The organism is Martinezella rhizogenes, assembly GCF_000799715.1.
GTDB classification, from domain to species: Bacteria; Pseudomonadota; Alphaproteobacteria; order Rhizobiales; family Rhizobiaceae; genus Rhizobium; species Rhizobium rhizogenes_C.
Genome location: NZ_JUHG01000005.1, coordinates 1 through 56,740 on the forward strand (window position 1 = coordinate 1; position 56,740 = coordinate 56,740).

Here is a 56,740-nt window from a genome sequence, read left to right on the forward strand (position 1 = left end):
TAGACGCCGGCCGGACAGTAGCGGGTCGACGGACCGGCAAAGATATCGTGTTCCGAATTCCTCTGCAGGGCCATGTCCTTGACCTTGAGATGAACCGGCTGGTCCTCCTCATGATTGGTGTTCGACAGGAACACCGAAGAGAGACGGTCGAAGGTGAGCACGCCGTCCGGTTTCGGATAGGCGATCGGCTTATGCTTGGCCGCCGGCTCCAGCGACTCGGCATCGGTCTTGCCGTGCTTCAGCGTGCCGAAGAAGGAGAGACCGAGGAGCTGGTTCGTCCACATGTCGAGGCCGCCAAGGGCCACGCCGATCGCCGTGCCGAACTTCGACCACAGCGGCTTGACGTTGCGCACGCGCTTCAGGTCCTTGCCGATATCGCCAGAACGCCATTCGTTCTCGATCTCGATCACTTCGTCATTGGCGCGGCCGGCCGCGATCGCATCGGCGATCTTCTCGGCAGCGAGCATGCCCGAGAGCACGGCATTGTGGCTGCCCTTGATGCGCGGCACATTGACGAAGCCGGCCGAACAGCCGATCAGCGCACCGCCGGGGAAGGAGAGTTTCGGCACCGACTGGTAGCCACCCTCGGTGATGGCGCGAGCGCCGTAGGAGATGCGCTTGCCACCCTCGAAGGTGCCGCGAATGGCTGGATGCGTCTTGAAGCGCTGGAATTCCTCGAAGGGATAGAGATAGGGGTTCTTGTAGTTGAGGTGCACGACGAAGCCGACGGCAACCAGATTGTCCTCGAGATGATAGAGGAAGGACCCGCCGCCGGTCTTCATGCCGAGCGGCCAGCCGAAGGAGTGCTGCACGAGGCCCTGTTTGTGGTTCTCGGGCTTGACCTGCCAGAGCTCCTTGATGCCGATGCCGAACTTCTGTGGCTCGCGATCCCTCGACAGGTCGAACTTGGCAATGAGCTGTTTGGCGAGCGAACCGCGCACGCCTTCGCCGATCAGGACATATTTGCCGAGCAGCTCCATGCCGCGGGTATAGTTCGGGCCGGGCTCGCCATTCTTCTCGATGCCCATGTCGCCGGTGGCAACACCGATGACGGCGCCGTCGTCATTATAGAGCACTTCGGTTGCGGCAAAGCCGGGATAGATATCGACGCCAAGGGCCTCGGCCTTTTCGGCGAGCCAGCGACAGACGTTGCCGAGCGAGACGATATAATTGCCGTGGTTGTTCATCAGCGGCGGCATGGCAAAGTTCGGCAGACGGATGGAACCAGCGGGGCCGAGCAACATGAAGTGATCGGCTGTCACCTCGGTCTTGAAGGGATGCCCCTCCTCCTCGCGCCAGCCGGGCAGCAACCGGTCGATGCCGATGGGATCGACGACGGCGCCCGACAGAATATGCGCGCCGACCTCGGCACCTTTCTCAAGCACGACGACGCTCAAATCCGGATTGACCTGCTTCAAACGGATCGCCGCCGACAGCCCGGCAGGGCCCGCGCCGACAATCACAACGTCGAATTCCATGCTCTCGCGTTCAGGCAGCTCGATTGCCTCTGTCATCAATTCTCCTGTCGAACTCGTCATCTCAAGGCTCGATCTTTGCGTAAAAAGGTGGCTGCCGCCGACGCCTCAGCCGGCAGCCACGTGTCCTGGGAGGACAAACTGGGTTTGGTGTATCGCGACGGTGGTGATGGTTTTTGAGGGAGCAGTTTGCGTCGAACTGCTCGGTCATTTCTCCGATCGGCGAACGTAAAAGGCTGCTGCCGTGACGATCACGACCCCCTTGATCAGGATCTGGAATTCGATTGGCAAGCCCAGAAGTAGTGCCGCGTTGAATACGACGACGAGGATGGTCGCTCCGACCAGGGCGCCGAGAATCGTGCCGCGACCGCCAGAAAGGGCAACGCCACCAATGACGGCTGCGACGATGGAGTCGAGTTCGAATCCGCGCCCGACCCAGTTGTCGACGATGCCAACGAAGCCGGACAATATCAGTCCTGCAATGGCCGCAAGCGCACCTGAGATCAGATAGCAGGCAATGGTTATGCGATCTGCATTGATGCCGACGAGCCTGGCGGTCACAGGATTGCCCCCGGTAATATAGACCTTTCGTCCGAATGTGGTTCCGCGCAGCAGCACGGTGAAAACGGCTGCAGTCACTGCCAAGATCATCAGATTATAGGGAATGCCATAAAAGAGCTGAGATCCGACAGTCCGAAAGAAGGGAGGAACATTGCCGGACGGTGCCCCTTGGGTAACGGCGAACCGCATGCCTTGCAGCACGATCATCGTGGCAAGAGTCGCAAGAAACGGCGAGACATTTCGTTTGGTGATAAGCAGGCCGTTGACCAGACCGGCCAACAGGCCAATCCCGACGGCCACCAGGACGATTGCGAAGGCGTCTGCATTGCGCCCGGTGAAGCTGGTCGCCACGACAGCGGCTGTGGCCATCACCGAGGCGACCGAGAGGTCAAGTCCTCGAACGAGAATGACGAGTGTCTGGCCGATAACCACAACACCGAGCGGCGCAAGTTGCAAAAGCATGTTCGAAATATTGCCCGCGCTCAAAAAGGCGGGGGATAGAACGGCCGAAATCAGGATCAGCGCGAGCAGAGCCAGATGGATTCCGTAGGCTCGGGCAACAGCGCGGACATCAATGGAACGCTTGCCTGGAAGCGCAATCGGATCAGAAACCTGCAACATCAGATTTTCCTTTTGTCCTCGATGTAAATCGATACCGCGAGCATGATGATCAAACCCTGCACGATCAGCTGAAAGTGAGATGAGACGTCTATGAAGTTCATGACGTTGTTCAAGAGCGAGATCAGATAGACGCCCATCAACGTGCCGATGACGCCGCCGCGCCCGCCACGCAGCATCGTCCCTCCGACGACAACCGGGGTGATTGAGGTCAATGTGAAATTCTGTCCCGTATAGGGCTGCCCGACCCCAAATCGTGCCACCAAAAAGATTGCCCCGAGCGCCGCCATGAACCCTGAAAAGGCATAGACGAACAAGATCACGCGCCTGCGCGGAAGGCCCGTGAGTTCGGCGGCAGTTGCATCGTCGCCGACCGCATAAATGTGGCGGCCGAAGATACTGTGGCGCAGGAATGCCGCTGCACCGAGAAAGAGCACAATTGTTATCAACGCCCCGACTGGCAGACCAAGCGGGCGGCCATAGGCGAGATAGTCGAAGCCCAAGGGCATGGAGCCCACGGGACCCAAGGTGTAGAGAAGCGTCGCGCCCTGTAAGGCCGCGCCCATGCCAAGGGTGACGATCAGAGGGTGAACCCGAAGCCAGATCACCATCGTGCCGTTGATCAGGCCGACGACGATCCCGAGCCCGATGACGAGGCAAATCGCGAGGACTGCCATGGCCGGACTGCCTCGGGCAATGCCCGAAAGCAGCACGCTCGCCAGGCTGATCAGGGAACCGACTGAAAGGTCGATGCCGCCGGTCAGGATCGTGAACGTTTGGCCGAGGCTGACGAGCGCCAGCGCCGAGGACTGTTCGAACACATTCATGAGATTGGAAAGCGTGCGGAAGCGGTCGGAGAGCACCGCTCCAAGAAGCATCAAAGCAACTATAAGGGCGATGACGATGAAGACGCCCGCCTGCCGCTTGCTCAGATAGACATGAGTCAATCTTGCGATCGCTGTCACGACGCCAACTCCTCGATCAGGTGTTTCTGGGTGGCAAGCTGCATGATCTTTTCTTCGTCGATGTCATCACCAACGAGCTCGCCGACGGTGACGCCTTCGCGCATGACCACCACGCGATCCGACATCCCAACGACTTCGGGAAGCTCGGAGCTGATCATCAAGACGGCGATGCCGCTTGCTGCCAGCTCGCGGACAATGCGATAGATCTCCGCTTTTGCCCCAACATCGACCCCGCGGGTCGGCTCGTCCAGGATCAGGACTTTCTTGCAGGTGCGGGCCCATCGAGAGACAAGTACTTTTTGCTGATTGCCACCCGACATGTTGACCACCGGATTGTGGGGGCCGCGACAGGCGATCTGATAGGCCGCTATCTCCGACCGGGCAATCGCGGCCTCCTTGCGGTGGTCGAGCATTCCCCTGCTGCTCACTGAATTCAGGTCGGCGGCCGATATATTCGATGCGACGTCGAGAAGCATGGCGAGCCCCTGCCCCTTGCGATCTTCGGTAAGCAGGCCAATCCCCTCTCCGATCGCCCGGGATGGAGACATCGCCTTGTACGTTTTTCCACCGACGACGATCTGACCTCCCGACAGCGGGAGGCCGCCGAAAATGCCAAGTGCAACTTCGCTGCGACCCGCCCCGACCATCCCCGCTAACGTCGTGATTTCCCCGGCACGAAGCTGGATCGACGCCTTGCGGACGCGGTCGGGTACGGAGATATCGCGTACCTCGAGCACCACAGGCCGATCCCGACGCATATCCGCCTTCGGCGGGTACAGTTCGGACATGTCACGTCCGACCATAAGCGAGACAAGCGAGCCGCGATCAACATCACCAATGTCGCGGCAGGCCACGAATTTCCCGTCCTTTAGCACCGTGACGCGATCGCAGATCTCGAAAATCTCCTCGAGACGGTGCGAAATATAGATGATGGCAACACCCTCGTCCTTTAGCGCCAGGATGCGCTGGAAAAGCAGTGAGACTTCTTTTCCAGATATGACGGCCGTCGGTTCGTCGAGAATGAGGAGTTTCACCTTGTGAACCAGCGCCTTCGCGATCTCCACCATCTGCTGGTCGGCCACACTCAAATCCGAAACACGGCTGTCCGGATTGATCGCCGCGCCTAGCCGTTTCAACAGCTCGACGGCATCCCTCCTCGTCTGGCGATGATCGACAAGGCCCGGTTTCCAGCGTCGCTCATGGCCAAGGAAGATATTCTCCGCCACCGTCATTTGCGGGAAAAGGACAAATTCCTGATAGATCACGTGAATTCCTGCAGCCTTGGCATCGCCGGCGGAACTCCAATGGACGGTCTTGCCGTCGAACTCGATCTGGCCGTCATCCGGCCGGTAGACGCCCGCGATGACTTTGGTGAGGGTCGATTTTCCGGCGCCATTTTCGCCAACCAGCGCATGGATCTCTCCAGCGCGCACATTCAACTGCATTTCCGTGAGCGCCCGTACGCCCGGAAACGACTTCGACAGGTTCGATATAGTGAGCATGCTGTCCTCCAGAAAATAGCCGGGATCTTTTGGGATCCCGGCTCCATCGCATGCGATCACTTGGGATAATCGATCTTGTAGGTCGACGGATTGTAGTCCGGGCCCATGCCGCCCGTTACGATCAGGTCTGGAGCGCCGTCCTTGACGACAAGTTCGTCGATCCTGAGCCGCGTGTCGATCGAAGGTGTGTTGTCGCCCTCGGTGACCGCGATCTGGCTGTTGATCTCGGTGATGCAGGGGACAGGAGCACCGCTCAGGATCTTCAATGAAGTCTTGATCGCCTCGTCATACATCGTCGGAGGATAGCCGACCTCGAGCAGCGGGACCTTGTGCTTCAATGCGAGCTGCATCGGACCGTTCACATCTGCCGTGGTATGCGGGGGGATCTCCCCGTCCTTCCAGCCGGCATCGATGAATGCCTCGATGGAACCTGGCGTCATCAAGCCGTGTGCCGACCAGACGGCATTGATATCCTTGCCATATTTCTGGATCATCGATTGCATGACCTGCTTGGCCTTTACCGGGCTCCAATCGCCATAGACCGTGTCGAGAATCTTGATGTCAGGATACTGCGCGAACACTTCTTTCGCCGTCTTCATGCGAATTTCTGATGGGCTCGAGCCGGCCTGGCCGCCAAGCATGATGACATTGCCTTTGCCATGCAGCTTCTCGACAATCCACTGGGCGAAGAGCCGGCCGGAGATCGCATCGGATGCGGTGACGAAAGTGACGAAGTTGTCGGAAGCGATGCGGCGGTCGACCATGACGACCGGGATGCCTTGTTGCATGACGCGTGAAACGGCTGGATCGACGGCTTGCTCGGAATTTGCGGAAACGATGAGAAGATCCACGCCGCGGGACACGAGGTCCTGGATATCGGCAACCTGCTTGGAATCGTCGTGGCCCGCATCGGTGATGAGCAGGTGGGCGATCATGTCCTTGTGCTCGGCCGCCGACTTTTGCATGACGTGCTGTGCGACCACGCGCCAGCTATCTCCCAAGCCGGCATTGGAAAAACCGATCGTGTAGGGGCCACTCTTCTTGTAGCTGGCGGTGTCGTGGAAGCATACCTCCTGGTTCGGATTGAAAAGAAACGTGCGCGGTGCCCCCTTGTATAGATTATCCGCTTGGGCAAAGCCTGCAGTCACGCACAACAGCGCGGACGTGGCAGCGTGAAGCCAATTGTTCATAACTCCTCCATTTATTGTGATGCTTCGCGCCAAGGCCTCCCCCTTGATGTGCGCTAGCGTGGCGGCTCGGCTTGCCGGGCGATCCGGTAGTCTTGCCGCATAACTTGTCGCGCTGTGAGTGGCCCACCGTCTACTGTCTCTTGTGCAACATGATTGTCGCGAAGAAGGCGTCGAATTGGAGCAGTCCCCGGTTGCCAGGTATGATGCGCAGGTCTGAAGCGGACCGTCGGAAGACTTGCCAGGACGTAGTGGCGGCAGATTCTGGTCGCACGGGTGGAACGCGGCATCCGACTGGGCGAATGCCGACACATTGCTTGGCGACAAAGCTGAAAAGGTCGAGCGCCTTGCTGCACTTGCGGATCTACTCTGGAGCCGACGGCTTCGCGAGGTCAAATCCCTGTTTATAAAAAGATCTTAGGCCAAAATGTTGTTCACGCGCCTCGTGTGCTTTTCACGCCGTTGAGCGAAAGGGATTGTAGCTGTTGCAGAAATCGACGATTGCACGCCAGTTGGTTCACCAAGAGAACTGAAGCCTCGCGGTGCCGATACAATTCTTTTCCGGTTTAGCGCTATTGATTCCGTGTTTCTTGAGGAGCTCCGATATTCGCAACTGACCCCGGACAAAGTTCTCGCAGCCAACTATCAGTCAATGCGGTCGGCAATCGTCAGCTTGGCATCACTACGCGAAGACCTTTGGCAATCGGCAAAATATAGCCCGGACTTGCAGCGTAAGCTGAGGCTTTCAAGCTCCTTCGATCCGGACCCCCGTCATTTCTGTCCGCTCCACCGGCGCAGATGACAACAGCACGGTTTGCGTGCCGTCGGCGAAGCGAATGCCGGCCTCCTTCAGGACCGCCTCGATGCGCCTATAGGCCTGAGCGCGAACATCGAATTGATGGCCGGGCGCCGTCTGGAATTTGCAGCGGAAGATTTTGACGCCCGGATCGATGCGATAGAGCTTGGCCTTCAACGGCTCACGCATCTTCGGGCCGACCTCCGGATCGACGAGCATCGCCTCGCCGACCTTCTTGATCAGTTTGCGCACCTGTTCGCTATCGATATTCACCGGCAGGGGCAGATCGAATTTTTCCACCACCCAATCGCGTGAATTGTTACGCACTGTGCCGAGCGAGCCGTAGGGGACGAAGTGCAGCGGGCCGTTGTGATGGCGCAGCGCGACCGTACGTAGTGTGATGCGCTCGACCGTACCCTTGGTACTCGAGCCACTCTCGATATATTCGCCGACCCGGAAGACATCCTCGACCAAATAGAAGATTCCGGAGATGATGTCGCGCACCAGCGCCTGCGCGCCAAAACCGAGTGCCAGCCCGAAGACGCCGGCACCGGCCAGAAGCGGCGTGATCTGGATGCCGAGCGTCCACAATGCCGAGAGCACCAGCAGCACCAGGAAGACGATGGCGCTGGTGGTACGCAGCAGAGGAAGCAGGGTCAGCAGCCGGGCATTGGGGCCGGGCTCGCCGTGTAGGTCATCCGGTGCAAGTGCACGCAATCGTCGATCGATGGAAACACGGAGGGCGATCCAGGCGATGTTGGTGACCAGCGCCAAGCCGGCAACGCCCAACAGATGCAGGATAAGTCGCGTTAACGGATTTTCGCTGGCCGCCATCTGGGTCATTGGCGCCCCGATCGCAAACAGCGCGGCAGCGATGCCGACGATCACCACGCCATAACGCGTCAACGACAACACGATCGAAGGGACAAGGCCGCTTTCGGTCGCGCCGATGCTTACAGCGGGATCATGTTCGTTATTGTGGTCAAGAGCCTCGTTCTCGCTCTCCCCAACAGCTTGTGGCATCATCCCATCCGACCAGAAGAAAAATATGATCGGGCGCAGATGCGCCTGGACCACCGCCACGATAACGATATCGGCGAGCAGCACGGCCAGCATGGTGCCGCCGGCGAGCCAGATGCCATAAATGCCAAGGATGACGGCCGTTACCAGGAAGGAAACGGGAAATTTCGGCGGCACGCGCCGTGATGCGCGGCGGGGTATGTTGCCTGTCTTGACGATGGATGGGGCGACCGCAAGCGCGATCAGTGCCAGCAGGGTCGCGACCACGATATGCAGCATCTCGGCAGCGTGGGGGGCCATCGCCTTTTCCATCAGATCAGAGAGTAATTGACCGACGGCAAGCAAGAAGGCGACGACGACCGCAATTCCGACACCGGCCCGGGCTTGCCGGGGGGTGATATCGGCAAGACGCAATTGCGGATGGCCTGGCGCGGCGATGATGTCGGCGATCAACCAGATGACACGAATCGTGACGATCAGCAGAATAGCTGCGATGACCATACTGTCGAAGCCGGACGGCCAATCGAAATAGGCAGTACTGCCGACCAGCGCGATTGTAAACAGCGTCAGCCCGAAACCCATGAGCGCCAGGCGTCGCATGGCCAGCTTGAAGGCCTGGCGTGGGGTGGCGATAGGAGCTGCCTGGATCGCACGCAGCGTGGAGGCAGCGTAGGTCCAGTAGAGCCATTCGCCGCCGCCGCCAATCAATAGCAGGATAAGGCCATAGGTCAGCGTGATGATGCCATTTCCGCTCGCCATGGCGTCGCTCATGGCGGCCCATAGCTGCCTCACTTCACCAGGACCCTGTAGCAGGGCCTCGCCGAGGTTATTGAGGCGCAGTCTCGCCGTTTGCAAAAGTCCGGCAACAAGGCTCTCCGTGGGAGAGCTTGTCGTCTCGGCGCTTGCGGTCACGGCGAAGACGCAGAGAAACGCCATCGTCGGGGCAAGGCGGCGGCCGGCGACCGAGAGCAGGTTGTGTTTCACCATCACCGTCCTCATGGCGCCGCCTGTAGCGGCGCGGCCGGGGCGTCGACCCAGGCGGCCGGATCGCGTGCGGCGGACGCATCGGCATAGGCGGGACGCAGGCGTACGACATCGATCGTTGCGCCGGTGAGACAGGCTTGGCACGCGAGACGTTCGCCCTCGCCGGCCTGAATGCGAGCCAATGTCTGTGCCTCCTGTTCTTCGATCGGTGTCAATGCCTCCGGTCCGGCGGTGACGGAAACAACGCAGGTGCCGCAGCGGCCCCTGCCGCTGCAGATATGGGCATGCGGGATGTTGTTGAGCAGGCTGACCTCAAGGATCGACAGGCCCTTGCGTCCCGACGCAACTTGGTCGCCATCATAGCGAACCGTGAACCTTTGCGCGCGAAGATGCAGGGTGCGATACGCAAAGACGCCGAGAGCGGCGAGTGCCAAAATCCCATAGACGAGGAATATCCAGAACTGGATAGCATCGAGTTCCGCCCTGAAGATGACGGCGCGGCCCATCATCGCATCGATGCGTGCCTGCCAATCGGGATCGGTGGCAAGCCTGGTCAGCGCCTCCTTGCCACCCTTCACGAAGCCGAGCAATGCCAGGATAGGCACTGCGAACATCAGCGGCGTGACCAATGCCCCAAGCCGCGTCCATACCGGCTTCAGCACCAGCCAGCTATAAAGCCCGATGGCGCCGTGGATCCAGACGATCACCACGACCAACACCTGCTGCAGGGCAAAGACTGGAACGAATTTCCAATAAGCCGACAGCACCAGGCCGTAATCCGGCTCGTATCGGTCGTCGATAAAGCTCCATATAGTGGTGAGTGCGACATGGTTGAGCAACAGGGGCGTCGTGATCAAGCCGAGGATCACCTGCACCCAGTCGGTGCGGCTCAAAGTGAGGCTGCGTCTCGAGGCGATGGCGGACAATCCGAGGCCGCCATGGAGCACCACAGCAGCAGCTAGGATCATCGTCCCCGGCAAACTCATCCAGGGTGCCATCAGGAAACGGCGGGCACTGTCCATTGCCGCAATCGAATGCAGGCCAAGGCCAAGGTTGATCAGGTGCATCGCCACGAAAAGTAAAAGTACGACGCCGGAGAACAGGCGTATCCGCAGAAGGATTGGCGGTATGATGTGCCGAACCGGAGGTTCTACGGCGACATTGACGGATGGAGTTGGCTGCTGCACGATTGGACTTCCCTCAAGACCTGACGAGCTTTCCCGTCGGCCCGCCTATCGCTATAGGGTTCGGCCGTTTCCAGCAATATCGCAGGCGGCCCCGGGGTGGAGACGCATTGTCAACAAAAGGTGGTCGAAACGACGCCAGAATTGTGCGTTGCAATGATCCGGCTGCGCTAATGTTGAATTGGCTCAGGCGCTGTACCAAGGTGTCGGTTTCTTCAGCGTGATTGTGAGCAGTATCCGTGATCTCGCAGCTCTCGATCGTGTCTCTTGATCGCGGCCGCCTTGATTTCCGTGACCGTCTCAGCAGATCGTTGTGCGAATTTGTGCAATTGCTGAGCGACGGCGGCAAATCAGCAAATCACTTGTCAGGGTCTTCGGTGCGCGCTGTTTCTACGTGGGAGCTCATAGCGAACTGCTAACCCGACGGATAATCGGTGGCCAGCTACGACATCTCCTCCGGCAGTCGAAATAGTGTTGGCTGCTTTCAGGCGGATCCAAGCAATTGTAAACGAGTCGTTGGGGCATGCATCCAGCGGTTCACTTGTTGGCATGGGGGTGTCCTTGCGCTATTCGCCAAGACCAGCCAAAATCGCTTCCCGCTGTTGCGTGATCGGCGTGATGCCCCTAGTTCTTCGCTACAAATTGTTTGTTTGAGATACAGGATAGGACCACCATGCCACGAGCGCCGCGGATTGCGGAACAGGGCGAGCGTACGCGCGCAGCGATAGTGACGGCCGCCGTCGAGCTGTTCGGAGAGCATGGCTATCGTGCAACGTCGCTTAGTCAGATTGCGAAACGAGCTGGCGTTGTTCAATCGGCATTGCATCATCATTTCGGCGGAAAGGATCAGCTTTTAGATGCTGTGTTGAAGCTGCACTATCCGCTGTCTGCCAGCCGCCCGGATATTGAAGCGGTGGCGGAGGGGCGGAGCGAATTCGTCGATGAAGTCCTGCGCGCGGCCCATCGCAATGTCGCAGATCGAAACCTCGTCCGCTTCTTCTCAGTCATGACGGGGGAATCGCTGACCGAAGGTCATCCAGCTCATGCCTTCTTTGTTGCACGGTACGACCTTGTCCTGCAGGGGTTCACCGATGCCATAGCGCGGGCGAAGCGTATTACTGACGATGAAAAGCGTGATCGCATTGCTCTGCTTGTTTCCATTCTGTTTGCGACGTCAGACGGTCTTCAAATGCAATGGTTGCGCAACTCATCGATCGACTTCGTCGGTGGCATGGAACATGCCGCGCGAATGATTCAAGCCCAACTGTCGATCCTAAAATGAACTAGCATCTTGCAGGGTCGATCGCTGTCGAGTAAGAGACAGGTCGGTTGACCGATCTGTTTGGGAGTCTTTGGCGGATCCGGTCGTATTTGAATTGCCATCACCTGGAGGAGGGATTGATGCTTCACTCGACACATTCCATGGGCGCCACCGTTGAAACTGCGCCGGAACGCCATATGCGGCTGACCGGCCAGCCGGTAGGTGCTGCCTTTGTCGCGCGGTATATACTTGCGATCATCGGCATCTATGTCGCTCTTATTACGCCCGCATCCGTCAGTATTGCCCTAAGGGTCGGGCAGATTGACCCCGAGGGCAAGGCAAGCTCATTCGCCTTCGTCTCAAGCATCGGCGCTGCGGCCGCCCTGTTGTCAAATCCGATTTTCGGCATGCTGAGCGATCGTTCGACACTCCGCTGGGGCCAGCGGCGTCCGTTCATACTGGGCGGATTTCTGGTCGGATCCATCGCACTCTTCGGCATCGGAATGGCCCCCACAATTCCGCTGGTTGCCCTCGGTTGGGCCTTCGCTCAGATTGGTTTCAACGCGTCCATTGCTGCGACAATCGCGATTTTGCCGGAGCGAGTGCCTCTTGCACTTCGTGGACGCGTTTCAGGCCTGATGGGCATGACCGGCCAGTTGGCCGTCGTCGGGGGCGTCCTTCTCATTCAAATCGTCGGTACGGACGGCGCCGGAATGTTCGTGTGGCCGATGGTTCTCGGCGCCATCCTTGTCGCGCCCTTCTTGTTTACGTTGCGCGAAGCGCAACGCCGGCCGGGCGAAGTCGCGTCCGTGACCTTGTCTAGCCTGATGGGTGCGCTTTGGATCAATCCGTTCAGCAACCGTGATTTCGGCCTTGTCTGGCTTGGTCGGTTTCTCGCCTGGACGTCACTCTATCTGCTCACGACATACAAGACGTATTTCCTGATCGACCGACTGGGTTACACGACCAAAACGATCGCGCCGGTTCTGACCGTTGCCATGTTCGTCCTTGCTGTCGCCGTCGCGATTGCAAGTATTGGCGGCGGTTGGCTTTCCGATTACCTCGGTCGGCGAAAACCACTCGTGCTGCTCGCTTCACTCCTATTCGTGATTGCGATGATTGTCGTCGCCTTCTCTCACAGTGTCGAAGTGTTTTTGGTGGGTATTGCTATCGCCGGGTTGGGCAACGGTCTTTATCTTGGAGTCGACTACGCGCTTGTTTCCGAGGTGCTGCCAGACCAGAACAGCGCGGCGGGAAAAGGTATGGGCGTCTTCAACCTGTCGAGTACCATACCTCAGACAATCGCGCCGATGCTGGCGCCAGTTCTGCTCCTCGTCGGGGCCGATGGCACAGCGGGGAATTATACCTCCCTCTACCTATTCGCGGCCGTGCTCGCGCTCGTTAGCGCCATCTTCATCCAATTCATAAGAGGCTCAAAATGACTGACAACACGGTTGTCCCCGTGAACATGGCAGCGGCTATTGATGAATCGTTGGCGCTGACGACAGGCGCTGACTATTGGACGACGATCGATGCACCTGGAATCGGTATTCGGTCACTTCGCTTTGCGGACGGCCCCCACGGGCTTCGTGTGCAGGACGACGAGAACCCCGATCATCTTGGCCTCGAGCGAAGCGCACCGGCGACCTGCTTTCCTCCTGCCGTCACGTTGGCGTCGTCATGGGATGCGGACCTCGTCCGTGTCGTAGGCGAGGCCCTGGGGCGGGAAGCCCGCAAGGCGGGCGTGGACGTCGTGCTGGGTCCGGGCCTCAACATAAAAAGAAGCCCTCTGTGCGGGCGCAACTTTGAGTATTATTCCGAGGATCCGTATCTTGCCGGCATGCTCGCCGGAGCGGCGGCGCGCGGTGTTCAGAATGAAGGTGTCGCTGCATGCCTCAAGCATTTTGCCGCCAACAATCAGGAGACCGATCGCCTGAGGGTGAGTGCCAACGCTGATGATCGCACGCTCAGGGAGATCTATCTTCGCGCTTTTCAGATTGCGATACGGGAGTCGGCAGCGTGGTCGATCATGTCATCCTACAACAGGATCAACGGACTGCACGCCTCGGAAAATCCATGGTTGCTGACCGAGGTTCTGCGGAAGGAATGGGGCTTTGACGGCGTCGTCGTTTCGGATTGGGGAGCAGTGCGCGATCCTGTTGCCGCGCTTGAGGCCGGGCTCGATATCCGCATGCCCGGACGACAGGAGGACGAACGTGTCAGAACCGCCCACGGCACCGGTCGGCTTGCCGACACTGTTGTCACGCAAACCGTAGAACGGCTGCGTCTTTTGGCTGCACGGACGGCCCACGACCGAGAGGCCAAGGCGGTAGACTACGAACAGCACCACAATCTCGTGAGGAAGGCTGCATCTGAATCCGCCGTTCTTCTGACCAATGACGGTGTTCTGCCTCTTTCGCTGACATCGGGCCTTCGCGTCGCGGTCATTGGCGAGTTGGCCAGGACCCCACGGTACCAGGGCGCCGGAAGCTCTCGCGTCAACCCGATCAAGGTCACGAGTGCTCTAGACGCCCTGTCGATCCGGGCGGCCGATGCCGGGGCGTCGTTTGAATTCGCTCCAGGCTATGCGGTCAACAAAGGGGTCGATACGACGGTAATGATCGCAGAGGCGACGGCGCTTGCTCGGCGCTCGGACATCGTCATCCTCTTCCTTGGCCTACCGGGAGAATATGAGGCGGAGGGCCGTGACAGGACAAACATCGACCTGCCCTGCGATCAATTGGACCTGATCGATGCCCTGCAACTGGCAGGCACAAGGATGGTCGTGGCAATGAGCAATGGTTCCGCGGTAACGACCTCTGGCTGGCGCAACTCGGTCAATGCAATCGTCGAATTCTGGCTGACTGGACAGGCGCATGGCGACACGATTGCCGACATTCTTCTCGGCGACGCCAATCCGGGTGGCAAACTTGCTGAAACGATACCGGTACGCCTGGAGGATACCCCATCCTACCTCAACTTTCCAGGTGAACATGAGAACGTCACATATGGCGAGGGCATCTATATCGGATACCGGTATTACGACGCCCGCAACATGACGGTCGACTACCCGTTCGGCCATGGCTTGTCTTATACCAGTTTCGACTATTCCGCCCTTGAGATCAGCGTGCGCCCGCTGGTCGACGAGATTGCTTTCGACGTGAAGGTCACAATCCGCAACGCAGGCACAAGGGCTGGTAGCGACGTTGTCCAGCTCTACGTTCACGATCATTCCAAGCTCGTGATCACGCCGCCGCTCGAATTGCGTGGATGGAAGAAAATCAGGCTTGAGCCTGGCGAGATAGCCACGGTCGAGATCGCGGTCACGCGCGAAAACCTGATGCATTGGAACGGTGGTTCGAAGTCCTGGGTCTACGCGGGAGGCGCTCTGACGGTTCACGTCGGCGCATCGTCTCGTGACCTTCGCCTAAAGGATACGATCGAGGTTCCCGGAGAACCGGTCCTGGTGCCTCTCACGCCATGGTCGACGCTCGGTGAATGGCTCGACGATCCGGGCATGGGACCGAAACTGCACAGTATTTTCAAGGATCGCGGTGGCGTGAAGGGGCGCATAGGCGATCTTCTTGCCGATGAAGCCGGAAAGGAGTCCGTTCGCGCTATCCCATTGGGAACGATCGCGGAGTTTCCCGGAGTTCCTCTTGAACTCCAGGACATTGAACGACTTTGCCGCGAAGCCGCTTGATCGAGGACATTCCGTCCGTGGTTCACAAGCCCAAGCTTTGCCGGTCGGCACGCAACCGATGGAGACTGACGTGGAACTCGATGTGTCTTCTCTTTCGGATTTAATCGAAGAGCAAAGCTGTCTTCAGCTTCCAAGGTTCAACTATGAATTCGCTTGGGAGCTTGGCGTAAGCGGACTGCCTGATGTTGAGGATCATAGATTGATAGCGGCCTGTCTGACGGCCTTGCTCGGGATGCAACCAACGCTCTCAACGTGACAATGCCTGCAGCCGAAAACAGGCCTCGCTGTGATACGGGCGACAACGCGACAAAGGAGACCAAATGGAACCGGTGATCATAGGTATTATAGGGTGCGGGGTCATCAGCGAGGCCTATCTGAAGGGGGCCGCAGGCTCACGCTTGGTGAATGTGAAAGCTGTTGCCGACATTCGAGAGGAAATGGCCCGGGAAAAGGCAGCCAAATTTGGGTGCCAAGCCATGACGGTCGAGCAGATCCTTTTGGACCCGGACATCGAGATCATTCTCAATCTGACCGTTCCTGCGGCGCATGCCCAAGTCGACCTCGATATTCTTGACGCCGGAAAGCACATCTACTCTGAAAAGCCGTTGACCGCGTCGCTGAAGGAAGCTGTCGTTGTTATGGAAAAGGCCGCAGCGCTAGGTCTGCGCGTTGGGTGCGCTCCCGATACCTTTTTCGGTGCGGCCCACCAGGCGTCCCGGCAAATCGTGGATGAGGGAAAAATCGGGCGCGTCGTCGGTGGGAGTGTGACCGTTGCTTCACGCGGGATGGAGCATTGGCACCCTGACCCCCGCTTCTTCTACCAGCCTGGCGGTGGGCCGCATATTGATATTGGTCCCTATTACATCACGCAACTGATCAACCTGCTCGGGCCTGTCGAAACCGTGTCCGCGCATGCCAGCAAAGCTTTCGACAAGCGCACAATCAGCAGCGAAAAACTGAACGGCACGACCTTCGATGTGGCCGTTCCGACCACCATCAACGGCAGCTTGCACTTCGCCTGCGGTGCCAATTTGTCTCTGACGATGTCGTGGGATGTCTGGGCGACCAAGCGACCTAGAATGGAGATTTATGGGACGGAAGGCAGCCTTCAAAATCCTGATCCGAACCATTTTGGCGGCATACCGGAAATCGCGATCGGTAGCGGGGAGTGGCGGCCAGTTTCGACGGCTGATTTTGCGTTCGGGCAGGCCAACCGCACCACGATATTTGGCCAGGAGGTGGCTGACTATCGCGTCATAGGGCTGATCGACATGGCCGTCGCCATAAGGATGCACCGCCCTCTTCGAGCCAATGCGGACCTGGCCTACCATGTGCTGGACGTGCTCGCGGCGTTGGAGACTTCAAGCCGATCGCAAAGCCATGTCAGAATTCAGAGCCAGTGCCGCAGGCCAGCCGCGCTCGCGAAGGGTGCAGACGAAAATGTGCTACTGGAACCTGTATCGCCGTAGCGACGCGAACAAATGACCTGTGTTCCGATTGCGTGAGGCAGCTTGGACAAGTGTGATCGCCAGGCGTGAAAAATCACGCCTGGCGCCGACCAACCTGGTCTTATCGATGGGAGGATGATCCCCGGGAGCCCGAGCTGCCGTTATTGCTGCCTCTCGAAACGCCAGTGCTTGCCCGGCTACGAGCTTCCGAGGCCCTGCTTTCTGCCCGCCTACGGGGCCAATCTGATCGCGGACATGTTCTGGGTCGGCCTGTTGACGGCGCCCGTGCTCTGCCTGTCACTCTATCTCAGTTTTCTGATCACGCGTCCCCTTGCTCGCTTTACTCTCATGGCACGCAGGATCAGCCTGGACGACGAGATCTCTAGTCCCTTTGTGGGGCCGGCGGAACCTCCGAGCTTCAAAGTCTGGCCGAGACCCTGAACACAATGAGGGCCAGAATAAAGAAAGTCATCGATCAGCGTGCAAATATGCTGCGTGCGATGGGACACGACCTGCGCACGCCTCCGACGAGACTTCGAATGCGGGCCGAGTGCTGCACCGATCTTGAACTACAAGGGCAAATGCTGCTCGATATCGACACGCTGGCGGGCATGATCGATGAAAGCATGACCTATCTTAAGGATATGACGGCGGATGTTGGTCTGTCATATAGAACCGACTTGACGAGCCTTCTGCAGACGATTGTCTCCGGGTTCGCAGACATGGGCGTATCCATTTCGTTCACCGGCCCTCCAAGATTGCCAATGACGTGCAAGCCGACGTTGTTGACGCGTGCGGTCACAAACCTCATCGACAACGCCTCTCGCTATGCTGAGAACATCGAAGTTGTCCTCATTCAGGGACCGAACAACGACGTCACTATCGAGATCGACGACGATGGACCAGGCGTTGCGGACGACATGAAGGTGAAAGTCATGGAACCTTTCTTCAAGGGAGACGAAGCACGCCCGGTGCGTGAGCATGCTGGTATTGGCCTTGGCTTGGCGATTGCCAGCGGCGTCGCAAAGCATCACGGCGGGCAGCTCAGCCTCCATGACCGGAAGCCTCGCGGGCTGAGCGCGCGACTGACGATCAGATCCTTGGATGAGCCACGGCCGAGCAATATCGCGCCACCCTTGGAAACGAGAAAAAGCAAGTGATGGGATTGCCGTCATCGGATGAAAGTCATGATCGGGGAGCGCACTGCGCCGCCGGCTGACCCCACATCATCGTTGCCCAATCGACACTCGAAAAGAACCGCTCCCCGGCTACATGACCTTTTTGGCCGATGGCAGCGACCGTTGGTTTGAGGATGGCGCTGTCGTCTTGGCCTTGCGGACTATACGACGATCTCGCTTCGTCGGATGGCTTCTACGACCGTGTGCAGGCTGTTTGCCGTCTGCAGCTTGAGCTGGGCGTTGCGGAGATGCGTTTGTACCGTCGCCGCCGAGACGCCCAGGATTTTTGACGCTCTCGTTGCCGTGTTTCCATTTGCTATACTTTCCAGGACCTGCTTTTCCCGTCGTGTGAGGATCGGCTTCTGGCGCACTGAATTCCGGATCCGATGTGAGGTCGCCTCTGCCATATCGTTTGCACCTTTGTCGGGTTTAAGCTGGAGGGCGGATAGTTCCGTCGCTGTCCGCGGCGCTCGGATCCCTGCGCCCGCGACAGTGCTATTCACCCGACCCGTTGGGTCGCTACCTTCATCGTCGTCAAGTCGGGCATGGCTCATGGATATGTCCGTTGTGAATCAATTTGCCCCTGGTTGGTATCATTGGAACAAGATAACAGCTGGTCGGCTATGGCGTTTATTCCAGTTGAATAATTGTGCAGAAACCGAATTTCGCAAGGTCGCAACGGTTGATTGCATACTATAATAGGTAGCCTTACACCGCACCGCAGCACGATGATGTTGCAATGCGGCTAACTGCAATATTTGCGCGAAACCTCAGGCTCTTCCGATATCGATCGGGACTATCCCAGATTGAGCTCGCCGAGTTGTCCGGGCTGAACAAGAACTATGTAGGCAAGCTTGAGCGGGAAGAGAATTCCCCGACTGTCGATACGCTGGAGGCCCTGGCTGCTGCGCTCCAGACCGACGCAAAATCATTGATCAGCCTCGACGTCATCCGCGATTGATCAACGATAAATACCGAGAATCGTTTCACTTTTGTCTTCGAACCAGATCCTCGATCGTCACGTCGAGGGCATCGGCAATCTTCTGCAGCGAGATGATTGTCGGGTTCCCGTCGCCTTTTCGAGCTTGCTCAGATATCCACGGGTCAATCCGGTCCTGTGATGCAGTTCTTCTTGCGTTACCGACAGGCTCCGCCGAATGCGCTGTATGTTCACACCGATGACCGAGTTGATGTCCATGTGGGCATCGTCGCGGGATGCACACTATAGGACGACACACTATAGTAGACATTATGTGTTGACAGACACCTTCATTTTCTGCGTTAATCCGATTATTGGAACAGTGTGCGCAGATTAGGGACACCATAAAATGGAAGGTAGCTTGTCACTCGAGCGTGGCCTCACAATCCTTGAACTTCTCAGCAAAGCTGACGAACCGCTCGGAGTACGCGAGATCGCAAGGCGGATTGCCCTCAGCTCGTCGGGCGTTCAACGGCTCGTCAACACGCTCGCCGAGAAGGGCCTTGTCGAGCAGACGGGTCAGGCCCGGCGATACCAGATCGGACACGGGATCCTCAATCTGGCCCGCAAGATGCTCCAGCAGGATCGGCTTGTCGCTTTGGCTGAAGTAGAACTGCAGCGCCTCGCTGCAAGCGACATGAACGCTTTCTTGGGCATGAGGCGGGGCAACCGGGCCGTCTATCTCTCCACTGTCCAAAGTAGTGGCCCGCTGGTGATCCGCGCGATACCGGGAGAACCGATGCTGCTACATTCGACGGCGCTCGGCAAAGCCTTGATGCTTGATTGGACGCCCGAACAGATCGTAGCACTCGACGCTAGCGAGCCATTCGTCAGTCGTACGCCAAGAACAATCACCGACCCGGAGAAACTCGCGCAACAGCTGAGCCACTCGCGTGATCTTGGCTACACCACCTCGCTCAACGAGAACCTCCCTGGCGTCTATTCGATCGGTGCGCCTATCCGTGATGCCACCGGCACAATAGTGGCGGCGATCAGCGTCGCCTTTGCTCGCGCCGCCAAGCCGCGATTGTCCATTCCGGAGGTCGGCCAGTGGGTCATCGCAGCGGCAAAGTCCGTCGAAACAAGCCAGGGGGTCTCCTCCACACCGTCTGAAAGTGCCAAGGAGAAACGCAATGTTGCTTAACCGCCCGCGCCTGAAGGCGCACATGATGTCCCTCGATCTCGACGCCGTTGTTGCAACGTCAGCCGAGAACGTGACCTATCTCAGCGGCTTCTGGGCACTCCCGCAATGGATCAGGCCAGGCCCGCAAACCTATGTGGTATGGCCGGCCTCCGAGCCCCGTGGGAAATCGACGGTCATTACCAGCACTGCGACCTTGGATCTCGTCGCCGATCAAGTCGTGCACGTGGCCAATATCAGGCGTTATGGCGCATTTTCCGTCGAAACCGGCACGCTTGCTCTCGATACGGTCAGCGCGCGCCACCGCGAGCTGCACCAACTGACGGATGACGTCAGTCCGATCAATGCATTGATTGCCGAGATTGAGGCGCTCGGTATGACGCGATCTCGTATTGGCGTCGATGAGAGCGGCCTCCTTCCCGGCTACCTCGATCAGATTCGCGCCCAACTGCCCCACATCGACTGGGTGCCCGCGGCTGAGATGTTGAGGTCTGTCAGGGCGGTCAAGACTGTCGACGAAATCGCCAATTTGCGGCGCGTGGCCGAAATAGCCGAAAACGCCGTTAACTCTGCTCTCGAGCACGCGCGCGCCGGCATAAGCGAAGTCGAAATGGCACGGATGTTTCACTCAAGTACCGTGCTCGACGATGCGACACCGGTCCTTGGTTGCATCGGCTTTGGCGAACGGTCAGCGCTGATGAATGTCCAACCGTCCGAACGAAAGCTTCGGGCCGGCGACGTCATTCGCTTCGACGTCGGTGGCCGCTACAAACACTATAGGGCTGATATTGCTCGCATCGCGAGCTGCGGAGAACCAGATAAGGCCGTGCGCGATCAGTATCGGGCCCTCTTGGCCGGCGTCGAGCACGCCGCCTCCGTCGTAAAGCCAGGCATGCCGGCATCCCGGGTTTTTCAGGATGTCATGTCCGTGGTCAGGCTTGCCGGCCTTCCTCACTACAAGCGCAATCATGTCGGTCACGGGATCGGGATGGACGGGTATGACCTCCCTATCCTGTCGGCTGCGAGCACCGACATTATCGAGGAGGGAATGGTGCTCTGCATCGAGACGCCCTACTACGAGATTGGTCGCTGGGGACTTCAGGTCGAAGATATGTTCGTGGTTCGCGCGGCCGGCCTCGAGCGGCTCACCGACGCCGGCCAGATGAGGACCATCGAGCCGTGAGTGTCGCAACGAACCTTCAATATCGTTGTCTGCGATGCGAATGCATCCGTATGGGTACGCTCGAGATCGATTCTCGGGGCTGCACCGTTTGCCGTCGGCAAGCACCGGCGAATTTCCGCGCTCAATTCGACCGTGAATGGGAGGTCGAAAACGCCGGCATTGCGGATGTTGCAGCCAATGTGCCGTCACTATGGCGCTATGCCGGGATGCTTCCCGTCGCGGCCGAAATGTCTATCTCGCTTGGCGAGGGCTTGACGCCGCTAAGGCGGGCGACAGTGATTGGCGCACAACTCGGCATCGAGGATCTGTTCATCAAGGACGAGAGTAGGAATCCAACCTGGTCACACAAGGACCGGTTTTCTACCCTTGCCGTTTCCTATGCGCGCTTGAGCGGTGCCCGGATCGTCGCCACGGCCTCGTCGGGCAATGCTGGTGCGTCGCTTGCTGCCTACGCGGCAAAAGCGGGGTTGCGTTGCGTCGTTGCGACCTTCGCAGGAGCGGCGGGGCCGATGGTGGCGCAGATCGAGAAATATGGCGCCGAGATCGTTGCTTTTTCGCAGAAATCGGATCGCTGGACATTTCTATCACAGGGAGCAGCCCGCCATGGATGGGCGGTCATGTCGCCATTCCGGGCTCCGGTTGTCGGTAGCCACCCGATTGGGATCGAAGGCTATAAGACGATTGCCTATGAGATCGTCGAACAGATGGACAACGACGTGCCCGACTGGTGTGTCCTGCCGGTTTGCTATGGCGATGCCCTGAGTGGAATTTGGCTTGGTTTTAAGGAGCTGCGTGAGCTTGGGGTGATAAAGCGCCTGCCGCGGCTTGCTGCTGCCGAAATCTATGGTTCGCTGTCGACGGCTCTCCAAGGTGATGGGGATCGTGTTCCCGATGTCGTGCGCTCCTTCAGCACTCTGGCCTCTTCGATAGGCGCCCCCCAAAGCAGCTTTCAGGCCCTGACCGCGCTGAGGGAATCCGGTGGCATTGCGTGTCCCGTCGACAATGATGGTCTTGTCGATCTTCAAACACGGCTTGCGCGGTCGGAAGGGATCTATGCGGAGCTTTCATCCGTGACGCCGCTGATGGCGATTTCCCAGTTGCGACACTCGGGCGTCCTGTCGCCGCAAGACAAAGTTGTCGCGGTCGTCACGGCCTCTGGTCTCAAGGACACGGACATCTCGCACGGGAATGGCCAGCCACCCGTATCTTTCAATTCTCCCGCAGAGGCTTGGTTGAGCCTAGGCGCGGGAACTCCGCCGGGCAAAGAATAGGGCCCGGCCCCGACCAGATTGTTCAAAACAAAAAGGGGAACTCCATGAACAGGCGCTCATTCCTGATTTCATCCGCTATCGCTATGGCCGGATGTGCGAAACCGCTATGGGCAAATCAAGGTCCGCCGCCGACCCACAACGCAACGATCGTCGTAGGTTTCTCAGCCGGAGGGGCCGGCGATCTGGCAGGCCGCGTTGCCGCCGAATATGCCAAGCAATCCGAGGGCTTTCCGGTCGGTGTCGAATTCCGGCCGGGCGCCGGCGGAACCATTGCCACCGACCAGATCCGCCGCGCGGTGCCGGATGGAACGACGTTGTCACTGTTTTCGGCAAGCCCGTTGGTCGTAGCGCCGCATCTTCAAAAGCTGCCCTACGATCCGCTGAGGGATTTTACCTATATCGCGACCTTCGTGAATATTTCGATCCCGATGTTCGTCACGAGCCAAAGCCCTCACAAGAGCTGGACGGAGCTCATCACCTTTGCGAGGGCCAATCCCGGCAAATTGCGATGGGCAACGGCTGCCCCGCGCGGGCTTGCGCATATATCGACGCAAGCCGCGTTCCGCCAGGAGGACGTCCAGGCAGCCTTCGTGCCGTTTTCGGGAGGAGCGGATGCTATCACGGCCCTGCTTGGTGGTCATATCGATGCTGTCGTTGCCTCTGACTACGCCTCGCATCTGCAATCGGGAAAGATCCGGCTGCTGGTTGAAACCGGATCCGAGCCAATTGCCAACTATCCTGATGTGCCGACCTTCAAGCAGCTCGGTTATCCGCTCGCACTTTCAAGCGGATATGGCCTGTTTGGACCGGCGGATCTTCCAAAAGCCGTGGTTTCCTGGTGGGAGGATGAGCTTAGGGCGATGACCGAGAGCCCACTCTATCAGACATTCCTGACATCGCTCGGAGGGCAGCGTGGTTTCCGGGGGCACGAGCAGTTCACCGCCACCGTCACTGAAAACTACCGTATCATCGGCGAGCAGGTCGACCTTCTGGGGTTGCGGCCATGACCGCGTCGCGCCTTGGGGCGCTTTTCCTCGCAATCATCGCCATTGCGGCCGTGCTCATGGCATTACAGATGGGAGTCTGGAGCGCCGGTACACCCAAACCGGGTCTGTTCCCGCTCCTTTCCTCCATTCTTCTGTTTGCAATGACGGTGACCGGTGTCCTAGTCCGAAGCGCTAGCGAAGAGGAAGGTGCGCCGCCAGTTCAGCACTTGCGGATGGTGAAATATTGCGCCGTCATTATCGGTTTCTTGATGGCGATCGAGATCGTCGGCACGGCAATTGCCGCTGCATTTTTTCTCTTTGTGGTCCTTAAAGGTATTGAAGACGTCTCGTGGAAGCGGGCGACTTCCGTCGCGCTGGGCGTTGCGGTCGTCACCGTCGGACTATTCGAACAATTCCTTGGCGTACCGCTGCCAACAGGCCTGTGGGGTTGATGACAATGGATGCTTTGACAAACCTGTTTTATGGATTTGCGGTTGCAATCGAACCATGGAATCTTTGCATTGCCTTGATTGGCGTCGTCGTTGGCACCGCGGTGGGCGTTCTGCCCGGGTTGGGGCCGACAGCGACCGTCAGCCTGCTTTTGCCTATTTCCGTCAGTTTGAACCAGACAAGCGCAATCATCCTGCTCGCGGCTATCTATTACGGCGCCATGTATGGTGGATCAATAACCTCGATCCTCATCAGGGTTCCGGGCGAGGCTGCGAGTGCGGTTACCTCGCTTGACGGCTACGCAATGACGAAACAGGGCCGCGCCGGCGTCGCCTTGGGTATTTCCGCCTTTGGCAGCTTTATTGCGGGACTGGTGGCAACTTTCGGCATCGTCTTCCTCGGGCCGTCTTTCGCGGACAAGGCGCTCGCCTTCGGACCGATCGAAAAGACCGGTCTGGTCCTCTTCGGCCTGACCCTTGCGGCAAGTGTCGGCAGCGGCTCCAGGGTCAGGGCGTGGGCAATGGTCGGACTTGGATTGCTGCTTTCGACCGTCGGCGTCGACCTCATGTCCGGCGAAGAGCGATTTACCTTCGGCAGCGTCAACATGCGGGATGGCATCGACATCGCCGTCCTTGCCATGGGATTGTTCGGCGTCAGCGAGGTTCTGTCTGCCGCCGAACGCAAAGAGCCGGCGGATGCGACACCTATCCCATCATACGGCTTGCGGGATCTGCTGCCTGGCCGCGCAGATTGGAAAGCGTCTGGCTGGCCGATCGCCCGCGGCACGACACTCGGTTTCCTCCTGGGCCTGCTGCCAGGTGGAGGCGCGCTCATCTCGAGTTTTGCAAGCTATGTGATGGAAAAGAAGCTGGCACGCAATCCGGAACGCTTTGGCCGCGGCGCCATCGAGGGTGTCGCCGGTCCGGAAAGCGCCAACAATGCCGCTGCCCAGGCGAGTTTTGTGCCTCTCCTATGCCTTGGCATTCCTCCGAACGCGGTGATCGGGGTGATCATGGGTGCGCTCCTCATGCAGGGCGTGACCCCCGGTCCGGAGCTCATCGTCCAGCACCCGGATCTGTTCTGGGGTGTCATCGCAAGCATGCTGATCGGCAATGCGATGCTACTCATCCTCAATATCCCGCTGGTTCGGTTCTTCGTGATGCTGCTACGCGTGCCGCAAGCCTATATGACGCCGTGCATCATGCTGTTTTGCACGATTGGCGCCTTCAGCATCAACAACAGCATGTTCGATGTCGGCGTGATGATTGCCTCCGGTTTCGGCGCATATGCACTTCGCAAGGCCGGCTTCGACCTTGCGCCATTGCTACTTGCGTTTCTGCTGGGCTCGTTGCTGGAGCAGAATGTGGAACAGAGCCTGATCATTGCGACGGGAGATTACACAGCATTTCTGCGAAGTCCGATCAGTCTTGGCTTTCTGATCATGGCCGCCGCCGCGGTGCTGTTTCCGATATTCGCAAGCGTTGCGCGTGGCATAGGAAGAAGAGCCGCCGCCCAATCAGTGCAGCAATGACGGGTCTGTCAAGGATCGCCTCTGCCAGGCCATTCTCAACCATTCGGCTTCAGATCCCGACCTGACAACATCAATTGTCTTCGGCTTGCCGGCGATCGCCGCCGGCAAGCCGAAGGCGATAGCGCTTTCATTTCCATAGACGGTATCGACATAGCGATGTCCTTCGTCTGGCAGGATAACAACTGTGTTTAGGCTGCGGTCCTGAGCTGCTGCCCATTGTGCCACCAAGACCGCCGCGCCGCTTGTTGGCCCCATATAGAGTCCGTAGCGCCGATAGAGCGAGCGCGTCGACGTCCAGGCATGCGCTGCGCCGACCCAATGAACCTCGTCGATGAGATTGTGATCCAGATTGGCGGGCAGAATGCTGTTGCCGAGTCCACGTAGAAGCCGACGCCCGACCTTCTGGCCGAACAGCGCGCTTCCATGGGTATCGACCGCAACAATCTTGACGTTGGGAAATGCAAGTCGCAAAAGACTTCCCGTGCCGGACAAGGAACCCCCGGATCCCACGCAGCCGACCAGGCAATCGATCCGGCCGTAGGTGCGCACCAGCGTTTCTGCAACGCCGCCATATGAAAGTGCGTTGCCCGGATTGTCGTATTGATTGGGCCAAAATGCCTTTGGGTCAGCCGAAAGGATTTCCTGAAGTTTGGTCAGCCGCTCCTTCTGACCGCCTGTTCCCTCCGGGTCAGGGACAACGGTAAGATCGGCGCCGAGGAATTCCAAACGTCGTTTGAAGGTATCGTCGATCAGGCTCGATGCCGTAACGAGCCGTAGCCTATATTCGCGAATGGCCGCCAGCATCGCCAGAGCCAGCCCGAATGTTCCCGATGTCGTCTCGACGATCGTTCCGCCGGGCGTCAGCAATCCGTCGTCTTCCGCGCGGTCCAGCATGTAGCGTGCCGGGATGAGTTTCATCAGAGAAAAACAGGCGGCGTGCAGATTGCTCTGAAGTGACACCATCCTCGGTGCCTCGCAAGACAGCAGCATGGAACGTGTTGCGCGACTGGCCATCACACGACCGGACCTCCGGCATTGACATGAAAGCACTGTGTCCCTTCGAGGCCAAGGCCGGTCAATGCCGCAGCCGCAGAGGCGGATTTGACGCGGACGTCCGTGCGGGATGCATCGAAGAGAATTCCGACAAGACTGCCGCTATGCGCAACCTGAATTCCGTCCGCATCGAACCGTTCGGCAATAGCCCTGATCTTCTCGTAATCGGGCTTGGGAAGGTGACGTTGGCTCATTTCCGCGCTCATCCGCGCCACATGACAAAGCTTTCTCGCATCGTTGTGGCGAATAGCGGCAACAGCGAGCGCTCGAAGGACGGAGAATTCTTCAATTTCCCGATTTGAGTAGCGCGCAGGTGGAAGATCATCCGTGTTGATCGGTCCACTTCGCGATTGCCCTCCGACAACGATCATCCGCGGAAAGTCGCCGGGCATGAATTCGACGATCGTTCCCTCCCGATGGGCAAACAGAACCGGTTGAGATCCGTAGGCGATTGCATCGCTTGCTCCCTCGGCCTCGACGGCAAGCTTGCACACGGTTGCGCGCGTCAGACAACGGGAGGCCGAACGGGCAGTCGCTTTAATCGTGGCGACGACATCCGCGGTCGATGAGCCGTAACCATGGCCGACCGGAATAGTACTTTCGATCGTCAACTCTCCTCCGACGCCCGCAAGCTCAAGATGATCGAGCGTAAGTGCTGCTGCGCGCGCGGCCTTCTTCAACGCTGAAGGTCTGACCGTGATCCTTGAAGAGTGAGACGGCCAGAATGTCGCCCGTGATTTCAGATCAGAGTAGGGAAGGGTGATCAGGCCGCGGCGCAGCCCCCCTCCTCCAATCCTGAAAACGCCTTGAAGAAGTTCGCCGTGGTGGGCAATCGCACTTGCCTGGCCGATCATCATCCCTTCCGGCACGCTGTCAAAGATCTTCTGGTGTTGCGGCATCAGCTACTCCATCGGATGCGGGTTCAGCCGTAGCATGGCGCGCTTTGAAAGCTGTGTAACTCCTGAATTCTCTTTAGAAATCAGCAGGAAAATAGGCATTCGCAGGCGAAGTTGTCTCCAGCGCTGTGACGTCACGCTCTGTCTCGTTGCTGCGTGCGGATCAACGCTGCTGGGACGATCCGTGCGTGTCGCGTTAGCGACCTATCCTGTATGAACCACCCGCCATATGCAGCACCCGCGCCGGGCTTACGGGATCGAAGCTATTGGGAAAGGCCTTCAGGACAGCCTCAGCGCCCGCTTTAGATCGTCATGCTCGAACGCGCTGGCCATACGGTTGATCTCGGCGGACCGGGCGCCGAGCGCCTTGGCGGTGTCGCGCCAGGTCGCTGTGACAGTCGCGACCTCCCTGATGATGGCGCGTGCTTGGGGCAGCGTGAGCCCGAAAAACTCTGACGCGGCCTCCAGCAGATCGACCGAACAGGTGCCCTCGTCCAGGTCGATGTTCGTCGTGAGCACGCGCGCTTTGAGATCGGTTGGCACGGGGTTGAGGTCGTAGGCAGGGGAGAGCGACCATCCGGTCTTTCCCAGCCAGAGGAAACCGTGGTTGCGGAGGTGGTCGTCGACATTCGAGATCAGGACGTTGAAGACGACACGTCGATAGAGGGCGTGGGCGTCGGTCTTCCCCTGGGCGCCATGCTGCACCAGAGCGTCAACGATCTCCGGGTAACTGCCGCGCTCGCCGTCCCTGGCTCCCATCATCGCCATGGCCGAGAGGAAAGGAATTCGAACGGGACCGGCACGATCGAAACGCCGCGACAGCAACACCGCCTTGCCCGCAACCTCAATCAGCTCATGGTACGGCGTCGCGATGCCGGCGCGCTCGGCCAGCCTCAACGCGATCTCCTCCCAGGTCTCCATACTATAGTCGTCGGTCTCCTTCGGAAACTTGGCGATTGACAGGTGTCCGTGCTGATCGATGACCGACGCCTTTGGCCGTGCGCCGCCGAGTGACGATCCCGGTGCAAAGATAAGCTGGAGATCCTCGTCGGTTTCTTCGTCCCGGAGGATCCGTTCGGTAATCTGGAGCAGGCGGCCGAGTTCGATCAGGGCGGGAACACCGGCGCGGATCGGCGCCTGGAATGCTTCATCGCCGACCCAGCGGAATCGTAGCGCGCCAAGACGCGTCTCGTCGGCGACGCCGAGCAGATAGTCGCTCTCCGCAAGAGTGCGAACGGCGCGCCCCTCGCGCGCAGCAAGGCGCCGTTCGGCGCGTTGCATCAGGCGACGACCCCAGGTGTCGGGCGCGGAGTCACCGACGGAGCCGAAAGTGGCCTGTCCCGAAGGAGGCGCGAAGGCACCTCGGGTCAGTGTCAGAGCTGGCTCAAGAGAGAAGCGTTCGGGGTCGGCGAACCATCCGGCGGCATATTCGAAGAGCACGGTTTCTGCGCCTCGGACCCGGTTGCTTCTCGCTAGCCCCACTGGCCGCGTGCGGCCATCCAGCTCGATATGAACTTCGAAATCAGCCATCGTTGGACGATCCCGCCGCTCGTTTGAGGTGGATGTGTTTAGGCAAGTCGGCACTTGCCAATGCCTGGCCGACGCTGTCATTGCCGATATCGGCGACCTGGCTCAGGCCCTCAAGCAGGCCGAGCGCCTGAAGCACGGCGGCGTAGATGCCGATGCTGACATTTGTGTCGCCGGCTTCTATTTTTTGCAGGGTCGAGCGCGAGGTAAAGGCGCGCTCCGCCACAACCGCCATCGGTAGCCGCCGCCGCCGCCGTGCGTCATGGATGTCGGCGCCAAGCTTGCGCAGGGCGCGGCGGACGGCGGCGGGAGGGTGGTGTGGAGTGGGCATTTTGTCATCTTTGCGCTACGTATTATGGAAATATGTAGCACGAAGATTACAGGAATGCCAGTCCTCTGGGTGGCGATGCTGAGGCCCTCTCCGGGCGTCGCATCCAACGAGGCTTTTCCTTGCCACATCTGCCCTCGCACGCAGCAGTTATGCAAGCGGCCAAACTGCCGAGATAAAAGCGCCGCTTCGTGAGGCCTGGACCATAATGCGCGGCGCGTATTTGCCAGAGTTCGTCGTTACCGTTCTCGCAGTCGAGGGGATTACGGGATCGGTGATCATGCGCCAGCATCTGTCAGTGACGAATTGGACACCGAAGCGCTCAAGCTCGGCAACTAATCCGACCTCCAGGGCCATGGCGCGTGTCGATCGTCCGCAGGTGACCACGACAGCGACACCCGGGTGCTAGGTTTGTCCCGCGCACCCAGACGCTAATTTTTGGAGTTCGGCGAAGGAAAAGCTTATCGCTCGATCAAGCAGCGTGTGCCGGTGCGACAAGCGCGGCCTCCAGATCGAGATTGCGTTCACCCGTTGTCCGCTTCACATTGAAGTAGACATCTTCAAGCGTTTGATACCGGATACCGTGCGCATCGGCGAACTCGATAACAAGTGTCGGTCTAACATCCGTGAAATAAGTCGCGACATGGACCAACCAATTCCGCAGGTTGCCCGATGCAAGCACCTGCGCAAGCTCTTCTGCAGAAATTGACCGCTTGTAGGGAGCGTTCACCGTCCCAAGCACAAGCGCATCGACAGCCGAACGGCTGCGATGAGTTGAAGATGGGGAGATGTGCAGGTCGTCGTTCATGCCAGTGAAGATACGACATTCCGTCGCCAATGTCATCCAATGCGGCTGGTGCCTTATGCTATTTGAGCGGACGGTTCCGCCGCTTAGGACGATCTAACGGACGCGGTCAACCTTCAGGCCCATCAGTAGACGCCCTTGCTCGCTCCCAAAAGAGTTGGGTGCCAGAGGCTGTTCACGTCTATTCGTGTGATGATGCGGACTATTCGCCTTGATCGCGGGGTATCGTTCAACCATTGTATATGCGTAATAGGTGATCCGGCGCTTTTTAGAGTTTTAGCCAGGCGCGTCGTCCTTGCGATGTTCAGGAGGGCCAAGGTCACTTGAATTGGGGGAGTAATCGACATGTCGGAATATGGCAACAGCCGGAGCCTGGAGCCGATTGTGGGTTTGGTTGAGACGCTATCGGCAAGCCATAAGGAACATCTCGCCCGGCAAGCGATCGCGCTTCACCGGCATTTGCGGGCCGTGGCCGAGGAAAAATACTCCGTTTGGCAGGATCAGACAGCGAGGGCCGAGAATTGCCCGGAGCGGGAGTTGGCCCACTTGGACTATGTAGGGGCCATGATCGGATTGCACGCCCAGCAAACGGTGGTGTCCTCACTCGTTAGCGTTCTGGGGTTTGTCCCGGACGCGGAGTGACGACCGCAACACTTGCTCAAATCAGCTTGAGCGTCATGGCAAGGGTGATCGCTTTGCGCAGAGAGAAGACATTCAGCTTGGATTTGGCTTCAGCGAGATGAAAGCGGACCGTGCTGTATTTCATGCCCTCGATCTTGCTGATCTCGCGCATCGTCTTTCCCTCCGCTGCCCACTTCAGGCACATGATCTCCTGCGGTTTGAATTTGCTGTTAACCGGCGTGAAAATCGGGGCGGATTCGACACGATGAAATCTGGCGTGAATGAGTGTGGCGGCATTGGCGGCGAGGATCGGATCGATCTGGCGGTCAAGCGTTGCAGCGTCGGAATCGGCCGCAAGCGTTATCATCGCCAGGCGTCCAAATCCTACTCTGACCGGGATGGATATCCCGGCCCTGATCTCGAATTCGGCCGCTTCCGCATAGAACCTTCGATGCTCTGGGGCAGCCGTTCTGGGTACGCTGCTGGCAGACCAGATAAAGGCCTGCCTCTTGCGTTTGGCCGTTTCAAGAATCGGATCGATAAGAGAATAGGCTTTTTCGATATATCTCTTCTGCCATCCGCTCTGAGCATTCGATATCAAGACAGGTGGGGATTTCAGGTTGAGGTAGCTGAAGCTGCTGAAACCGCTTTCTCTCGTAAGCCGTACAAGTTGGGTTTTCAGATCCTGGCTGCTCGTGGCAACGACCGAGGCATCGACCATCTTGTGGAACCACTCATTCAAACCTTTTCATCCTTTCGCCGAATTGGAAGCGCGCCCGCTCCTGCATGCTGCGCGCAAGGAGCCGGACAACGAAATGTCGACCACGAGTGCTGACAAAGCACGGAAGTAGTCATTCACCCCAGCGGCGAGAAATTGGAAGCCTGCTGAGGCGGCTCCACTTTTGTAAGCTGGTCTTTTTCTCCTGAATATCCTCAGATTCATGGAGAAAGCCGATAACGCCGGCTTCGATGCAAAATTTCTGCTTGGGTAAAACGCTTGTCAGCCCGCGGAATTTCTAGCATGCCGATCTGATCCCGGCTCGCCCGCCCGACGATCCTCGAAAAGGGGTTCCTGAAGCTTTACCAGGTTCTCTTTCTGACCATCGACGTGCCACGCTCGGAGATGTTTTTGACCTCGACCTGAAGGACCGCACAAGTCCGGTGTTTCCAGACCGCGTCGATGAGATTACTGGCGATGAATTCGCTGGGCTGGTCGGCAGGTAGGTGGTGGACCCAGCCGGGAGTACTATTGGGAACTATCCGGGCCGATATTATTCGCCGGCGGAAAGACGCGCCGAGCGATAAAAAATCCAACGATCGGGATGTCGGGAAACTTTCGCCGAAGCAGAATGAGACAGGCCCGATAGTGCACCCCCGCCGTGAGGACGTCGTCAAACAGCCCTATTTGTCTCGGTGCCGGATTTAGAAGGCCCTCATTGAGACTGTAAGCTTCCAGCAAGTCTTCTACTGATGGCCGTTCGCCCGGAACCGCCTCGTGGGCAGCGTTCATTGACTGCCCGAGTACTATCAGTTCTCGAATGTCGAGGGGTGGGGCGGGCCGGATGCCCTGAATGATTCTTGTCATCCGGTTATCGTAGTCGGGATGGTTCGCTGCTTTTGAACCAGGGATAGGCACAAGCGTCGCATCCGCAAGCCAATTTGGATTGATCGCGCCGCGAAAGAAATTTGAACTCTCGTTTATGACCCGGTCTTTGTGATACAGCTCGCCCGCACTGGCTTGACTGGGCTTCTTCTTCAAATTGGAAATCAGATCATTCCCAGGCCCGAACGTATAGTTCCGACCCGAGGTATATTCCCTCCAAAAGTAGACCTCGTCGTCAAACGTGAGTTTGGTGTGCTGATCGATCAGTGTCGCGTCAAGGCGAGTAAGCTTACTGCTCAAGCGCGCTCCATATGTCGGCAGGAGTCTTGATCCTGATCGCGCCAAGCTGCTCAAACCGAGCCGGCCAGGTAATGTCGGATCTCCGGAAACAGGATTCCAGAATGAACAGTTTGCGCCCTTGATGAAGAGCTGCCCTGGCCTGTATCAAGGTGCCGGACGTATCACTAGCTTCGACAATGACGGTCGCCTCCGTCAGCGCGCTCATTGTCACATTTCGTTCTGGGAAGAATAACCGGTTTTGGGGAACTGCCTGGCGAGCATATCTCAGGACCGGGACCTGAGATATGAGCAGATAGTCCTTCGCAATTTGGTTCTGCAGATCGATGTTGGCCTTCGGATAGTAGACGCCCAATGGTGTGCCGATGACCGCAATCGTTTGTCCGCCGGCCTCGATCGCTGCGGTGTGCGCTGCAGTGTCTATCCCCTCGGCAAGGCCAGAAACAACCGTGATCCCTTTGCTGACCATCAATGCCGACAGCCGCTTTGCGATTGCGATCCCTTCTGGTGATGCTTTTCGACTGCCGACGATCGCAACACTCCGGGTCTCAACCAGTTCCCATGCTCCCTGGTAGTAGAGCACCTCCACAGGATATTTTGCATCCCGCAGTTTTTGCGGATAATCGCCAGCGTGATTTACCCTGACGCCAAATCTCTTGATCCCGGCCTTTTCGAAGTGCGCTAAGACCTTGCTCGCGGCATCGCGGGCCAGATCCGGGCGAACAAAATCGGAAGGGAGAGCCGTTGGGTCAGAGCGAAAGCGATCGGCAATGGTTTTAAACGTGGCTCGATCTTCCAGCCACAACGCCTCATAAGCCCCCATTTCGCGACCCGGAAAAATCGGAGCGACCGCAGGCCCGTCGTCATGTCGAGAAATCATAAGTGCGGTCATAGAATCCTCCTGATCCGGCTCTCAGGACCAACGTTTTAAGCTCAGGCTCGCAATCCTGAGCACCGACGTGTGCGAACATCAAAGCGCGCCGACCTAATGATAGCTACTGCGCGGAAGACACACTCACATCTATCCACAACATTGCGCAGACATTGGGTTACGCAAGGTCTGATTGCTTATGTTCTCTGTATGTTCCGATTTTCGTGATGTCAACGACTTAGTTCGCCGTCGTTTCAAGAGGCCGAAAATGTGGAACACGCACTTCTTTGCTCTAGGCGATGCGAACCGCAAGGAAGCAGGAATCTGACCGAACACACAGTGTCGAGTGCGCGCGCCAAACATGTCTTGCTATAATCCCCCTGCCCTAAGTCGGTTTTTTGAAACGGACGCCGACACCGCCGCCATTCGCTGGGATGAATTCTATCCCGGCTTCTTCGAGGACGGCACGTAGGTGGTCTACCGTGGATTGCTTTAGTTCTGCGCCACTTTCAAAGCGAACAACGGTGTTGGTAGACACTTTTGCCAGGTGTGCGAGTTCTGCTATTTTTAATCCAAGGGCTGTGCGCGCCATTCGGCACTGAACTGGTAGCATCCAAAAATCGCCTATTGTAGGCGAATTGTGTTGATCCGCCGTACTTTCGTATTACTATGCTCCAATCTGCGTTGTCGCAGACGGCCAAGCAGGGCGCTGGAACGCCCTACTCGGCCTGACCACAATCAAGCTGGTTGGAGCTCGGATCATGGCTGATTCTGAGATTAGCAGAACTGTATCATCAATCACCCGTGAAAACCTTCATTCGGTGGCAGCAGAATTTCTGCAAGCGAAGGCCGTTTCATCAGGGGCCAGTGCAGCGGACCAAAGTTCGGATCGCAACGACGACAATATTGACCCGGCTCTGGCGATATGGCGTGAATGGTTGACCGCTCATCAAGAGTTCGTGAGGCTCTGCAGGTTGCAACAGCGCCTCGAAACGAGATTGTTCCGCTCCGTTGGCTTCCCACGCGTGAAATTGCCGGTTCCAGGCCAGAACGGGCCGATCGTTGCGACCACCGATGAAGAGATTGACCGCTGGCTGAACGGAACGGCATTCGCGGAGGATCGAGCAAGCGCCAAAGCCGAACTGTCCTCTCAAGTCGAGAAGTGGAATGCCGCCGACCGGCGCCTAGGATATAGCCGTGCCAGGATGGCGGAAGAAGCGGCCGCGAATACTGCAATCGGATTGGCGGAAACGCTTTGGGAGACACCGTCCACGTCCGTCGATGGAGCGGCCGCCAAGTTGCATGCCATTCTCGCTCATGGGGAGCCGGGCCTCAACAACAGCGATTTTCCATGGGAGCAGATCCGCTCGCTTCTTGCCGATCTTCTGAAGATGAGCGCTGGCACTTGTCCACGCTGAAATCAGAAGTTTGGCGTCAGAAGTACATTGTGCAACGAAGCGCCGCCGCTGCCCTGGAGTCGAACATAAGCTGTTCGAACTCATCCAGCACGTCCTGGTCTTCAATATCCGCCTTGTTGCGCAGAACATGGGTGCCCGGATAGCACAGCCGGTCCTCGACGGCATTGTAGCCGACCACCCGTCAGCCCTTCTTGAAGGCCTTGATAATCTCGCTGCGATAGGCATCGCCCTTCAGGCCGCTTGCGGTAAGCTTTCGTGCCAATGACTTGGAATCGGCGTTCATGGTAAGGCCTTCGACCAGCGCAAATTTTGCGGCTTTCCTGCCGCCGATGGGGCTGGTCACGACCTTGTCCCTGGGCGCCGAACGGCTGGGTTTCTTATCTTTTGTCATGAATCATCCTGCCATTTCCACGGGCGTATTGCCTACTGATTTGTGGTGGCCGGCACCAGACGACACCCATCCACCGTTTTACTGCGGGCGCGTGGCATACCGTGTCCCCGGTCCTTTGAGCTGTCGTGACCGAGATACGGCCCTCAAAGGGCAGGCTATTCTCGATAGGCATTTGGAAAGACGATGTCCTGGTCGACGAGGACGTTGAACCGATAGCCTGGGCGGATCTGTAGCGTCGGCTGCACGTCGAGGTTCTTGTTGATGGTTCGTTCCACGACCCGGCCGAATGTTTCCGCGAAATTCCTTCGGGCAGCATCCGAGGCGGTGTCCTGGGTCGCGAGCGTCGAACTTTCCGGAGCCGACATATCGATGCCAGTCCCGATGATGGCGAGAAGCGCTGCAGATCCGAAGGTTCTGAGATAGTGACGATCGACCTTGTCGGCGAACCCGCTGTGGCCACCCGCGTCCGTCCCCGACATCCCGCCAATTTGCAGCGTTGAGCCGTTCGGGAAAATGATGTCGGTCCAGATGACCAGAACACGTGACTGGCCGAAGGAAACGTCAGAATCGTAGCGACCGAACAGTTTGGTTCCCTGCGGGACGAGAAGCCGGTGACCGGTGGCGCTGTCGAACACATTTTGGCTGACCTGCGCTGTGATGCGTCCGGGAAGATCGGAGTTGATGCCGGTGATGAGGGTGGCGGGGATGACCGATCCGCGCTTCAGCTCATAGGGTGAAAGCTGGGGGACGACACTATTTGGAAGATAGCCGAGATCCTTGATATCCTGGTTGAAGAAGTCGCTCTTCTTCGTCTGTCCGTTTGGATCGACATTCTGCCCGCCGAGACCTGCCCTCAGCGCTGCGGCATAAAGATCGGGTGCACTATTCGAAGACGTCTCCCGTGCGCTCCTATTGGCGGAAGGGTCGACGCCCGTGGTGCTCGCACTGGTAATGCTCACATCCACCGTCAGCGGTGAATCGAGCGCCGCACTTCTTGCCTGCAATCGCGCAATCCGTTGACGCTGTTGTTCGCGCAAATACTGTTCTCTTTCCTCGCGCTCGAGCCGCGCTAGCCATTCTTCCTCGGGTTCGAGCCTGCTCGCCGTGTTCTCCCTTTCCGGTCGGTCGATCGCCGGACGCTTGTCGGATCGAGCGACCTCTTCCTGAACGACGGGAGTTGGCTGAAACGCCTGGGCTTGGGCAGGCTCGCCGATGATGCCGTCGGAGATCCCTCGTTTCAGCTGCTCGGCATAGCTGGACGCCGAAGAGTCCGATGCGGCATCGATCCCCTGATCTCCCCGAAAGTACAAACCGCGCGAGGAAAGCCCGTAGATGATCACCGCGAAGAACAGGGTCGTGAGGATAATCACGATGATGATCGGCAGGCGATTGAGCCGCCGGATGCCCCGTTGTTGTTCGTCCGGCGAAGGTGCTCCGCCAAGTTGCAAGGATTGCACCATGTTTCCCCTCCCCTAGTCGCGCTGCATGACGGAGAGCGGACTGGTAGGCGCGGCGCCGGCGGCAGTCGTGCTGTAAGCCCGGGCGAGTTCCAGCTTATCGGTTGAAAGACGTGCGAGTGTTTGTCCTTCGAAGCTATCGACCACGTAGGCAAGTTGGATCGATGGCCCTTTTTCATCGATCTTTTGGTCTGTGGCGACGGCATATCCCCAGCCCTTGAGGGCCGCTGCAAGCGCTTGCGCGAAGGGCGAGACATCTGTCTTGAGAATGATTGTGCCCGTTCGCTGCCCCACATGCTCAGCAAACCGGCTGACCATGTCACCGGCGATGGCGCTGGATGCAGCCGCTGAAATCTCCGGCGGGGCGGTGCTGGTGGGCAGGGCGTCGGTGCCCGTCTGGCAACCGGCCAAAGCCCCAATTAGGGCAATGATGAGCAGGCGCATCATCAACCTCCCCTACGAATGGCGATCTTCTCTTGTCGCCAGCCGACGCCGGAAACGAGAACGCCGCGATCAATGTTGTAATCGACCACCATCATGTTGTTCTTCATGCGGTAGTTGACGATGCGGTTCTGGCCACCCGAGACGACGAAGAGTACCGGCGCGTCTTGGCCCGAAATCGTTCGCGGAAACTGGATGTAGGTCTTCTGTCCGTCGGAGTAGACGCGCGTCGGCCGCCATGACGCCTGCCCGCTCACCGAATAGGAAAAGTTCAATCTTTCGGCTGGAACGCCCGCACCTGGGATTGTACTCGCTTCCAGACGGGCGTTGATGTCGGCAAGCTTTGCGGAGACGTCTTCCGGATACTCGAATCCGACCCGTGCCATGTATTGGCTCGGATGCGATTTCAGCTGGATATGATAGGTTCGTCGCGACGTGGTCACCACCATCGATGTGACGAGGCTGGGTTCGGACGGCTTGACGATCAGATGGATTGCTTGGCCGCCCGCGGCCCCAGAGGTCGCCGGCTCGACTTTCCAACGAACCGTGTCGCCCACAAGAACGTCACGCACCACCTCGCCGCCTTGCAGCTCGATGTCGCAGACCTGCAAGGGCGAGCAGACGACCGATGGCTGGATCTCTCCAAACAGGAAGATCACCTTTCCGTCCGTCCCCTTTGTGACGAGGCCGGTGCCGCCGCGCCATTTGCCGGAAAGGCCCGTGCCTTTGGCTTCGTTGGTGGTCATGCTTTGCGCGGTTGCGTTTCGGTTCGGGAACGCTGTGGTGACAGCCAATATGGCGCATAGGACAAGGCGAATCGGCCGGGCAAGTTTGATTGTGTTCTTCATATTGTGCTTCAGTCCCCTCAAAGCTGTGCCGTCCAGTCGAAGTCGCGAAGGTAGAGACCGATCGGGTTGAGGCGGATGACGCCCTCATCCTGGGGGGCGGTCAAAGTGACGGTCGCAATCCCCCGGAAACGCCGTAGGCCGGTTTCCTTGCCCTTGCGGTCGCGCTCGAACTCGGTCCAGTCGATCTGATAGGATTGGTTGGACAGAGCGACGATGTTGTTGACCTCGATCGCGATAGTTGCCTGCTTCGCCTTGTCGAATGGGGAATTGCCGCGGAACCAGGCGTTGATCTTCTCAGTCGATGGATCCGAGGTTCTAAGCAGTGCATAGGTCCGATCGATATACTGCTTCTGCACGACGGCATCCGGGCTGACGGACCGAAAGCTTGTTACAAAGCTCCCGAGCGTCGCGCGCACGACGCGCGGATCGGCATATTCAATCTGCTGGGGGAAGCCGGCACTGACCGACGTGCCGAGTTTGTCGACCTCGACGATATAGGGGACCAGTTTCACCTGCGAACTCTGGTATAGCGCGTAGGAAAAGCCGATGACGGCCATGCTGAGGCCGGCAATTCCGACGATCCGCCACGCGGCGGCCGCCTTCACATACGAACCGTAACGCTCGTTCCATTCCTGCCGTGCGGCAAGATAAGGGTTTTCAGGCGGAGGTCGTGCAGCCATTTGTCAAATCCTTCGATGTCATTTGTTCTCGTCACGGAGCGGTCCCGGTGCCTTTGGGCTGCCACCACCGGCCGCCTGATCGAGCTTTGCGTTTGCAAGACCCATGATCGAGCCTGCATAGGCGCCCGGCGAGCCGATCGCCTTATCCTTGGCGGCCGATCCTGCCGCCCTTCCAACTGCACCGGCGCCCGACGCCATTCCCTTCAACGCTGCTCCGGCCGCCGAAGAACCCGCCGCCCGTGCAGCATTTGCCGCAGCCATGCCGGCAGCGGCGCCACCGGCGGCAAGGAACCCGGCACCCGCCGCAAAGGATGCCGCCTGCCCACCATGGCGAATGGCTTCCATCCCGCCGCTGACCGAAGCACCCTGGACGACGCCCTGAATGATGTTGGGCACGTACATGGCGACGATGAAGACGACCACCGAGATCCCGGCGATCGCAAGCGAGGTGATGAACTGTTCCGATTCCGCGGTGGGTGCCGATGCCAGGCCCAGGAGGACGTCCGAACCGATCCGGGCGATCATCACCAGAGCCATTAGTTTCATGCCGACCGAGAAGGCATAGACCAGATATCGAACGGCAAAATCCTTGGTGAAGGATGAGCCGCCAAGTCCGAGCATGATCATGCCGGCCAGAAGCCCGACATACATCTCGACCATGACGGCAACGAAAATTGCCGCGACCAGAGAAAACGCGATGACAACCACCACCATCGCGAAGACCGCCGCAATCGCGAGCGCATTGTCCTCGAATAACCCGAACTGCGCCTGCGTCGACATCTTGGCGGCAACCTGGATGCCTGCGTCAAAGACTGCGGCGGGTGACGCCGTTCCGCCGCCGGCGCCAATCTGGAAGAGACTGTCGACCACGGCCTTTGCAAAGGCCGGGCCGCGATCGAGGATCAGGGCGAACAGGCCGACAAACATGATCCGGCGCACCAATTCGGCAAACCAGCTGTCGAGCGATGCCGCCTGAAGTGCAAGCCACACTGCGGCAATACCGATCTCGATGCCCGCAAGGATCCAGAACAGCGACCGCGCCGCGGTCATCACGGTAGACTCCCAGCCTCGCGCGGCGGTGACGACCTGGTTTTCCAGCTCGCTCAGGATCTGGCCTTCCTGGGCAAGTGCTGGCGACGAGACAAAGATCATGAGTGCCGCCAGCAACGATGCGCGCCAGCATTGGCTGAGTTTGATCACCATCGCGGCCGCATCTCCTGTCCCACAAGGGGTTTCTCTGGTGGTGCCTTAAAGAACCTCTCGTAATGGCGGCGCTGCTCATCCCTCGAGACGACACTGGTCCCGCTGGTCGGTGCGACAAACCAACAGGTTGCTGCCGCGGTGATGCCGATTGTACCGACAACCAAAACCGTGATCGTCAAACGGCTCACCAACGCGGTTCCATCTTCTGGCCTTCGGGAATGGATTTGACGTCAGCCGCAAAAAACTTCTCGCGGCGCGCCTGCGCCAGATCCTTGTCCGTCTGTTCCGACTGGTACCAGGTTCCCATCATCGTCATCTGCTGCGAGACGAGGCCACGAAGCTTCTGCATTTGCGCGACCTGTTGCGCCGCAATCTGGTGACCGACCTGCAGGGCTTTCATTTGGCCGTCGGCCGTCTCCGACATTGAGCGAAGGGAGCCCATCGTCTGCTCCTCGCTCGTAAACTGATCGGTGGTGAGATTGGCCGCCTTCAGTGTCCCGGCGATCGTGTCGCGATTGGTGTCCGACCATGTCTGATAGCTTGAAGAGAAGCTCTCGCCGTTCGGAAGGTTCGACTTGAGATCGGCAAAGCTTTTGAAGCGTTGTTTCAGCACGTCATCGACATTGCCCATCGAGAAAGCGATCCCCTGTCCTTGCGAGACTACGCTTTGAAGTTTCTTCAGATCACCTTCCACCTGCCCCCAGATCTGGTTGGGAAGCCGCGCAGTGTTCTGCAGCATGTTGCTATATATGTTCAGCTGGTTCTGGATCTGTTCGGCAAGCTGGCTGATTTGCTTGACCTGGTTCCCCACTTGAGTGCCTGAGCTCTCCAGGAGCTTGATCAGCTCGGCGTTGTTGGCAAGCTGTGTGAATTCAGTCGCCTCACCGGTGACACCGCCTGCGATCGAGATATCGGGCAGCGTGATCGCCGTCGCGAACATTGCCGCTGCGAACAGCTTAGTCTTGGCTGAGAAGCGATGCGGCATCGTGGAATCCTCTTGTCTGGAGCCAATGGATGGGCCATTCGGGACCATGTTCCGATTGAAGTGAGCGGATGCGCTTCAGATCCTCCTTGCCGGACGCTCCGACGAAAGAGAGGGTCAGGGGCCCAAGAGCCATGTCGAACAGGCGCCGGCCTTCAGGCGAGACGACGTAATAGTCCCGCTTGGGAATAGCGGTTGCGACGATCTCGATCTGGCGTTCGTTGAATCCGATCCGCTCGTAGAATTCTCGTGTGCCCGGTTCGCGTGCTGCGCCGTTCGCCAAGCAGATTTTCGTGGGGCAACTTTCCTTGAGCACGTCGATGATACCGGAGCGCTCGGCGTCGGATATCGACTGCGTCGCCAACACCACCGCACAATTGAGTTTGCGAAGCACTTTCAACCATTCCCGGATCTTGTCGCGAAATTTCGGATGCCCAAGCGGAACCCATGCTTCTTCGAGAATGATCAGGCTCGGCGCTCCGCTCAGCCGCTTTTCGATGCGCCGGAAGAGGTAGGTGAGGACCGGCACGAGATTGCGATCACCCATGTTCATCAGTTGCTCGATTTCGAAGGTCTGAAACGAGCCGAGTGCCAGCCCGTCCGTCTCAGCATCAAGCAACTGCCCCATTGGTCCGTCGACGGTATAGTGGTGGAGCGCGTCCTTGATTTCGCGAAGTTGCACGCCGCTAACGAAATCGGAAAGCGACCGGCCGCGGGCGCTTGCCATCAGGCCGATCTGGCGGGAAATCGCATTGCGATGGTCCGGCGTGATGGTGACGCCCTGCAGTGCGACAAGCGTCTCGATCCAGTCTGACGCCCAGGCGCGATCGCCATCCGTCGAAAGATCCGCCAGCGGGCAGAAGGAAAGCCGTGCCCCCTCCCCTTCTTCTCCTCCGACATTATAGTGATCGCCGCCGGCGCCAAGCGTCAGCGGCAGCATCGACAGCCCCTTGTCGAATGCGAAGATCTGAGCGCCTTCATACCGTCTGAACTGGGCGGCGATCAACGCGATCAGGGTCGATTTGCCGGATCCCGTCGGACCGAACACCAGCGTGTGCCCGACGTCGTCGACATGCAGGTTCAACCGGAAAGGGGTCGATCCGGATGCCACTTGCATCAGCGGCGGCGACGCCGGCGGATAGAAGGGACACGGTGCATTGGGGCTCCCCGACCAGACGGAGTTCAGCGGAACCAGATCCGAAAGGTTGCGGGTGTTGATCAGCGGCTCACGGATATTGCAGTACCAGTTGCCAGGAAGACTGCCGAGATAGGCGTCCGTCGCATTGAGGGTCTCGATGCGTGCGCCGAACCCTTCTGCCTGGATCAGCCTTCGGATCGCCTCGGCTTTCTCCTTCAGCCGCTCACTGTCTTCATCGAACAGCACCACGACCGGCGTATAGTAGCCATAGGCGACCAGTTGCGACGACGCCTCAGCGATAGCGTCCTCGGTCTCAGCGACCATGGCCATCGCATCTTGATCGACGGAGCGGCTCTGGGTCTGGAACAACTGATCGAAGAATGGCCGCACCTTCTGCTGCCATTTCTTGCGTGTGCGCTCAAGGCGTGCCTTTGCCTCCTCCGCGTCGAGAAAGATGAACCGGGACGACCAGCGATAGCTCATAGGCAACAGATCAAGGCCGTTCAAAATGCCGGGCCAGCTTTCCGCCGGCAGCCCATCGATGGCGACCACGCCGAGGAACTTGTTTTCGACCATCGGGGTTGTGCCGTGCTGCAGCTCGGCCGTGGCCACCCAGTCCAGATACATCGGGATATCCGGCAGCCGGACCGGATGGTTGTCGCCGGTCGCGCAGAAACGGATGAATTGCATCAGCTCGTCATACCGAGCGACCCTCGTGCCGCCGCGCTCCGGCACCTCGCGTGTCACCATCCGGCGGATGGAGATGGTATTGCCGAGATATTGCTCGACCTCCCGGATCGCATTGCGGAAGATGAACAGCACGGTATCGGCATAGGATTGCGTCCGGCTCTTCTCGTCCGAGTAAATGTACTTGCTGAGGCTGGAGCGGCGTTGCTCGAGCGGCCGGTAGGTCAGAATGATCGCATGGCGACTTTCAAAATGCCCCTGTTCCCGCTCGAAATGCACACGACGCTCAAGATCAATGGCGCGCGTGACCCTATCGGGGAAGTGCGATGCACTGGCCATCGTATAGTCGACGGTCGCAACTCGCACGGCTTCGACCTGGATCATCCAGCCCGATCCAAGACGTGAGAGGATCGCATTGATCTGGCGAGAGACTTCGTTGCGCTCGACGTCGGTCGAACTTTCGGAGTCGGGACCAGCGAAGTACCAGCCGGCCATCAACGATCCGTCCTTGAGGAGGATGACGCCATTGTCGACGAGGCCGGCATAGGGCACTAGATCCGCAAATGATGGTCCAGACTGCCTGAATTTGCTGAGTGCTGCCATCCGAACCTCCTCAGTATCTGCGCCATGGGGTGGAGGTTGCGCGGTAAGTGGGCCTGTAGGAGATGTGGCGGATATAGACGCGCCGCATCATCGGATCGGCCTTTGCAATCGTCCGCAAAGCTCCGACGACAACGATCCATACTGCGATCCCGAACAGCGCCGAATAGACGGTGAGCACCACGAAGACGAGGATGATCGCCGCAAGGCCGGTGATCAGCACCAGCTCGCGATCGGCCCCCATCAGGAGATTGGGCCGTGACAGAGCTCGGTGTATGCGATTGCGCTGCAGGTTGGAGACAGGATGATCAGCCAATTGTCGCCTCCCCTCCCCCACTGGGCGGAGATTCTGTCGAGCCTTCCGCGATGGATCCGATAGAGGCCCCGGTCGCGCCAAATAGCCCGACGATTTGCGTGGCACCCAGCAGGATGCCGGCGACCAGAACGACATACATGAGACGCCGCGCGAAATCGTTGAGTTCGCCGCCGAAGATCAGCATGCCGCCGGCAATTGCGACTGCTGCCAACGCGATGAAGCCGGCTACCGGTCCGGTGATGGATTCTTGGATTTGCTGGAGCGGTGCCTCCCAGGGAAGACCGCCGCCGGAACTGGCGAGCGTTGGCGAGGCTGATACGCAGACCGACAGGATGGATAGGAAGACGATCGTTCGACGGTGCTCATGCGGCATCTCGTTGCCCCTCCCCCGCATAGGATTCGGTCAAGTAGCGACCTGCGCTGAAGTTCTCGACATGCACGATACCGGTCACCCGCCGCCCCTTCCCTGTTCGTTCGACTGAGACGATGAGATCGACAGCGTCGCCGATGACAGTCTGCATCGGCTGCTGGCTGACTTCCGCGGTGAGCTGCTCGAGGCGTTGCAGGGCTGACGTTGCAGAATTGGAATGGATGGTCGTCACCCCACCCGGATGGCCGGTGTTCCAAGCTTTCAGAAGTGTCAAAGCCGCACCGTCACGCACCTCGCCGACGATGATGCGATCCGGCCGCAGACGCATCGTGCTCTTCAGGAGCCTCGCCATATCGACGCTGTCGCTGGTGTGCAGCGCCACCGCGTTTTCCGCTACACACTGGATCTCGGCCGTGTCTTCGAGGATAACCAGTCGATCGTCCGGAGCCGTTTCCACGATCTCGGCAATCACGGCGTTCGCAAGCGTGGTCTTTCCCGAGCCGGTACCGCCCGACACCACGATGTTGAGCCGCGATTTGATTGCATTGCGGATGACCGAGGCTTGGTAAGATGTCATCATCTTGCCCGTGACGTAATCATCGAGCGGTATCAGCCGCGAGGCGCGACGTCGTATCGAAAAGGATGGGGCGGAGACGACCGGAGGAAGAAGGCCCTCGAAGCGATGCCCACCAATCGGGATCTCGCCGGAGACGATCGGCCTGGTGTCGTCTGCCTCCGAGTTGAGAACATGTGCCACGCTTCCGATGACGATTTCGGCGGCGCCTTTGCTCATCTCGCCTGCCGGCGCGATCCCGTGCCCAAGCCGCTCGATGAAGAGCCGGCCGTCGGGATTGAGCATGATCTCGACGACTGTGGGATCGTCGAGTGCAATACATAGCCGGTCCCCGAGCGCGTCCTGAAGCTTTCGGATAAGGCGTGGAAGGGAGCGCAACTGGTTCATGCTGGCCCCTGGGCGACGTGTTGCTTGGCGAAGTTGAAATAGCCAGTCGAAAGAGCGTCATCCTTAACGCTGCCCCGGGGCTGCCTCTCCCCAGAGTGCTGAAGACGCTCAGCGCGCAGGGCGTCGGCGAGACGCATCCGCCTGGCGCAAACCGAATTGTTGAGTATCGTGAAGTGCACGTGCTGCCTCCGTTTCGATGGTCACGAAGCCAGGTGTGCGGGAGGAGATCCGCCTTTTCTACTCATCAAAGTGCTAGTGAGTGATTCTGGCCGGCGCCAGGAATCCTGAGTGCGCGAGACGCTTAAATGGGCTGGTGCTCGCTTTGTCGGGCGCGAATTCACTGGTAAAAGTGCGAGTACCGAAAGGTGAGTCCTCCGCTGATAATTCAATGTAAGACACTGAAAACACGTCGGTAATGCCGGTATCTAACGTTGTTCTCCTCTCTCTATGAGAGTGGATATTAAGCAAGCGTTAACCAAAAACATCTTGCCGAGCGCAGAGAATCGCCCATAGTAATCACGCTTTGGAGGTGAAGTGCCTCGGAAAAGCGTTATTCTCAAGATGGCGGCGAAATTGAACGTGGTTGCGAACCTGAACATCAACGAAGACAAGGACTTCGATGAGGAGATCCTTGAGCAGGGCGAGCTTATCTCGGATAATCTCAACATGCTTCGCCTCAAGCAGTATCCGCCGAATGCTGAGAAGGGTCTTCGCCTCTTCTCGTCGGCTGAAGTTGCCGAGTATATTGGTGTAACACAGAACCATATTAAGAAGCTCCACCTTGAAGGCAAGGGCCCCGTTCCGGAGGTGACCGGATCGGGTCGCAGATCCTATACTGCCGAGCAAATGCTTGAGCTGCGCCAGTTCCTTGACAAGCACGGCAGATCCGATTTCAAGCGATATGTGCCCCGCCGCCGCGAGGGTGAGGCGCTGCAGGTCATTTCTGTTGTCAACTTCAAGGGCGGCAGCGGAAAGACCACGACCACGGCGCATCTGGCACAATACCTTGCTTTGACGGGCCACCGTGTTCTTGCCATTGATCTCGATCCCCAAGCCTCGCTCACCGCCCTGCACGGCATACAGCCCGAGCTTGACAAAAACCCGTCTCTCTTTGAGGCGCTGCGCTACGACGACGAGCGCAAGTCGATCAAAGACGTGATCCGTCCCACCAATTTTCCGGGCCTGGACATCGTGCCGGCCAATCTCGAACTCCAGGAATATGAGTACGAAACTCCCCTCGCCGCTTCCAACAAGAGCTCGCCAGAAGGACGGATGTTCTTCACACGCATCTCAAAAGCACTGAAGGAAGTGGATGACAGATACGACGTCGTCTTGATCGACTGCCCGCCGCAATTGGGCTATCTCACTTTGACCGCCCTCACCGCATCGACCTCCGTGTTGATCACCGTTCACCCGCAGATGCTGGATATCATGTCGATGAGCCAGTTCCTGCTGATGCTTGGCGGGATTCTGCAGTCGATCAAAAGTGCCGGTGCGACGGTTCGGTTGAAATGGTTCCGCTATCTTGTGACGCGCTATGAGCCTACCGACGGTCCGCAGGCGGAGATGGTCGGGTTTATGCAAGCCATGTTCAACAAGCGGATGCTTCGGACCCAGATGGTGAAGTCGACCGCAATCTCGGATGCGGGCATCACCAAGCAAACGCTTTATGAAGTGGAGCGCAGCCTGTTTACGCGCACGACCTATGACCGTGCGATGGAGTGCCTGAATGCTGTGAATAAGGAAATCACCTCTCTCATGCATCAAGCTTGGGGGCGAAAGTGATCAAAGTTTTGACAGCCGTGCAGAATGCCGATTTCGTCATAAAATTCAGTATGATGGAGCCGGAATTAGGAGGTGACGATGGCTAGGAAGCATTTGCTGGCGGACATTAGCGCATCACCGACACAAAAGACGAGCGACGGTCCTTCGGAAACGCGCGCCGATTATGCCCGCCGTGGCGCATCGCGTTCGATGATGCAGTCTCTCGATGAGATGGCAGAGAACTCGATGCGCGTCCTCGAAGGCGAGACCGTAGTTTTTCTGGAGCCTGATCTGCTCGATGCCTCTGCGTTCGTCGACAGGATCAGCGACGACGGAGACGAGTTTGAGGCACTGGTCGAAGCGATAAGGCAAGCCGGTCAGTCGTCGCCGATATTGGTGCGCCCTCACCCGGATGAAATTGACCGGTACATGATTGTGTACGGGCATCGAAGGGCGCGTGCGGCAAGGGAACTCGGTATCAAAGTTCGCGCCGTCATAAAGCCACTTGAGGATATTGCCCACGTCATCGCCCAGGGCCAGGAAAATACCGCCCGAGCCGATCTGACGTTTATCGAGAAATCGCTGTTCGCCAAAAAGCTCGTGACTAGCGGCATGACCAAGGACACCATAAAGACGGCCTTGACGGTGGACGACACGCTTCTGTCCCGAATGCTCTCGGTCGCGGACAACGTCCCCGTAGCCATTCTGGATGCCGTTGGATCGGCCAAAGGTGTGGGCCGGGACCGATGGGAAGACGTTAAAAAGCTCGTCGCAGATCCAACCCGCGCCAAATGGGCAATCGACTTTGTCGGTAGCGATGGCTTCAGAGCGGTTTCGGTCGGGGCGCGTTTCAACGCGCTCCTGGAGCACTTGAAGAAGTTCAAAAGGCCCCAAAAGCCAGCCAGCAAGCCCGTGGAAAAATCCTGGGCGCTTGCAGAAAAGGCAGTTGCGGTTTCGACAAGGGATGCAGGACGAGCGTTCACGCTCTCCTTGAAGTCGAAGGACGCGTCGCGATTTGGCGCGTTCCTTTCCGAGCAGTTGGAAAGCCTCTACCAGGACTTCCAGCGAACTGAAACTGAGCGAACGGGAGACTGAACCGCAAAAGAAAAAGGCCCCCAAACGTTGCCGTCGTGGAAGCCTTCCTCATCGTGTAGCAACATGAGAATCGCATTTCCCCGAATCACTGTCAAGAGTCATTGGCGCCGTTTGAGCGAGCAGATTTCTTTTGCCTTCTGAAAGGTGAAGAAAAATGCAGTTGGGAAGTGTGACGACGCCCTTTGGGCGGCGGGCGATGAGTCTTGCCTTGATAAAAGGTCAGATGCAGTCGGCCGACATCAAACCAGGTAAATCCGTCGACAAGTGGAAGGTCTATCGCGACATCTGTGATGCCAGATCGTTGCTTGGGCTTCGGGATCGGGCCCTCTCAGTGCTCAACGCGCTTCTTTCCTTCTACCCCGAAATATGCTTGGCGGAAGGAAGCAACTTGGTGGTTTTCCCGTCGAATGCGCAACTCGCGACGCGGGCCAACGGGATTGCCGGAACGACACTTCGCGAGAATCTTGCGGTTCTCGTGGACGCAGGGATGATCCATCGAAAGGATAGCCCGAACGGCAAGAGATATGCGCGAAAAGATCGCGCTGGCGCGGTCGAAGAAGCGTTCGGCTTCAGTCTGGCGCCGCTCCTCGCCCGCTCTGAAGAACTGGCTCGCTTGGCCCAGCAGGCCGCGTTCGAGCGGAACCAACTGAAGATCGTGAAAGAGAAGATCTCCCTCTGCCGGCGGGATATTCGCAAGATACTGACGGCCGCCATGGAAGAAGGTGCATCTGGCGATTGGGGCAAGTTTGAGGCCCATTTTGTGGGCACTGTTTCTCAGATCGCCAAAGCGAAAACCCCGGAGGCCCTCGACAACATCCTCGATGAAATGACGATGCTGCTCGAAGAGCTTCTCAACACGCTGGAAATGCAGCTAATTTCCAAGAATTCCGACACCAATGATGACGAATACCGTCAGCACATACAGAATTCAAATACCGACTCCATCACTGAATCTGAACCTCGCTCCGAAAAAGAGCAGGGAGAAAAATCGAGCCTAGCCATCAGGCGGCGGGACGAGCCGATCAAGGCGTTCCCGTTGGGGCTGGTATTGAGGGCATGCCCCGAAATAGCGATGTATGGACCAAATGGGAGGATCGGGAGTTGGCGCGAGTTGATGTCCGCGGCGATTACAGTCCGATCGATGCTCGGTGTTAGCCCATCGGCTTACCAGGATGCGTGCGACGTCATGGGACCTGAGATGGCGGCCGCGGTGATTGCCTGCATCTTCGAGCGAGGAGGGTTTATCAATTCAGCCGGCGGCTATTTGCGTAATTTGACCCGCCGAGCCGAGAAGGGCGAATTCTCGCTCGGGCCCATGCTGATGGCACTGATGCGCGCCAATGCGCCTGCTGGGCGAAAGGCGAGTTAAGGGAGGGTGCGAAGAGGCAAAACGCCTGAAGTGCCCGTGTTTTCGCCGATCGATTCTCTCCTTCGGCGGCAAGCTCTGCCCAGTAGGAAAAGACAAGCCGGGCCGGCTCGCAACAGTGCAAAAGGTAGTTTGTGTGTTGCCCGGTGTTTGACCGTTTTCTATTCTACAGCCTGATCATCACGTTCCGAAAGCTGGCATGGACTCTCAACTCGACATGTTTGCAAAACCGGTGGTCGACATGCGACCGCAACGGAGTGACGCGCCTTCCCGATCGAAGAGCCGGACAGCGCCCACCTCTCTCACGGACGATGAAATGGTGCGCAGGCTCGAGGATAGCGGTCAGTACCGTATTCTGCGCAAGCTTATACCAAGACAGCTATCGACGATCAGACGTGCGGAATTCGAACGGATTGGTGTGATCCTCGATACCGAGACAACCGGTCTCAATTGGCGTACCGACGAGATCATTGAGATCGGTCTGGTTGCCTTCTCATTTGACGGTTTCGGCAAGATCGGTGATGTCATCGGTGTCTATGGCGGCTTGCATCAGCCAACCACGCCAATCCCGCCTGAAATCACGAAGCTCACCGGTATTACCGATGCAATGGTTGCCGGTCAGATGATCGACATGCAGCAGGTCCGTAGGATGGTTGCGTCCGCGGATCTGGTGATAGCCCACAATGCCAGCTTCGATCGTCCGTTCTGCGAAGCGTTTTCAAATGTTTTCGCCAATAAGGCGTGGGCCTGTTCCGTTTCCGAGATCGACTGGAGTAGCCGTGGTTTTGAGGGCACCAAGCTCGGATACTTGATCGGGCAGGCGGGCTATTTTCACGATGGTCATCGTGCCGTCGACGATTGTTTTGCGCTGCTTGAGGTGCTCGATCGCAGTGTCGGGGATGGGGAGACGCCATTCGCTGAGCTGGTCCGCGCGAGCGGGCAATCGCGGGTGCGTATTTTTGCCGAGCATAGCCCGTTCGAGATGAAGGATCATCTGAAGGCGAGGGGATATCGCTGGTCCGATGGCAGCGATGGGCGACCGAAGTCCTGGTGGATAGAAGTCGATGACGAAACGTTGCGGGAGGAGCTTCATTATCTGCGCGCGGAAATCTACCGCTGGGAGGAAGCCGATCCGCCGGTCCAACACCTGACGGCCTTCGATCGTTTCAAGGCATAGTCGGGTTGAGGGGGCGCTACGCGCCAATCTCGATGCATAAACGCCTTGAAGCGCTTACACTCGCCAGCAAATGCCTTCTAGGCATCGTCATCTCCAATTTCCGGCGTCATCATACTGAATTCTATGAGGAAATTGGCATTCTGCACGGCTGTCAATACTTCGATCACTTTCGTCCCGAGGCTCTTTGCACACGAGAGGCGATTTCCTTGTTCACAGCATTCAGGCACTCAATGTGCAGGATCATAGGTCGTGCGCGTATTCTGGCTCGGCTCCACATCGTAAAGCATCTGCTTGGCAGTAACTGCGTCGGAGATCTATCGCTGGGATAGGTGCTGATCCGCCTATCCCAGATTTGTCCATCCTCAATCGTTCCAAGGCTCGAGCACGCTGAAAGCATTCGCAGTCAATATGGATGGCAAGTCTTGCCTTAGTTGACGTGCCATGGGCTATGAATAGCCACGTCACCGCGGTCGATGCTCGGTGAGCAGCTCGAGCAAGGCGGGATTGATATAAAGGTTCTCACGGCCGGCCCTTATCTCCGTCAGAATTCCGGCGTCGGCAAGTGCTTTCAGATAGACCGCAGCGGCCTGCCGTTTGGCTATTCCAGCCGAGACGACGTTAGAGATCCGGCAGTAGGGATTGACGAAGATCACTTCCGCCAATTCGCGCGAATAGATCTTTGGCAGCTCACGGCGCATCCGGCTGCTTGTCGCGTCAAGAAGATCGCGGATTGCGTGGATCTTGGTATTCGACCAGTTCGCCGTTTCTCGAATCCCCTCCAGCATATAGAGGATCCATTCCTCCCACGCTCCTTGCGTTGTCACGTTCAGGAGTCGGCCGTAATAATCCTGCTTGTTGCCGATGATGTAGCGGCTGAGATAGAGTACCGGGATATTAAGCAGGCCCTTGTCGACGAGATACAGCAAGTTTAGGACGCGGCCTGTTCTTCCGTTACCATCCGTAAAAGGATGGATCGCCTCGAACTGGTAGTGCATGACGGCGAGACGGATCAGTGGGTCGATGTCTTCGGCCTCATGAATGTAACGCTCCCAGTTCGAAAGCTTGTCCCTCAGGAGATCGCGACCTTCCGGCGGCGAGTAAATGACCTCGATGGTCGCCTCGTTGAACAGAGCCGTTCCCGGTGTTGCTCTGATATCCAGGTCGACGCCCTTGATTGTGCGGCAGACTTCGATCGCCATTGCGGTCGAAACCGGTCGATCCTTTAGCATCTGGAATCCCTGGTTCAGCGCCGTCCGATAACGAAGCGCCTCCTTCGTCGCCGGGTCTGGAGAGTTTCCGGCCTCGCCTGCGAAGCGGAACAGCCGGTCAGTCGTGGTGACGATATTTTCGATTTCCGAGCTTGCTTGCGCTTCGAGCAGAGGGATCGAATTAATCAGCACCGACTGGTTTGGAATGAGCTCGCCAGAGACCTTTAGCTCGGCTACGGCTGCGCGAGCAGCGATACATGCTTTCAGGACGGCTTTTGTCTCGACGTCTGCGCGTGGGGGCAGGGCAGGTAGATCATTGTAGGGACGGTCCGGCCGAAATGGCATGCTGAAGCTTCCTGTTCCGGCTGCTTTGATCTCCGGATATGTCGATAACGACGACATGTCGCCATAACATGTCGATGGAATCGAAATCTATCGACATATTCGCCAATTGGCAACGCCTTGCTTATGGCGATTGAAGCCCTTGGAGCCCAAGCATGGCAGTTGCCAGCGATCGACGTAACGACGGTTGGCTCCCTCCTTGCGCAAAGCTCGAACGATATCGTATCGCGTCTCAATGCCCATATCTGTGAGGCTTGTTGCGATATGAGCGGTCCGTTCGAAGTCCATCTCGCTATATCCGGCATCAAGCGTTCGACCAGCTGTGCGTCACCGAGGAAAGAGCCAGATGAATTGGCTCTCCGACAGAAAATGCTTATCCTTATCTCATTGAAATATTGTCAGGAATCGACGTTTATGGAACTGACTTTTACGCTGGCTGGTCTGCTTGCAATTGTTCTAGCCCCCTACATGATGTTGTCGTCGTGGGGAAAATCTCTCTTCTTCAAGATCAAGTGGCTGATCTTCAGTGCAGTCGTATTTTGCTTGGCGGCGCTCTGGTGCGTGGTCTACGGACCGGACAAATGGCTGCTGATACAAGCGGGCGTTCTCATCGTCGTTATGACGCCGGTCGGTCTCTTGTCGTCAGGCAAAGCTTGATCGGAATTATCATAGCCGGTCGGGAAACGGCAGCTTTAGAACCCGAGGTTGCCGCGGAGGGTCAACCTATGTCCAAAGGAGATTTTGCTCCTGGGTGGGCAGGGGAGTTCCGAGGGGAGGGGATTGGGCTCTCCTTGCGCCTGGCCCGCGCTGCTTGATGCGGTACGGAACAGGAAAGCCGTCGACAACGGCGCGCTCAAGCGGTTGGTCGGGCCTCAGATTTCGCGACAAGGGATAGCCTGAGGCCAAGAATGTCCGCCACTTTGGCAATTATTCCGAGCTCCGGATTTCCTTCTCCACTCAACGCCTTGTAAATCGCCTGACGGGTAAGGCCTGTCCGACGCGATAGATCAGAAATACCCCGTGCTTTGGCAATAACGCCAAGAGCCATCGCCAGTTCTTTCGGGTCACCATTTTCGCTCGCCGCCATGATATATTCCGCAATAGCTTCCTCGCTGTCGAGGTACGGTATCGCCCACTCGATAGGTCTTCCCATCATCAATGCGGCGCAGACGGATAAGGTGCTTCGTGAAATCTGCTTTTCCTTCCGTGCGACTTGCCGATTGTTTGGCACCGACGGGCACGAACCCCTCGGCCATCAATCCACGCAAAACCTCGATCGTTGGAATTGGCTTGAAGCGGTCGGATCGGCTCTCATGGGCGGTGGTCGCAAAGATCGAAGGAGCGACCCTTTGCATTTCGGTTTCGGTCATTGCTCTTGCGGTGTCGAAGCGTGCGGTTTCGGTATAAACGGTCATCTTGTCTCTCCTTTTTTTGATCCAGCGAAGCGGGAGCACCCGCTCCTGCTTCCGAGCTCGGGCGGACCAGCGGGGGAGAGGGGGCGGAGCCTTCTTTCCCCGCTCGAAGGAAAGATCTCGCCGGCGCCGGCGTCATGATGCCGCGTCAGCGGCCTGAAAGAGTGATCCTCACCGGGATCGATGAAGCCGGACTGTTGTGATACACGATCTTGGCCTGAGGAATTTCGAGCAACTTTCATTCCGAGTATCGATTGACACATGTTCGTCAGCAGATCGCTTCTCAACCACGGTGAATTTCTGGACTGGGCCAGATCCGAAGGTTTTGCCGATACCGTGGCCGCGGACGGGCTGCATGTGACGATCGCAACTTCTTGCGACACGGTGAACTGGGAGCAGATCTTGCCATGCGCGAGCGATTTGACCGTGCGCGCAGGGAACCGACGATCGGTCCGGAATTTTGGTGGCGTGTTGGTGTTGATTTTCGGCTGCCGGCGGCTCTCCCAGCGTCATGCCGAGTTTCGCCGGCTCGGAATGAGCTGGGATTTTCCCAGCTACTCGCCACACATTTCGTTCGCGTTTGACGAGGGTGTCGATCTAGCCAAAGTTCGACCCTTTCCAGGCCGGCTTCGTTTCGGCCCGGAATGCTTCCAAGTCGATATAATCGACTCCCTCTAAGCGATTACTTGGTGAACATGCGTGACCGACCAGCGCTGGACGTCCAAAAGTTTCTTGGAGGTGCGGGCGCCGCTCCTTCAAACAAGAATGATGCGACCCTACAAGCAAGACTGCCTACGAGTTCCGCGTCCGCATCACTCGGCTCGCGTTGCTTCTGGGCGTACCGACCATATTGGGAGGCATAGCCTGATGACGTCTCAACAGCTTCGTCAAGAACCATCGCCGGCAGAGGGTGCCAGGCGTCCTGTGGGGGCGTAGACGCCTGGCGCAGTTGGGCGTTCACCGGGTAGTGAACAGCTCATCGACACAACCAACGTTGCCGCGCGTATAGACACCCAGATGGGTAGGCTGTTCTGCTAAACTCGACAGAGCACAGGAAAAGAGCTGACATGGCAATGATGACGGACGCTGTTGGTGCCTCCGCGATCGAGGCAGCAGAAGCTGAGTATCTGCCCAGGCGATCCACGCCAGCTTGTTGGCCAGAGCCACGATTACAAGCATGCGCGGTTTGCGGTCCACAGATGACGTGACGCCATCCTGTTCCCGCCCTTGCTTCGGGCCGTGGGCCTTTGGACCGCACTTCCAGTTGCTGCGTTGATTGCGAAATGATAGATTGCAGTCAACGCAATCATAATTGGGGATTTGAAGCAATGCCATCCATCACCATTCGCAACGTCCCAGACGAGGTGCATCGCGCCATCCGCGTCCGGGCGGCCATACACGGCCGCAGCACCGAGGCCGAAATCCGCAGCATCCTTGAACAAGCTGCCAAGCCCGAGGGCCGCTTAAAGCTCGGTTCGTTGCTGACTTCGATCGCCCGCGAAGCGGGCGGGCTGACCGACGCCGAAGCCGAGCGCTTCAACCAGCTTCGCGACAAGACCCCGGCCGAACCGATGAGCTTTGAATGATCGTTCTCGATACCAACGTGATTTCCGAACTGTGGAAGGCCGAGCCAGATCCTAACGTGCTGGCGTGGATCGACGCGCAGATGGTCGAAACCCTCTATCTGTCCACGATCACCATTGCCGAACTGCGCTTCGGTTTGGCAACGATGCCAGAAGGTAAACGGCGCACGATCTATCAGGATCGCTTGGAACGGGAGGTCTTGCCGGCTTTCTCTGGTCGGGTTCTGCCTTTTGACCTGGACGCCTCGCAAGCCTATGCCAAGCTGATGGCGCAGGCGAAGGAGGCAGGCAAGGCCATCGGCAAGGCAGACGGCTACATCGCCGCTACGGCCGCCGCCCGCGGCATGACGGTTGCCACACGCGACACCAGTCCGTTCGAGGCTGCTGGCCTGAACGTCATCAACCCTTGGGATGTCTCACAATGATGGCTGCTGGAGCAGTCCGGCCGCCAATGCTGCTTCTTCATACTCGACGGCAGAGATCCCTTGAACGCGCCAGGCTTACCGTGTTATGTTAGACAAACTTTGATAATGTCTGACATCAAGGCGCGGAGGCAGTGATGAGAAAACATAGCGACGATAAAAAGGTGACGCCTGCAGAACCCGGCGGTCTGCTTACAACGGTTGACCGGAAAGCGAAGGCTGGACAGTTCGTGACGGTCAGCAAAGCCCGCTTCGAGGCCGTGATGAAGGCCGCGGAACATTCGGGCCTGCTGGGAGAGAAAAGCAAGCGGATCGGCGGGCGCATCAGTCCCGCGCTCATAGAGCAGGCGAAGAAACATACAGGCATCGAAACAGATACGGATCTCATTGAATTCGCCTTGGCGAATGTGGCTCTCGATGACAATTTCGGCAAGACTTTCCGAGAGACCCGAGGAACGGTGGATCCCGATTTGAAGCTCGGTTTCTGAATTGTCGGACTTTGATTTCGACACGTCCGTCCGCTGGGCGCGGTTTGATCCTTATCGCACCCTTGCGAGGCGAGAGAACGCAGAACTGCCATTCGTCGGCGATGTGCCGGAGGCCGGGCAAGCGCTTTTGCTTGATACGTGCGTTTATATCGATGGCTTGCAGGGTCGTGCGCCTGAGGTCGTCTCCGACCTGCTGGATATCAGGTTGAGCAATCACTCGACTGTCGCCATTCAGGAATTGATGCACACGGTCGGCGTTCTCGATCCCAAACACCCTGGCACGAAGCAAGCGGTGCAGCAGATAAGGACAACGATTAATCACATGCAGCTGCATCGTATTTTCGCGCCCGACCCGGATGTTTTGGGACGGGCAGCGCTCCTTTCAGGTATGCTTTGCCGTCTTCAGGGCTATCAAAAGGATGCCCGTCTTCGGGCACTTCAGGACTGTGTTTTGTTCCTGCAGGCTCAGAAAATGGGTTTTACCGTCCTCACCGCCAATGTCAGTGATTTCGACTACCTGCTGCAGCTGATACCAACCGGCCGTGCCCTGTTTTACAGGTCAAACGACTAATCGCGCCGCGCGGCCGTTCTTCCGTTCGGCATTGTTATAATAGCTTGCCGCCTGCGTCACCGACCTGTGCAGCGACTGCTGCATGGCCTCCGGAAGAGGAATGCCACGATTGGCGGCCTCGGTGAGATAGCCGGACCGAAGCCCATGCGCCGAAAACCCTTCCGGATCCAGGCCAGCCGGCACGTCGTTCTGCTTCACGATCTCCTTGGAGCTGGTGGCTTGCTTAGGCATGCGGGCGCCAGCGTGCGATTATCTGTTCGATTTCCTGGCGATAGTCGTCGGGATAGGTGAGGGTAGGCTCACGCCCAAGCCAGGTAAAGATCGTGGTCATATCCTCACACAAATGCGGATCGAGATCGGCAAGCTCGGTCAGGTCGAAACCGCCGTGCACTTCAG

58 protein-coding genes and 2 pseudogenes (1 of these 60 cut by a window edge) are annotated in these 56,740 nt (G+C 58.2%); 25 read left to right on the top strand and 35 right to left on the bottom strand.

Annotated elements, in window-relative coordinates; translation table 11 throughout:
- From EX00_RS03275 to EX00_RS03305, 7 genes are all read right to left on the bottom strand, one after another.
- A partial coding sequence (locus EX00_RS03275) for an electron transfer flavoprotein-ubiquinone oxidoreductase (protein ID WP_047454140.1) occupies nt 1–1,514 on the bottom strand: 1,514 nt, incomplete at its 3' end.
- 168 nt (nt 1,515–1,682) lie between these two features.
- Nucleotides 1,683–2,657, bottom strand: coding sequence for an ABC transporter permease (locus EX00_RS03280; protein ID WP_052210652.1), 975 nt, complete (start codon nt 2,655–2,657; stop codon nt 1,683–1,685).
- A complete protein-coding gene (locus EX00_RS03285; protein ID WP_234708961.1) occupies nt 2,657–3,619 on the bottom strand; it encodes an ABC transporter permease in 963 nt (320 codons plus the stop codon). The genes EX00_RS03280 and EX00_RS03285 overlap by 1 nt, the downstream gene beginning before the upstream one ends.
- On the bottom strand, nt 3,616–5,121 hold the full coding sequence (locus EX00_RS03290) for a sugar ABC transporter ATP-binding protein (protein ID WP_047454237.1): 1,506 nt from the start codon (nt 5,119–5,121) through the stop codon (nt 3,616–3,618). Before EX00_RS03290 ends, EX00_RS03285 begins: the two co-directional genes overlap by 4 nt.
- Nucleotides 5,122–5,177: 56 nt before the next feature.
- Nucleotides 5,178–6,311, bottom strand: coding sequence for an ABC transporter substrate-binding protein (locus EX00_RS03295; protein ID WP_037223473.1), 1,134 nt, complete (start codon nt 6,309–6,311; stop codon nt 5,178–5,180).
- A gap of 742 nt (nt 6,312–7,053) precedes the next feature.
- The gene (locus tag EX00_RS30705) at nt 7,054–9,111 is read right to left on the bottom strand and encodes a mechanosensitive ion channel family protein (protein ID WP_052210653.1); all 2,058 of its coding nucleotides are present in this window, start codon (nt 9,109–9,111) and stop codon (nt 7,054–7,056) included.
- Nucleotides 9,112–9,119: 8 nt separating this feature from the next.
- Entirely contained in the window at nt 9,120–10,295 is a 1,176-nt protein-coding gene (locus EX00_RS03305) for a 2Fe-2S iron-sulfur cluster-binding protein (protein ID WP_155294012.1), read from the bottom strand.
- Nucleotides 10,296–10,965: 670 nt separating this feature from the next.
- Between EX00_RS03305 and EX00_RS03310 the strand changes: the two genes are divergently transcribed.
- The 6 genes from EX00_RS03310 to EX00_RS03330 all read left to right on the top strand — a co-directional run bounded on the left by EX00_RS03310 (nt 10,966) and on the right by EX00_RS03330 (nt 17,864).
- On the top strand, nt 10,966–11,574 hold the full coding sequence (locus tag EX00_RS03310; RefSeq protein WP_052210655.1) for a TetR/AcrR family transcriptional regulator: 609 nt from the start codon (nt 10,966–10,968) through the stop codon (nt 11,572–11,574).
- A gap of 119 nt (nt 11,575–11,693) precedes the next feature.
- Nucleotides 11,694–12,995 (top strand): MFS transporter, encoded by a 1,302-nt coding sequence (locus tag EX00_RS03315; RefSeq protein ID WP_052210657.1) that lies wholly within the window; start codon nt 11,694–11,696, stop codon nt 12,993–12,995.
- Entirely contained in the window at nt 12,992–15,256 is a 2,265-nt protein-coding gene (locus EX00_RS03320) for a glycoside hydrolase family 3 C-terminal domain-containing protein (RefSeq protein WP_047454147.1), read from the top strand. Before EX00_RS03315 ends, EX00_RS03320 begins: the two co-directional genes overlap by 4 nt.
- 70 nt (nt 15,257–15,326) lie before the next feature.
- Nucleotides 15,327–15,512 (top strand): hypothetical protein, encoded by a 186-nt coding sequence (locus EX00_RS31395; protein WP_155294013.1) that lies wholly within the window; start codon nt 15,327–15,329, stop codon nt 15,510–15,512.
- A gap of 64 nt (nt 15,513–15,576) precedes the next feature.
- The gene (locus EX00_RS03325) at nt 15,577–16,725 is read left to right on the top strand and encodes a Gfo/Idh/MocA family protein (RefSeq protein ID WP_047454149.1); all 1,149 of its coding nucleotides are present in this window, start codon (nt 15,577–15,579) and stop codon (nt 16,723–16,725) included.
- A gap of 560 nt (nt 16,726–17,285) precedes the next feature.
- Complete coding sequence (locus tag EX00_RS03330; protein WP_052210659.1) at nt 17,286–17,864, top strand: sensor histidine kinase; 579 nt, start codon at nt 17,286–17,288, stop codon at nt 17,862–17,864.
- 179 nt (nt 17,865–18,043) lie between these two features.
- Here EX00_RS03330 and EX00_RS32205 read toward each other — a convergent pair whose 3' ends face one another.
- Nucleotides 18,044–18,436 (bottom strand): helix-turn-helix domain-containing protein, encoded by a 393-nt coding sequence (locus EX00_RS32205; RefSeq protein WP_309546357.1) that lies wholly within the window; start codon nt 18,434–18,436, stop codon nt 18,044–18,046.
- Nucleotides 18,437–18,621: 185 nt separating this feature from the next.
- On the opposite strand from EX00_RS32205, the gene EX00_RS03340 reads away from it, so the two are divergent.
- The 7 genes from EX00_RS03340 to EX00_RS03370 all read left to right on the top strand — a co-directional run bounded on the left by EX00_RS03340 (nt 18,622) and on the right by EX00_RS03370 (nt 25,423).
- Nucleotides 18,622–18,843, top strand: coding sequence for a helix-turn-helix domain-containing protein (locus EX00_RS03340; protein WP_047454151.1), 222 nt, complete (start codon nt 18,622–18,624; stop codon nt 18,841–18,843).
- A 379-nt stretch (nt 18,844–19,222) separates the two neighbouring features.
- Nucleotides 19,223–20,005 carry an IclR family transcriptional regulator gene (locus EX00_RS03345; RefSeq protein WP_234708962.1) on the top strand — a complete coding sequence of 261 codons (783 nt, stop codon included), beginning with the start codon at nt 19,223–19,225 and terminating at the stop codon, nt 20,003–20,005.
- On the top strand, nt 19,995–21,185 hold the full coding sequence (locus EX00_RS03350; protein ID WP_047454153.1) for a M24 family metallopeptidase: 1,191 nt from the start codon (nt 19,995–19,997) through the stop codon (nt 21,183–21,185). The genes EX00_RS03345 and EX00_RS03350 overlap by 11 nt, the downstream gene beginning before the upstream one ends.
- A gap of 50 nt (nt 21,186–21,235) precedes the next feature.
- Entirely contained in the window at nt 21,236–22,456 is a 1,221-nt protein-coding gene (locus EX00_RS03355) for a threonine synthase (protein ID WP_052210660.1), read from the top strand.
- Between the two features lie 44 nt (nt 22,457–22,500).
- Nucleotides 22,501–23,463, top strand: a complete 963-nt coding sequence (locus EX00_RS03360; RefSeq protein WP_047454154.1) for a Bug family tripartite tricarboxylate transporter substrate binding protein — start codon at nt 22,501–22,503, stop codon at nt 23,461–23,463.
- Complete coding sequence (locus EX00_RS03365; RefSeq protein ID WP_052210661.1) at nt 23,460–23,894, top strand: tripartite tricarboxylate transporter TctB family protein; 435 nt, start codon at nt 23,460–23,462, stop codon at nt 23,892–23,894. The genes EX00_RS03360 and EX00_RS03365 overlap by 4 nt, the downstream gene beginning before the upstream one ends.
- A gap of 5 nt (nt 23,895–23,899) precedes the next feature.
- Nucleotides 23,900–25,423 (top strand): tripartite tricarboxylate transporter permease, encoded by a 1,524-nt coding sequence (locus EX00_RS03370; RefSeq protein ID WP_047454158.1) that lies wholly within the window; start codon nt 23,900–23,902, stop codon nt 25,421–25,423.
- Here EX00_RS03370 and EX00_RS03375 read toward each other — a convergent pair.
- The 6 genes and pseudogenes from EX00_RS03375 to EX00_RS03395 form a co-directional block, all read right to left on the bottom strand.
- Nucleotides 25,409–26,386, bottom strand: a complete 978-nt coding sequence (locus EX00_RS03375) for a PLP-dependent cysteine synthase family protein (RefSeq protein ID WP_234708963.1) — start codon at nt 26,384–26,386, stop codon at nt 25,409–25,411. The genes EX00_RS03370 and EX00_RS03375 overlap by 15 nt on opposite strands.
- A gap of 50 nt (nt 26,387–26,436) precedes the next feature.
- Nucleotides 26,437–27,375 carry a GHMP family kinase ATP-binding protein gene (locus tag EX00_RS03380; RefSeq protein ID WP_052210663.1) on the bottom strand — a complete coding sequence of 313 codons (939 nt, stop codon included), beginning with the start codon at nt 27,373–27,375 and terminating at the stop codon, nt 26,437–26,439.
- Nucleotides 27,376–27,651: 276 nt separating this feature from the next.
- Entirely contained in the window at nt 27,652–28,902 is a 1,251-nt protein-coding gene (locus EX00_RS03385; RefSeq protein WP_047454160.1) for a type II toxin-antitoxin system HipA family toxin, read from the bottom strand.
- On the bottom strand, nt 28,895–29,230 hold the full coding sequence (locus EX00_RS03390; RefSeq protein WP_034482584.1) for a helix-turn-helix domain-containing protein: 336 nt from the start codon (nt 29,228–29,230) through the stop codon (nt 28,895–28,897). The genes EX00_RS03385 and EX00_RS03390 overlap by 8 nt, the downstream gene beginning before the upstream one ends.
- A 147-nt stretch (nt 29,231–29,377) precedes the next feature.
- A pseudogene (locus EX00_RS31905) lies at nt 29,378–29,617 on the bottom strand (aconitase X); the annotation flags it as partial.
- A gap of 82 nt (nt 29,618–29,699) precedes the next feature.
- A complete protein-coding gene (locus EX00_RS03395) occupies nt 29,700–30,071 on the bottom strand; it encodes a hypothetical protein (RefSeq protein WP_141684407.1) in 372 nt (123 codons plus the stop codon).
- Nucleotides 30,072–30,377: 306 nt separating this feature from the next.
- Between EX00_RS03395 and EX00_RS03400 the strand changes: the two genes are divergently transcribed.
- On the top strand, nt 30,378–30,674 hold the full coding sequence (locus EX00_RS03400) for a transcriptional repressor TraM (protein WP_047454167.1): 297 nt from the start codon (nt 30,378–30,380) through the stop codon (nt 30,672–30,674).
- Nucleotides 30,675–30,690: 16 nt separating this feature from the next.
- On the opposite strand, the gene EX00_RS03405 is transcribed toward EX00_RS03400, so the two are convergent.
- The 3 genes from EX00_RS03405 to EX00_RS03415 all read right to left on the bottom strand — a co-directional run bounded on the left by EX00_RS03405 (nt 30,691) and on the right by EX00_RS03415 (nt 33,445).
- Nucleotides 30,691–31,374, bottom strand: coding sequence for an autoinducer binding domain-containing protein (locus EX00_RS03405; protein ID WP_047454169.1), 684 nt, complete (start codon nt 31,372–31,374; stop codon nt 30,691–30,693).
- Between the two features lie 525 nt (nt 31,375–31,899).
- The gene (locus EX00_RS30715; RefSeq protein WP_155294014.1) at nt 31,900–32,556 is read right to left on the bottom strand and encodes a hypothetical protein; all 657 of its coding nucleotides are present in this window, start codon (nt 32,554–32,556) and stop codon (nt 31,900–31,902) included.
- Nucleotides 32,546–33,445: a DNA-processing protein DprA gene (locus tag EX00_RS03415; protein ID WP_047454174.1), complete on the bottom strand. Its 900-nt coding sequence runs from the start codon at nt 33,443–33,445 to the stop codon at nt 32,546–32,548. Before EX00_RS03415 ends, EX00_RS30715 begins: the two co-directional genes overlap by 11 nt.
- A 740-nt stretch (nt 33,446–34,185) precedes the next feature.
- On the opposite strand from EX00_RS03415, the gene EX00_RS31400 reads away from it, so the two are divergent.
- Nucleotides 34,186–34,842 (top strand): hypothetical protein, encoded by a 657-nt coding sequence (locus EX00_RS31400; protein WP_047454176.1) that lies wholly within the window; start codon nt 34,186–34,188, stop codon nt 34,840–34,842.
- 16 nt (nt 34,843–34,858) lie between these two features.
- Here the strand turns inward: EX00_RS31400 and EX00_RS30945 are convergent, their stop codons facing one another.
- From EX00_RS30945 to trbB, 13 genes are all read right to left on the bottom strand, one after another.
- Entirely contained in the window at nt 34,859–35,020 is a 162-nt protein-coding gene (locus EX00_RS30945) for a hypothetical protein (RefSeq protein ID WP_234708965.1), read from the bottom strand.
- A 3-nt stretch (nt 35,021–35,023) separates the two neighbouring features.
- A complete protein-coding gene (locus EX00_RS03425) occupies nt 35,024–35,233 on the bottom strand; it encodes a hypothetical protein (RefSeq protein WP_047454178.1) in 210 nt (69 codons plus the stop codon).
- 155 nt (nt 35,234–35,388) lie between these two features.
- Nucleotides 35,389–36,693 (bottom strand): IncP-type conjugal transfer protein TrbI, encoded by a 1,305-nt coding sequence (trbI, locus tag EX00_RS03430; RefSeq protein ID WP_047454180.1) that lies wholly within the window; start codon nt 36,691–36,693, stop codon nt 35,389–35,391.
- A gap of 12 nt (nt 36,694–36,705) precedes the next feature.
- Complete coding sequence (trbH, locus tag EX00_RS03435; RefSeq protein WP_052210665.1) at nt 36,706–37,137, bottom strand: conjugal transfer protein TrbH; 432 nt, start codon at nt 37,135–37,137, stop codon at nt 36,706–36,708.
- Nucleotides 37,137–37,979, bottom strand: coding sequence for a P-type conjugative transfer protein TrbG (gene trbG, locus EX00_RS03440; protein ID WP_052210666.1), 843 nt, complete (start codon nt 37,977–37,979; stop codon nt 37,137–37,139). The genes trbH and trbG overlap by 1 nt, the downstream gene beginning before the upstream one ends.
- A gap of 17 nt (nt 37,980–37,996) precedes the next feature.
- Nucleotides 37,997–38,659: a conjugal transfer protein TrbF gene (locus tag EX00_RS03445; RefSeq protein ID WP_034482591.1), complete on the bottom strand. Its 663-nt coding sequence runs from the start codon at nt 38,657–38,659 to the stop codon at nt 37,997–37,999.
- An 18-nt stretch (nt 38,660–38,677) separates the two neighbouring features.
- Entirely contained in the window at nt 38,678–39,862 is a 1,185-nt protein-coding gene (trbL, locus tag EX00_RS03450; RefSeq protein ID WP_034482592.1) for a P-type conjugative transfer protein TrbL, read from the bottom strand.
- Nucleotides 39,856–40,050: an entry exclusion protein TrbK gene (gene trbK / locus EX00_RS32240; RefSeq protein WP_162184540.1), complete on the bottom strand. Its 195-nt coding sequence runs from the start codon at nt 40,048–40,050 to the stop codon at nt 39,856–39,858. Before trbK ends, trbL begins: the two co-directional genes overlap by 7 nt.
- Nucleotides 40,047–40,847, bottom strand: a complete 801-nt coding sequence (gene trbJ, locus EX00_RS03455) for a P-type conjugative transfer protein TrbJ (RefSeq protein WP_047454183.1) — start codon at nt 40,845–40,847, stop codon at nt 40,047–40,049. The genes trbK and trbJ overlap by 4 nt, the downstream gene beginning before the upstream one ends.
- Entirely contained in the window at nt 40,819–43,272 is a 2,454-nt protein-coding gene (locus EX00_RS03460) for a conjugal transfer protein TrbE (protein ID WP_047454184.1), read from the bottom strand. The genes trbJ and EX00_RS03460 overlap by 29 nt, the downstream gene beginning before the upstream one ends.
- 10 nt (nt 43,273–43,282) lie before the next feature.
- Nucleotides 43,283–43,585 carry a conjugal transfer protein TrbD gene (locus EX00_RS31915; RefSeq protein WP_034482596.1) on the bottom strand — a complete coding sequence of 101 codons (303 nt, stop codon included), beginning with the start codon at nt 43,583–43,585 and terminating at the stop codon, nt 43,283–43,285.
- Nucleotides 43,578–43,958: a TrbC/VirB2 family protein gene (locus EX00_RS03470; RefSeq protein ID WP_047454185.1), complete on the bottom strand. Its 381-nt coding sequence runs from the start codon at nt 43,956–43,958 to the stop codon at nt 43,578–43,580. The genes EX00_RS31915 and EX00_RS03470 overlap by 8 nt, the downstream gene beginning before the upstream one ends.
- Nucleotides 43,948–44,916, bottom strand: coding sequence for a P-type conjugative transfer ATPase TrbB (gene trbB / locus EX00_RS03475; protein WP_047454190.1), 969 nt, complete (start codon nt 44,914–44,916; stop codon nt 43,948–43,950). Before trbB ends, EX00_RS03470 begins: the two co-directional genes overlap by 11 nt.
- A 561-nt stretch (nt 44,917–45,477) precedes the next feature.
- On the opposite strand from trbB, the gene repA reads away from it, so the two are divergent.
- The 4 genes from repA (at nt 45,478) to EX00_RS03500 (ending at nt 50,318) form a co-directional block, all read left to right on the top strand.
- Nucleotides 45,478–46,701 carry a plasmid partitioning protein RepA gene (repA, locus tag EX00_RS03485; protein WP_052210667.1) on the top strand — a complete coding sequence of 408 codons (1,224 nt, stop codon included), beginning with the start codon at nt 45,478–45,480 and terminating at the stop codon, nt 46,699–46,701.
- A gap of 78 nt (nt 46,702–46,779) precedes the next feature.
- Complete coding sequence (gene repB, locus EX00_RS03490) at nt 46,780–47,775, top strand: plasmid partitioning protein RepB (RefSeq protein ID WP_047454193.1); 996 nt, start codon at nt 46,780–46,782, stop codon at nt 47,773–47,775.
- Nucleotides 47,776–47,929: 154 nt separating this feature from the next.
- Nucleotides 47,930–49,144: a plasmid replication protein RepC gene (gene repC, locus EX00_RS03495; protein WP_047454195.1), complete on the top strand. Its 1,215-nt coding sequence runs from the start codon at nt 47,930–47,932 to the stop codon at nt 49,142–49,144.
- Between the two features lie 196 nt (nt 49,145–49,340).
- The gene (locus tag EX00_RS03500; RefSeq protein ID WP_047454197.1) at nt 49,341–50,318 is read left to right on the top strand and encodes a 3'-5' exonuclease; all 978 of its coding nucleotides are present in this window, start codon (nt 49,341–49,343) and stop codon (nt 50,316–50,318) included.
- Nucleotides 50,319–50,779: 461 nt separating this feature from the next.
- Here the strand turns inward: EX00_RS03500 and fic are convergent, their stop codons facing one another.
- The gene (gene fic, locus EX00_RS03505; RefSeq protein WP_047454199.1) at nt 50,780–51,871 is read right to left on the bottom strand and encodes a protein adenylyltransferase Fic; all 1,092 of its coding nucleotides are present in this window, start codon (nt 51,869–51,871) and stop codon (nt 50,780–50,782) included.
- Between the two features lie 123 nt (nt 51,872–51,994).
- Here fic and EX00_RS03510 point away from each other — a divergent pair, with 123 nt between their 5' ends.
- Nucleotides 51,995–52,525, top strand: coding sequence for a hypothetical protein (locus tag EX00_RS03510; protein ID WP_047454201.1), 531 nt, complete (start codon nt 51,995–51,997; stop codon nt 52,523–52,525).
- A 196-nt stretch (nt 52,526–52,721) separates the two neighbouring features.
- Here EX00_RS03510 and EX00_RS03515 read toward each other — a convergent pair whose 3' ends face one another.
- Nucleotides 52,722–53,024 carry an addiction module antidote protein gene (locus EX00_RS03515; RefSeq protein ID WP_047454202.1) on the bottom strand — a complete coding sequence of 101 codons (303 nt, stop codon included), beginning with the start codon at nt 53,022–53,024 and terminating at the stop codon, nt 52,722–52,724.
- Entirely contained in the window at nt 52,933–53,283 is a 351-nt protein-coding gene (locus tag EX00_RS30955; protein WP_234708966.1) for a DUF932 domain-containing protein, read from the bottom strand. The genes EX00_RS03515 and EX00_RS30955 overlap by 92 nt, the downstream gene beginning before the upstream one ends.
- Nucleotides 53,284–53,541: 258 nt before the next feature.
- Here EX00_RS30955 and EX00_RS03525 point away from each other — a divergent pair, with 258 nt between their 5' ends.
- From EX00_RS03525 to EX00_RS03545, 5 genes are all read left to right on the top strand, one after another.
- Nucleotides 53,542–53,958 carry a hypothetical protein gene (locus tag EX00_RS03525; RefSeq protein ID WP_047454206.1) on the top strand — a complete coding sequence of 139 codons (417 nt, stop codon included), beginning with the start codon at nt 53,542–53,544 and terminating at the stop codon, nt 53,956–53,958.
- Between the two features lie 650 nt (nt 53,959–54,608).
- Complete coding sequence (locus EX00_RS03530; protein ID WP_047454208.1) at nt 54,609–54,866, top strand: FitA-like ribbon-helix-helix domain-containing protein; 258 nt, start codon at nt 54,609–54,611, stop codon at nt 54,864–54,866.
- A complete protein-coding gene (locus tag EX00_RS03535; RefSeq protein ID WP_047454210.1) occupies nt 54,863–55,288 on the top strand; it encodes a type II toxin-antitoxin system VapC family toxin in 426 nt (141 codons plus the stop codon). Before EX00_RS03530 ends, EX00_RS03535 begins: the two co-directional genes overlap by 4 nt.
- A gap of 134 nt (nt 55,289–55,422) precedes the next feature.
- Nucleotides 55,423–55,773 carry a hypothetical protein gene (locus EX00_RS31920; protein WP_234708967.1) on the top strand — a complete coding sequence of 117 codons (351 nt, stop codon included), beginning with the start codon at nt 55,423–55,425 and terminating at the stop codon, nt 55,771–55,773.
- 1 nt (nt 55,774) lies between these two features.
- Entirely contained in the window at nt 55,775–56,344 is a 570-nt protein-coding gene (locus tag EX00_RS03545) for a type II toxin-antitoxin system VapC family toxin (protein WP_047454212.1), read from the top strand.
- Here the strand turns inward: EX00_RS03545 and EX00_RS03550 are convergent.
- Together EX00_RS03550 and EX00_RS03555 are read right to left on the bottom strand one after the other, a co-directional pair.
- Nucleotides 56,333–56,524: pseudogene (locus EX00_RS03550) on the bottom strand (integrase); the annotation flags it as partial. The gene EX00_RS03545 and the pseudogene EX00_RS03550 overlap by 12 nt on opposite strands.
- Nucleotides 56,525–56,567: 43 nt before the next feature.
- A protein-coding gene (locus EX00_RS03555; RefSeq protein ID WP_047454216.1) for a DUF7673 family protein crosses the window boundary here: on the bottom strand, nt 56,568–56,740 show its 3' portion. Its footprint extends 106 nt past the window's final position; only the last 173 of its 279 coding nucleotides appear in the window; the start codon falls outside the window, past its right edge; the stop codon is at nt 56,568–56,570.

Coding starts and splice junctions, on each gene's coding strand:
- EX00_RS03340 (WP_047454151.1), top strand. CDS start 18,622: ATGCGGCTAACTGCAATATTTGCGCGAAACCTCAGGCTCTTCCGATAT.
- EX00_RS03385 (WP_047454160.1), bottom strand. CDS start 28,902: ATGGCTGATTTCGAAGTTCATATCGAGCTGGATGGCCGCACGCGGCCA.
- trbG (WP_052210666.1), bottom strand. CDS start 37,979: ATGAAGAACACAATCAAACTTGCCCGGCCGATTCGCCTTGTCCTATGC.
- EX00_RS03295 (WP_037223473.1), bottom strand. CDS start 6,311: ATGAACAATTGGCTTCACGCTGCCACGTCCGCGCTGTTGTGCGTGACT.
- EX00_RS03360 (WP_047454154.1), top strand. CDS start 22,501: ATGAACAGGCGCTCATTCCTGATTTCATCCGCTATCGCTATGGCCGGA.
- trbJ (WP_047454183.1), bottom strand. CDS start 40,847: ATGCCGCATCGCTTCTCAGCCAAGACTAAGCTGTTCGCAGCGGCAATG.
- repB (WP_047454193.1), top strand. CDS start 46,780: ATGGCTAGGAAGCATTTGCTGGCGGACATTAGCGCATCACCGACACAA.
- EX00_RS03445 (WP_034482591.1), bottom strand. CDS start 38,659: ATGGCTGCACGACCTCCGCCTGAAAACCCTTATCTTGCCGCACGGCAG.
- EX00_RS03530 (WP_047454208.1), top strand. CDS start 54,609: ATGCCATCCATCACCATTCGCAACGTCCCAGACGAGGTGCATCGCGCC.
- trbI (WP_047454180.1), bottom strand. CDS start 36,693: ATGGTGCAATCCTTGCAACTTGGCGGAGCACCTTCGCCGGACGAACAA.
- EX00_RS03365 (WP_052210661.1), top strand. CDS start 23,460: ATGACCGCGTCGCGCCTTGGGGCGCTTTTCCTCGCAATCATCGCCATT.
- EX00_RS32205 (WP_309546357.1), bottom strand. CDS start 18,436: ATGAGCCATGCCCGACTTGACGACGATGAAGGTAGCGACCCAACGGGT.
- EX00_RS03515 (WP_047454202.1), bottom strand. CDS start 53,024: ATGATGGGAAGACCTATCGAGTGGGCGATACCGTACCTCGACAGCGAG.
- fic (WP_047454199.1), bottom strand. CDS start 51,871: ATGCCATTTCGGCCGGACCGTCCCTACAATGATCTACCTGCCCTGCCC.
- EX00_RS30955 (WP_234708966.1), bottom strand. CDS start 53,283: ATGACCGTTTATACCGAAACCGCACGCTTCGACACCGCAAGAGCAATG.
- EX00_RS03375 (WP_234708963.1), bottom strand. CDS start 26,386: ATGGTGTCACTTCAGAGCAATCTGCACGCCGCCTGTTTTTCTCTGATG.
- EX00_RS31920 (WP_234708967.1), top strand. CDS start 55,423: ATGAGAAAACATAGCGACGATAAAAAGGTGACGCCTGCAGAACCCGGC.
- EX00_RS03460 (WP_047454184.1), bottom strand. CDS start 43,272: ATGGCAGCACTCAGCAAATTCAGGCAGTCTGGACCATCATTTGCGGAT.
- EX00_RS03470 (WP_047454185.1), bottom strand. CDS start 43,958: ATGCCGCATGAGCACCGTCGAACGATCGTCTTCCTATCCATCCTGTCG.
- EX00_RS03330 (WP_052210659.1), top strand. CDS start 17,286: ATGCTGCTCGATATCGACACGCTGGCGGGCATGATCGATGAAAGCATG.
- EX00_RS03425 (WP_047454178.1), bottom strand. CDS start 35,233: ATGACAAAAGATAAGAAACCCAGCCGTTCGGCGCCCAGGGACAAGGTC.
- EX00_RS03290 (WP_047454237.1), bottom strand. CDS start 5,121: ATGCTCACTATATCGAACCTGTCGAAGTCGTTTCCGGGCGTACGGGCG.
- trbH (WP_052210665.1), bottom strand. CDS start 37,137: ATGATGCGCCTGCTCATCATTGCCCTAATTGGGGCTTTGGCCGGTTGC.
- EX00_RS03415 (WP_047454174.1), bottom strand. CDS start 33,445: ATGACCGCACTTATGATTTCTCGACATGACGACGGGCCTGCGGTCGCT.
- EX00_RS03315 (WP_052210657.1), top strand. CDS start 11,694: ATGCTTCACTCGACACATTCCATGGGCGCCACCGTTGAAACTGCGCCG.
- EX00_RS03350 (WP_047454153.1), top strand. CDS start 19,995: ATGTTGCTTAACCGCCCGCGCCTGAAGGCGCACATGATGTCCCTCGAT.
- EX00_RS03500 (WP_047454197.1), top strand. CDS start 49,341: ATGGACTCTCAACTCGACATGTTTGCAAAACCGGTGGTCGACATGCGA.
- EX00_RS03370 (WP_047454158.1), top strand. CDS start 23,900: ATGGATGCTTTGACAAACCTGTTTTATGGATTTGCGGTTGCAATCGAA.
- EX00_RS03525 (WP_047454206.1), top strand. CDS start 53,542: ATGTTCGTCAGCAGATCGCTTCTCAACCACGGTGAATTTCTGGACTGG.
- EX00_RS03390 (WP_034482584.1), bottom strand. CDS start 29,230: ATGCCCACTCCACACCACCCTCCCGCCGCCGTCCGCCGCGCCCTGCGC.
- EX00_RS03355 (WP_052210660.1), top strand. CDS start 21,236: ATGGGTACGCTCGAGATCGATTCTCGGGGCTGCACCGTTTGCCGTCGG.
- EX00_RS31400 (WP_047454176.1), top strand. CDS start 34,186: ATGGCTGATTCTGAGATTAGCAGAACTGTATCATCAATCACCCGTGAA.
- trbL (WP_034482592.1), bottom strand. CDS start 39,862: ATGGTGATCAAACTCAGCCAATGCTGGCGCGCATCGTTGCTGGCGGCA.
- EX00_RS03405 (WP_047454169.1), bottom strand. CDS start 31,374: ATGGTCGATGCCTCGGTCGTTGCCACGAGCAGCCAGGATCTGAAAACC.
- EX00_RS03400 (WP_047454167.1), top strand. CDS start 30,378: ATGTCGGAATATGGCAACAGCCGGAGCCTGGAGCCGATTGTGGGTTTG.
- EX00_RS03280 (WP_052210652.1), bottom strand. CDS start 2,657: ATGTTGCAGGTTTCTGATCCGATTGCGCTTCCAGGCAAGCGTTCCATT.
- repA (WP_052210667.1), top strand. CDS start 45,478: ATGGCGGCGAAATTGAACGTGGTTGCGAACCTGAACATCAACGAAGAC.
- EX00_RS30705 (WP_052210653.1), bottom strand. CDS start 9,111: ATGGTGAAACACAACCTGCTCTCGGTCGCCGGCCGCCGCCTTGCCCCG.
- EX00_RS03380 (WP_052210663.1), bottom strand. CDS start 27,375: ATGCCGCAACACCAGAAGATCTTTGACAGCGTGCCGGAAGGGATGATG.
- EX00_RS03325 (WP_047454149.1), top strand. CDS start 15,577: ATGGAACCGGTGATCATAGGTATTATAGGGTGCGGGGTCATCAGCGAG.
- EX00_RS03395 (WP_141684407.1), bottom strand. CDS start 30,071: ATGACATTGGCGACGGAATGTCGTATCTTCACTGGCATGAACGACGAC.
- EX00_RS03320 (WP_047454147.1), top strand. CDS start 12,992: ATGACTGACAACACGGTTGTCCCCGTGAACATGGCAGCGGCTATTGAT.
- EX00_RS03310 (WP_052210655.1), top strand. CDS start 10,966: ATGCCACGAGCGCCGCGGATTGCGGAACAGGGCGAGCGTACGCGCGCA.
- EX00_RS03535 (WP_047454210.1), top strand. CDS start 54,863: ATGATCGTTCTCGATACCAACGTGATTTCCGAACTGTGGAAGGCCGAG.
- EX00_RS03510 (WP_047454201.1), top strand. CDS start 51,995: ATGGCGATTGAAGCCCTTGGAGCCCAAGCATGGCAGTTGCCAGCGATC.
- trbB (WP_047454190.1), bottom strand. CDS start 44,916: ATGAACCAGTTGCGCTCCCTTCCACGCCTTATCCGAAAGCTTCAGGAC.
- repC (WP_047454195.1), top strand. CDS start 47,930: ATGCAGTTGGGAAGTGTGACGACGCCCTTTGGGCGGCGGGCGATGAGT.